The organism is Nonomuraea sp. NPDC005650, assembly GCF_040605375.1.
Taxonomy (GTDB): domain Bacteria; phylum Actinomycetota; class Actinomycetes; order Streptosporangiales; family Streptosporangiaceae; genus Nonomuraea.
The window spans coordinates 1-57,671 of record NZ_JBEXCR010000046.1 but is presented as its reverse complement, the minus strand read 5'-3'; the positions used below and the strand labels follow the sequence as shown (position 1 = coordinate 57,671).

Genomic DNA, 57,671 nt, shown 5'->3' with positions numbered 1-57,671 from the left:
CCTGCGGGCCATGGGCTTCCCCGTGTGGAGCGCGGCCGTCAGCGCCCAGGGCACGGTCAAGGCCACGCCAGGCGCGGTCAACGTGCCCGTCGCCGTGGGCGGGCAGCTCGTCCGGCCCGGCGACACGATCATCGGCGACGACGACGGGGTGCTGGTGGTGCCGCGGGCCGACCTGGAGCGGGGCATCTCCGCCTCCGCCGCCAGGGCCGCGAAGGAGGCCGCGGCCCGCGAGGCGTTCGCCGAGGGCGAGCTGGGGCTCGACCGCTACGGCCTGCGCGAGCGGCTGCCGGGGCTCGGCGTCACGTACGTGACGGCCGCGGAGTACAGCCATGGACCATGACGACGGCGTGCGGTGCATGCTGATGCGCGGCGGCACCTCCAAGGGCGCCTATTTCCTGGCCGGCGACCTCCCCGCCGACCCCCGGGAGCGCGACGACCTGCTCCTGCGCGTCCTGGGCAGCCCCGACCCGCGCCAGATCGACGGCATCGGCGGCGCCCACCAGCTCACGAGCAAGGTGGCCGTGGTCTCGCCCGGCGCCGATCCCGATGCGGACCTCGACTATCTCTTCCTGCAGGTCGCGGTGGACGAGCCGGCCGTCTCCGGCCGGCAGAACTGCGGCAACCTGCTCGCCGGGGTCGGCCCGTTCGCCGTGGAGCGCGGCCTCGTGCGCCCGCGAGGCGACCACACCGAGGTCCGCATCCGCCTGGTCAACACCGGCGGCGTCGCCACCGCCCGCTTCCCCACCCCGGGCGGCCGCGTCGACTACCGCGGCGGCACCGCCATCTCCGGCGTCCCGGGGACGGCCGCGGCCGTGGTGCTCGGGTTCGAGAACACGGCCGGATCGGGCACGGGCCGGCTGCTGCCCACCGGCCGGGAGGTGGACGTGATCGACGGGATCGAGGTGACCTGCGTCGACAATGGCATGCCGGTCGTCGTGGCGGCGGCGCAGGACCTCGGCATCACCGGCTACGAGCCCTACGAGACGCTCGCGGCCGACGCCGGGCTCCGCGAGCGCGTGCAGTCGCTGCGCGTCCAGGCGGGCAGGCTCATGGGGCTCGGCGACGTCGCCGGCGAGGCCGTGCCCAAGACCACGCTGGTCGCCCCGCCCAGGGACGGCGGCGCGCTGTGCACCCGTACGTTCATCCCCGTCCGGCCGCACACCGCGATCGGGGTGCTCGGCGCGGTCAGCGTCGTCACCGCCGCGCTGCTCCCCAACGGCGTGGCCGGGCGCCTGGCCCGGCTGCCCGAGGGCCCCCGGGTGGACGTCGAGCACCCCACCGGCCACCTGCAGGTCGAGGTGGAGCTCGACCTGTCCACCAACCCGCCGACCGCGCTGCGGGCGGCGAACGTGCGGACCGCGCGCAAGCTCTTCGACGGCACGGTCTTCCCCCGCCCACGAGGTTGAGATGCTCCTGAGGTTGAGATGCCCCCGAGGTTGAGATGAACGCCCTGCTGCACGACATCGCCCACCTCGGCCACGTCGAGCTGCGCACGCCCGAGCCGGAGCGGAGCCTGTGGTTCTTCACCGAGATCCTCGGCATGACCGCCGCCGGCCAGGACGGCGACTCGGTGCACCTGCGCACCTATGACGACTACGAGCACCACAGCCTCACGCTGACGGCCCACCGCACGTCGGGCATCGGCTCGACCGCGCTGCGGGCGAGCGGCCAGGAGGCGCTGGAGCGCCGGGTGCGCGCGATCAAGGACGCCGGGCTGGGCATCGGCTGGCGCGACGGCGCCCCGGGCCGCGGCCCGACCTACGCCTTCCGCGACCCCGACGGCCACGAGCTGCACCTCTACTGGGAGTCGCAGTGGTACGAAGCGCCCGCGGAGCTGCGTCCCGCGCTGAAGAACCAGCCGCAGGCGTTCCCCGGCCGCGGGGTGGGCGTGCGCCGCCTCGACCACGTCAACTTCCTGGCCGCCGAGGCCGCCGCCGACGGCGCCTTCGTGCGCGACGTGCTCGGCGCCCGCGTGACCGAGCAGATCATGCTGAACAGCGGCCGCGTCTCCGCCCAGTGGCTGCACTTCGCGAACAAGTCCTACGACCTCGTCTACACCGACGACTGGTCGGGCGCCTCGGGCCGGCTGCACCACCTCGCCTTTGCCACGAACACCCGCGAGGACATCCTGCGGGCCGCCGACCTCTGCCTGGACCACGGCGTGTTCATCGAGACCGGTCCGCACAAGCACGCCATCCAGCAGACCTTCTTCCTGTACGTCTACGAGCCCGGCGGCAACCGCGTCGAGCTGTGCAACCCGCTGACCCGGCTCATCCTGGCGCCGGACTGGCGGACGATCACGTGGACGGAGGCCGAGCGGGCCAGGGGCCAGGCGTGGGGGCTGAAGACCATCGCCTCCTTCCACACGCACGGCACCCCGCCCGTGGGCCCCGAGTGAGGCCCCGCGTGAGGCTCAGCGGTGCACGATCAGCCAGGTGGCGACGGCGGTGACGGTGTCGGAGCGGTTGCCGATGATGTGCGGCCGGCTGCACGGGAAGGTGATCGAGTCGCCCTTGGACAGAGCCACGACCTCCGACTCGAACTCGATGGTCAGCTCCCCCTCCGTGACCGTGCCCACCTCATACCCCTCATGCTTGAGAAACTGCCCGTGAGCCGTGGAGACGGCGTTCGGCGGGTAGGTGGACTCGAAGAACTCCACGTCCGGCGTCGGCACCGGTGACAGCCGGCGGAACGTCACTCCCCCGCTGAGCTGTATCGGCGCGACCTCCCAGGCCCGTCTGATCGCGAAGCCGGGCGTCCCGGCGTCCGTGCGGGGCTCCTCCTGCGCGTCGAAGACGGCCGCCAGCGGCACCCCGATGGCGGAGACGTACGCGATGAGCCGGCTCACCGAGGGGCGCATCGTCCCCCGTTCGATCTGCGACACCGCGCTGGCCGAGATGCCCAGCTCCCGCGCCACCGCCCGCAGCGACTTCCCCGAGCGGGCGCGGAGCTCGCGCAGGCGCTGACCGAGGCGCTCGTTGCCGACCGCTTCCAGGTCAGTACGGCTGTCCATCGTCTCCGTCACAAGGGATTAACACGGGCGCAATCATCACCCGGGTGTCAAGGCATACATTAACAAGAGGTGTTAAGTGGTCACTTAACACTCGACCGTACGTCACCCCCCAAGGATGCCGCACATGACAGAACCCACTGTCTCGGTAACGCAGTCCACGACCTACGACCCCCGGCTGACGAACGAGGACCTCGCGCCGCTGCGCGAGCAGACCTGGTCGTCGTACAACATCGTCGCCTTCTGGATGTCCGACGTGCACAGCGTCGGCGGCTACGTCACGGCGGGCAGCCTGTTCGCGCTCGGGCTGGCGAGCTGGCAGGTGCTGTTCGCGCTGCTGGCCGGCATCGTCATCGTCAACGTCTTCTGCAACCTGGTGGCCAAGCCCAGCCAGATCACCGGGGTGCCCTACCCGGTGATCAACCGCGCCGTCTTCGGCGTGCTCGGCGCGAACATCCCGGCCATCGTGCGCGGCGCCATCGCCATCGCGTGGTACGGCGTGCAGACGTACCTGGCCTCGCAGTCGCTCATCATCATCTTCCTCAAGTTCTGGCCGGCCAGCGCCGCGCTGAACGAGCCGAGCCTCCTCGGCCTGTCCGCGCTCGGGTACATCTGCTACGCGATCCTGTGGGTCGCGCAGGCGGCCGTGTTCTGGCGGGGCATGGACGCGATCCGGCGCTTCGTGGACTGGGCCGGGCCCGCGGTGTACGTGGTCATGGTCGTGCTGGCGATCTACCTGGTGAGCAAGGCGGGCTGGGAGAACATCAGCCTGGACCTGTCGCAGGGCGACAGCCTCGGGTTCGGCGAGTCGATCCCGGTGATGCTGAGCGCGATCGCCCTGGTCGTGTCGTACTTCTCCGGGCCGATGCTGAATTTCGGCGATTTTTCGAGGTATGGCCGGTCATTCCGGGCGGTGAAGCAGGGCAACCTCCTCGGCCTCCCGGTCAACTTCCTCTTCTTCTCGATCCTGACGGTCATCACCGCCTCGGCCACGGTTCCCGTCTTCGGCGAGCTCATCACCGACCCGATCCACACCGTGCAGCGCATCGACACGCCGTTCGCGATCCTCCTCGGCGGCCTGACCTTCGTGATCGCGACCGTGGGCATCAACATCGTCGCGAACTTCATCTCGCCCGCGTTCGACTTCTCCAACGTCAGCCCGCAGCGGATCAGCTGGCGCACCGGCGGGATGATCGCGGCGGTCGGCTCGGTGCTGCTCACGCCGTGGAACTGGTACGGCAACCCCGACGCGATCCACTACACGCTCGGCCTGCTCGGCGCGCTGATCGGCCCGTTGTTCGGGATCCTGATCGCGGGCTACTACGTGTGCGCGCGGCAGCGGGTGGCGGTGGACGACCTGTTCACCCTCGAACAGACCGGCCGCTACTGGTTCAGCGGGGGTTACAACCCGAACGCGATCTGGGCCACCGTCGCGAGCGGCGTGCCCGCCATCGCCGCCGTGCTCGTGCCCAAGATGCTGCTCGACCTCGGGGTCACGACGGCCGACCTGACGTGGATCGCCGACTACAGCTGGTTCATCGGCTGCGGGCTCGGCTTCGTGGCGCTGGTCGCCCTGGAACGGCGCGTGCCCAGGATCGCCGCGGCATGACGTACCGCATCAAAGTGATCAACCCGAACACCGCCCTGGCCATGACCGAGTCCATCGGTCGGTGCGCCAGGGCGGTGGCGTCGCCGGGCACCGTCGTCACGGCCGTCAGCCCGAGCATGGGGCCGGAGTCGATCGAGAGCCACTACGACGAGGCGCTCGCCGTGCCGGGCGTGCTGGCCGAGGTCGCGGCGGGCGAGCGCGACGGCGTGGACGGGTACGTGATCGCCTGCTTCGGCGACCCGGGCCTGGACGCGGCCCGCGAGCTGGCCACCGGCCCCGTGATCGGGGTCGCGGAGGCCGCCATGCACGCCGCCACCCTGGTCGGGCGCTCGTTCAGCGTGGTCACGACCCTGTCCAGAACCGTGGGCCGGGCCTGGGACCTGGCCCACCGGTACGGCTTCGCGGCGGCCTGCCGGGGCGTGCACGCCTGCGACATCCCGGTGCTCGGCCTGGAGGATCCGGCCGCCCGCAAGACCGTGACCGAGCTGTGCGCCGCGGCGGTCGAACGCGACGGGAGCGACTCGGTGGTGCTGGGCTGCGCGGGCATGGCGGACTTCTGCGCCGGGGTGTCACGCGAGACCGACGTGCCGGTGATCGACGGGGTGACGGCGGCGACCAAGCTCGCCGAATCGCTGGTGTCGCTCGGGCTGCGGACGAGCACGCGCGGCGAGTACGCCCCGCCCCCGCCGAAGCGGTACGCGGGTTTACTCCGGGATTTCACTCATTGACGCCTCCGCGGGCAAAGGCTAACGTCGTCTCATAACTTAAAGGAAACTTTCCTAATAGTTTCCTGACATCCCGTCCCCCGTACACCCCCAACCGGATGTCGGAGCGTCATGAGACACAGTGTCCTGAGCAAGATCCTGGTGGCGTTACTGCTGCCCCTCACGGCCGTGGCGGTCGCCCCGCCGCCGGTCTCCGCCTCGTCGTACGCCGCCCTCGCGGAGTGGGCCCCGTGGACGGCGTACACGGCCGGCACGCACGTCACGTACAACGGCGTCGAGTACGAATGCGTCCAGAGCCATACTTCCCAGCCCGGCTGGGAGCCCCCGAACGTGCCGGCCCTGTGGAAGCCCTCGTCCGGCGGCGGCACGGACACCACCGCCCCGTCGGTGCCCGGCAACCTGCGCTCGACCGGCGTCACCGGCAGCAGCGTCTCCCTGGCCTGGGACGCCTCCACCGACAACGTCGCCGTCACCGGCTACGAGATCTACCGGGGCGGCACCCTCATCACCACCGTCACCGGCACCACCCACACCGACACCGGACTCACCGCCAACACCGGCTACAGCTACACCGTCCGCGCCCGCGACGCCGCCGGCAACCGCTCCGCCAACAGCAACACCGTCGCCGCCACCACGACGGGCGGCGGCGGCACCGACACCACCGCCCCGTCGGTGCCCGGCAACCTGCGCTCGACCGGCGTCACCGGCAGCAGCGTCTCCCTGGCCTGGGACGCCTCCACCGACAACGTCGCCGTCACCGGCTACGAGATCTACCGGGGCGGCACCCTCATCACCACCGTCACCGGCACCACCCACACCGACACCGGACTGGCCGCCAACACCGGCTACAGCTACACCGTCCGCGCCCGCGACGCCGCCGGCAACCGCTCCGCCAACAGCAACTCCATCACCGCCACCACGACGGGCGGCGGCGGAGGCGGCGGGAACAAGGTCCTCGGCTACTTCGTGCAGTGGGGCGTCTACCAGCGCGGATACCACGTCAAGAACATCGACACGAGCGGCTCGGCGGCCAAGCTGACCCACATCAACTACGCGTTCGGCAACGTGCAGAACGGCCAGTGCACGATCGGCGACAGCTACGCCGACTACGACCGCTTCTACCAGGCGGGCGAGAGCGTGGACGGCGTGGCCGACACGTGGGACACCGGCGCGCTGCGCGGCAGCTTCAACCAGCTGCGCAAGCTCAAGAAGAAGTACCCGAACCTGAAGGTGCTGTTCTCCTTCGGCGGCTGGACCTGGTCCGGCGGCTTCACCCAGGCCGCGCAGAACCCGACGGCCTTCGCCAACTCCTGCTACAACCTGGTCGAGGACCCGCGCTGGGCGGACGTGTTCGACGGCATCGACATCGACTGGGAGTACCCGAACGCCTGCGGCCTGACCTGCGACGCCAGCGGCGCGGCGGCGTTCAGGAACGTCATGTCGGCGCTGCGGTCCCGCTTCGGCTCCGGCAACCTGGTCACCGCGGCCATCACCGCCGACGGCACGAACGGCGGCAAGATCGACGCGGCCGACTACGCCGGCGCCGCGCAGTACGTCGACTGGTACAACGTCATGACGTACGACTACTTCGGCGCCTTCGCGCCGCAGGGCCCGACCGCCCCGCACTCGCCGCTCACCTCCTACACCGGGATCCCGACCCCGGGCTTCTACTCGGACGCCGCGATCCAGAAGCTCAAGAGCAAGGGCGTGCCGGCCGGCAAGCTGCTGCTCGGCATCGGCTTCTACGGCCGCGGCTGGAGCGGGGTCACGCAGGCCGCGCCCGGCGGCACGGCGACGGGGCCCGCGCCGGGCACGTACGAGCAGGGCATCGAGGACTACAAGGTGCTCAAGACCCGCTGCCCGTCCACCGGCACGGTCGCGGGCACGGCGTACGCGTACTGCGGCGGCCAGTGGTGGAGCTATGACACGCCGAGCACGATCGGCGGCAAGATGAGCTACTCGAAGAGCCAGGGCCTCGGCGGCGCGTTCTTCTGGGAGCTCAGCGGCGACACCACGAACGCCGAGCTGCTCACGGCCATGAAGTCCGGCCTGGGCTGACCCGGACCCGGCGGGCCCCCGCCAGAAGCAGGGGGCCCGCCGGAAGGCCCGTCAACGGGCGGCGGCGGTCAGCTCGCTCACCTGCTCGGCCGTCAGCCTCACGGTGGAGGCGGCGAGGTTCTCCTCCAGGTGGGCCACCGAGGAGGTGCCGGGAATCGGCATCACCACCGGCGAGCGGGCCAGCAGCCAGGCCAGGCTGACCTGCGCGGGCGTGGCCCCGACGGCCTTGGCGACGTCGTCCACGGGGCTGCCGGGCACCGCCAGCGCGCCCTTGGCGATGGGACTGAAGGGGATGAACCCGATCCCCTGCTCCTCGCAGTGCACCAGCACGTCCTCCGAGAACGGGTTGGTGAGGCTGTAGCGGTTCTGCACGGTGACGATCTCGACGATGCGCCGCGCCCGCTCCAGCTCCTCGACGCTCACCTCCGACAGGCCGACGCTGCCGATCTTGCCCTCGTCCCGCAGCGCCTTCAGCTCGCCGAGCTGGTCCTCCAGCGGCACCTCCGGGTCGATGCGGTGCAGCTGGAGCAGGTCGATCCGCTCCACCCGGAGCCGCCGCAGGCTCATCTCGACCTCCTGCCGCAGGTACGCGGGCCGCCCCACGACCACCCACTGACCCGGCCCCGGCCGCACGAACCCGGCCTTGGTCGCGATCAGGAGCCGCTCCGGGTACGGGTGCAGCGCCTCCCGGATGATCTCCTCGCTGACGTACGGCCCGTAGGAGTCGGCGGTGTCGATGAGGTCGACGCCCAGCTCGACGGCCCGGCGCAGCACCCGCACGGCCTCGTCGTGATCGCGCGGCGGCCCCCAGACCCCGGGCCCGGTGAGACTCATGGCCCCGAAACCGAGCCGGTGGACGGTCTTGTCACCGATGGCGAACGTGCCGGTGGACTGGAGCTCTATGGACATGCGGCTTCCCCGTTTCGCTGTCAGCTGGGCCGTTTACGCGCCTCCCATCTTCGCGGATCCCCGATGACGGTCACGGCGCGGGCTTGGCCGCGCTCACGGCGCCCGCCGCCAGGTTGGTGCCGAAGTACTCCACCCGCCACGCGCCCCCGTTCTTCGCCCCGGTGCGGACCTCGTAGCGGCCCCTGCTGAGGACGGGGCTGTCCCTGGTCAGGGTGCTCTTGTTGACCGAGTCGAAGGACCCGGACGGCGCGCCGGGCTTTCGGTAGAAGACCCAGATCCGCTGGTTCCCCAGCCCCTGCCAGGACTGGCCCGGCTTGCCGCGCAGCCGTCCCGAGTGCACGGTGCCGCCGCCCGCCCGCCGCACCGCGTAGTCGAGCTGCGTCGCGAACTTCTGCTCGGCCGTCGCCTCCACGAACACCGGCGCGCTCAACGCCCCGATCACCTCGCGCCCGCTGGAGACCTCGGCCCACCACTCGCCGCTCTCCGCGACGGGCGCCTGCGCGGCGAACCGGCCGAGGTCGTCGGTGACCGCCTCGGCGAACCGGCGCCGGCCGCACGTCTCCTGCTCCTGGAACGTGATCACGACGGGGAGGCCGGCCGCCGGGCCGGAGGCGCCGTTCTTGACCAGCTCCACGCGGCCGAGGAGCCGTATCAGGTCGCCTCTGGGGACCTGGCGGGGCTCCGCGTCGAAGGACTCGAACCGCGCCTCGGCCTTCGTCCCGCGCCGGTCGACGTCGAACTCGTACTCGGCCACCGCCCGGCCGGCCCGTGCCTCGACCCGCCACGTCCCCTCCCGGTCGGCCGGCCGGAGCGTGTGTGTGGCCAGCCAGTCGCACGGCGGCGGCTGGGCGGTGAAGTCGAGCGGCACGGACGTCCCGTCCGGGCTCAGCAGCCGGCCGCGCAACCGGGTGGCGTTCACGGTGGACGCCTCGATCCGGAGCGCGACCTCGCCGGTGTCCAGGACGACCGGCTGCGGCGTCACCTGGATGGCGACGATCTCGGGTGCGGGCTGCATGTCTCCTCCTGTCAGCAGATCTCGCGGTAGGGGGTGCCGGGGGGCATGAGCCGCTCCCAGTCGTTCCGGGAGAGCGACCGCCCGGCCCTGGCGCACAGGGCGGCGACCACGCCGGCGGAGGTGGCGGGCCGGCCGCCGAGCGTGCCGTCGGTCCGCAGGGTGAGCAGCTCGCCGGCGTCGAAGGCCAGCGTGACCACCTCGCCCGCCGGGTAGACGACGGGCGCGCCGAGCGGGGCGCGTTCGGCGACGTCCCAGAGCTGGACGCGGTTCGAGCCGCCGACGGCCAGCGTGCGCCCGTCGGGCGAGAACGCCAGCACGTCCACCGCCCCGAACCCCTTGAGCGGCAGGTGGGCGAGCTGCCGCCGGTCGGCGGCGCTCCAGAGGGTCACCCCGGCGGCCAGCGCGCCGGTGGCGACGACCTTGCTGTCCGGGCTGTACGCGATGGCCCGCACGCCGTCCGCGCTCTCGCCGAACGGCCTGGTGACGGCCGCGGCCGTGTCCAGCGACACGAGCGCGCCGTCCGCGCCGTTCACCGCCAGCTCCCGCCCGTCGGGGCGGAAGACCAGGCCGGAGCCGCCGGGGACGCTCAGCGTCCGCGTCCTGACCCCGCGCCGGACGTCCCAGAGCTGCACGTCGCGCCAGTTGTTCGCGGGCGGGGTGACGGTCTCCTGGAAGGGGGCCACCGCCAGCGTCGTGCCGTCCGGGCTGAACGCGAGCCCGCCCACCTCGCTCGCGCCCTGGACGGGGATCGTCCGGTCCTTCGTGCCCGTCGTCAGGTTCCAGAGCGTCACCCGCGCGGGAGCGGCCGTCCCCACGGCCAGGAGGGTGCCGCCGGGGCTCAGTGCCATGGCGGTCGGGGAGACCGGCAGGGCCGCCAGCCGTTCCAGCCCGCCCAGTTGCCAGACCTCGGCCTGTTGCCGCCGTACGATCACCGTCCGCCGCGTGGGGTCGATCAGCCCGGCCTCGACCCCGGGCGCCAGCGTGCGCGGGCGGGTGAGGTCGGAGACGTCCAGGGTCACGACCGTGCCGTCGAGCAGGCCGAAGGCGAGCGTGCCTGGGCCCAGCCGGAGCCCCGGCACGAGCTCGCCGACCGGGTAGGTGAGCAGCCGGGTGCCGTTCCTCGACCAGAGCGCGAGGGCCGACCCGTCGTAGCCGGCCAGGAAGCGGCCGTCCTGGCTGAAGCGCAGTTCGCGGGCCGCGAACCCCTGCAGCACCGGCCCTCGCCAGCGCCGCGCGTTCAGGTCCCAGAAGCGGACGCCGCCGCCCGTCCGCACCGCGAGCTCGCGCCGCGCCGGGTCGAACGCGAGCGCCGCGCCGGGGAGCCGGGCCAGGACGCCCCGCCAGTCGCGCAGCTCGATCCGCCCGCCGGGCAGGGTGGCGGCCATCAGGCCGTCGTCGGCGGAGAACACGACCTCGCGGGCGTCGCCGACGTCCAGCGGGCGCTGGCTGGTCAGGTCCCACACCTGCGTGCGGCCCTCGGGCGTGGTGGCCGCCAGCAGCAGCCGTCTGGGGCTGAACGCCAGCCGCTGCGCGCCCGTCCCGAGCTCCGCGACCCGCACGCCGCGCTCGACGTCCCAGACGGAGATCGACCGCTCGCCGGCCACGGCCAGCCTGCGGCCGTCGGCGCTCAGCGCGATCGCGCCCACGGGCCCGCGCACCCCGCCGAAGGCGTGGGCGGGCCGCCCGGAGCTCACGTCCCACAGCGTGAACCGGCCGTCGTCCAGCACGGCCAGCCGCGTGCCGTCGTCGCCGAGGTCGAAGCGGGCCGGGCCCGAGACCGGCGCGGGCCGGAAGGCCGAGCGCTCGCGCTGGGCCAGCGAGGCGTACATGGCCGACCGCGCCTCGGACACGGGCGCGATCCGCCACGCGGCCACACTCAGCAGCAGCGCCGTCATCGGGTCCCGGGCGCGGGTCCGGTTCGCGAGTGAGGCCACCCGGCGGGCGGCCTCCGTGTCCCGCTGGCGCGTGCCCAGCGCGTTCTGCGCGACCACGACCCCCACGGCGGCCAGCAGCACCGCGACGAGCGCCGCGATCGTGCCCCTGACGCGCCGGCGCCGCCTGGCCACGTCACGGGTGCGCGCGTGGGAGGCGTCGAGGAACGCCTGCTCGCGCAGGTTCGGCCGGAGCGGCCCGTGCCCTTTGGCGGCCCAGTCGAGGGTCTCGTCCAGGACCGTGCCCCGGTAGAGGTCGTCGGGGCGGCGGCCGTTCGCGTGCCACACGGTGGCCGCCCGGTTCAGGGCGTGGTGGACGGTCAGCGCCTCGCGGTCGGCCTCGACCCAGCCCCGCAGGCGCGGCCACGCCCGCAGCAGCGCCGCCCCCGCCAGCGTGATCGACTCGCCCCTGCGGACGAGCAGGCCCGCGTCCGTGTACGCCTGGAGCACCCGCTCCACCCCGGCCGGGTCCCGGGCGCCATCGACGAGATCCCGGGTGGCCGCCTCCCTGAGCGCGGTCTCGGCGCTCTCGTCGGAGCGGACCATGCGCAGCAGGGCCGCGGGGACGAGCGCCTGGTCCTCCGGGCTGAGCCGCCCGTAGACGGCCTCGGCGAGCGCGGCGGGCGACGGCGCGGCCGGTTCGGCGGGCGGCCGGACCTCGCCGGCGGCCCGGCTCCCGCTGCTGAGCAGCCCGGACAGGCCGCCCTGCCAGGCGTCCGATCCGTCGGCGGCGGCGCTGTTCATGGCGATGAGGTCGAGCAGCAGCGAACGCGCCGGCGGGCGGGCCGCCGCGTCCGGCGACATCGCCTCGGCCACCAGCCGCCGCAGCGGCTGCGCCAGCACGCTGAAGTCGGGTCGTGCGGCGGCCACCTGGTAGCGCAGGAGGGCGAGGTCGCCCGAGAACGGCGGCCGCCCGGTGGCCGCGTACAGCATCACCGCGCCCCACGCCCACACGTCCACGGCGGATCCGCCGCGCTGCCCGGCCAGCCGCTCGGGCGCCATGTACGGCGGCGTGCCCGCCGCGAACTCCCCCTCGGTGGTCTGCGACATCTCGCCCGTCCTGGCGAGCCCGAAGTCGATCACCCGCGGCCCGTCGGGCCCGAGCAGCACGTTGCCCGGCTTCAGGTCCCGGTGCACCACGTCCGCGTCGTGGATGGCGGCCAGCGCGGTGGCCACCCCGACGGCCAGCCGGTGCAGCCGGTCGGCGTCGAACGGCCCGTGCCGCTCGACGGCCGTGCGCAGGCTGGGGCCCTCGATGTGCTCGCTCACGATGTACGGCGTGGGCCCGTCGAGGTCGGCGTCGATGATGCGGGCCGTGCAGAACGAGGCCACCTTCCGCGCGGCCGTCACTTCCTTGACGAAGTCGGCCCGTGCCCCGGCGTGCTCCAGGAACTCCGGGCGGATGACCTTGACCGCCACGCGCCGGCCGGCGTCGTCGTAGGCGTCGTACACGACCCCCTGCCCGCCCGCGCCCAGTCGGCCCGCCAGCCAGTATTCGCCCAGTTGCGCCGGGTCGCCCGGTAAGAGAGGCGTCACGGATACCCAAGCTAGCGATTGCCCTCGGCCGTCCGCCACCAGGAGAGCCCTAGGGAAAACCCGAGCCGTGGGGTTGATCTGGCGGAGGCCCGAGGCATACGGTGCTAATCGATTAACACGTCATCAAGCAGCATGGTGAGAACCACCGGATCGCTGACGTCCCCATCCACATCAGAGGCCAGGGATTTCCCTTTTTCTCTATAGGGAATGCTAGGTTATACGACTAACATGAGACCTACAGCGCGACAAGTGGCCGAGCTGGCGAACGTGTCCGTGGCGACCGTCTCCTACGTGCTCAGCGGCCGGGACCGCCCCGTGGCCGCCGAGACCAGGCAGCGGGTGCTCGATGCGGCCAGGCAGCTCGGCTACACCCCCAACCAGGCCGCCAGGAGCCTGCGCAAGCGCCGCACCCAGCGGATCTGCCTGGTGCTGAGCTCGCTCGGCGGCGTGCCGAGCGACGAGCGCCTGGCCACCGACCTGCACGAGATGGCCGACGCCCGCGGCTACTCCGTGGTGACGCTCGCCGTCTACTCGGAGGCCCGCGCGAAGGCCGCCGTCGACGTGCTGCGCGGCGGCATCGCCGACGGCGCGCTGATCAACGTCGTCGGCGACCATCTCACCCGCGACCTGCTCACCGGGCTGGCCGGCACCGGGCTGCCACTGGTGGTCCTGAGCAACGAGAGCGGGCTGGAGGGCTGCGACGTCGTCCGCACCCCGGAGACGGAGGCGTGCGCGGAGGCGGTCGAACACCTGCTGGCCCAGGGCCGGCGGCGCATCGCGTTCCTGGCCCACCGCCACGAGCTCTACCGGGAGCGGCCCACGGGCCGGTTGCTCGGCTACACGACCGCCCTGGACCGGCACGGCGTGAGCGAGCGGATCATCACCTCGGGCGCGGACGACCGCGTGGCGGCCTACCAGACCGCCGCCGAGCTGCTGCGCTCGCCCGACCGCCCCGACGCGATCTTCGCGGCCTCGGACCGGGCCGCGATCAGCGCGATCTGGGCCGCCAGGGACGCCGGGCTCAGCGTGCCCGGCGACGTCGCGATCGTCGGCGCCGGCAACATCGACGAGGGTCTCATCAGCAATCCGCAGCTCAGCACCGTCGGCCCGCTCCGCCACGACTACACCGACGTCGCACGCCTGCTCTTCGACCGCCTCCAGGCCGAGGAGCAACCACCCGCCCGCGAGATCGTCCGCACCTGGACCTTCCTGCGGCGGGGCTCTTCGTGAAGGGAAAACCCCGAGATGTCCTCCCCCCTGTCTCGCCGTGACCTGCTCCGCCTGACCGCCGCCACCGCCACCGCCACCGTCGCCGGGCCCGTACTGTCGGCCTGCGCGGGCGCCCCCACCACGCAGGCCGCCGCGCCCGGGACGTTCACCATCTACTGGAACGCGGGCCACGACTACCAGGCGTACCGGAAGGTGATCGCCGAGTTCGAGCAGGCCAACAAGGTCAAGGTCAACCTGCAGAAGTACCAGTGGCCCGACCTGCGCACCAGGCTGCTCGCGGACTTCGCCTCCGGGACCGTGCCCGACCTGGTGGAGGAGCCCGGCGGGTGGGTGCAGGAGTTCGCCGTGTCCGGCAACGCCCGCTCGCTGCAGGACTACGTCGACCGCGACGGCCAGGCGATCGGCTTCCCCTCCGACTGGCAGCCCGTAACCGTGGAGCGCAACTCGTACCAGGGCAAGGTGTACGGCGTGCAGCTCCACCTGACCTGCAACACGCTCTTCTACAACAAGGCCATGCTCAGGGACGCCGGGGTGGAGGTGCCGACGACCTGGGAGGAGTTCCTGGCCGCCGCCAGGAAGCTCACCAAGGACGGCGTGTACGGCGTCGCGCTCAACCAGGACTACACCTACCTCTGGCCCTGGCTGACCCAGGCCGGCGTCACCCCCTACGACCCGTCGACCGGCAAGGTCATGACGCCGGTCGCGGACGCGGTCGCCGCCCTGCAGTTCCAGGCCGACCTGGTCCACAAGCACAAGGTGGCCCCGGTGCCGGTGTCGGGCACCGACTACTCGGGCCCGCAGAAGCTGTTCTCGGCCAAGCGCGCCGCGATGATCTTCACCGGCCCCTGGGACCTCGACCCGATCAGGAAGACCAGCCCCGACATCGAGATCGGCGTCGCGCCGCCGCTCAAGCACAAGACTCAGGCCACCCAGGCGGCCGGGGTCAGCATGTTCGTGCCCGCCAAGGCCGCCAGGCCCGACCTGTCGTGGGACTTCATCAAGCGCATCACCGCCATCGAGGTCGAGCAGGCCGCCACCAAGGAGACCGGCATGCTCATGCCGCGCGTCTCCTGGACGAAGCTGCCCGAGGTGGAGTCGAACGAGGTCACCAAGGTCTTCGCCGACGCCCTCCCGTACGCCAAGGACTCCTCCCAGCAGGTGCGCCTCACCGGGCAGCTCGGCAAGTGGGAGGAGCAGCTCAAGGTCATGTACCAGCAGGTGCTCATCCAGAACCAGCCGGCCGCCGAGGCGCTCGCGGCGTTCACCGCGTCGGCGGAGGGCTTCCTCAAGTGAGGCCCCGCACGCTCTCCGGCCGTTACGCGCGGACCGCCTACCTGTTCCTCCTGCCCGCCATCCTGTTCTTCGCGGCCTTCTTCTACCTGCCGATCGGCAACGTCGCGGCCACCAGCCTGCGCACCGGGCCGCAGGCCGACCAGTGGGCCGGGCTGGGCAACTACGCGCAGGCCCTGGCCGACCCGGCGGTGCGGCACTCGTTCCTGGTCACGGTGGCCTTCGCGGTGGCCGTGGTGGCCGGCTCGATCGTGCTCGGGCTGGCCCTGGCGATGGCGCTCGACCAGCCGCTCAAGGGGCGGGTGGCGTTCCGGGTGCTGCTGCTGGTGCCGTACCTGACGTCCGTGGCGATCGTCGGCCTGCTGTGGCGCAACATCCTCGACCCCGAGCTGGGCGTGCTGAACCGGGTGCTGCTCGCGGCCGGGCTGCCCGCGCAGCAGTGGCTCAACACCGCGCCGCTGCTCACGATCGCCGCCGTGACGCTGTGGCAGAGCGTGGGCTACACGATGGTGCTGTTCCTGGCCGGGCTGCAGGGCATCCCCGAGACGTACCACGAGGCCGCCAAGATCGACGGGGCCGACGCGTGGCGCCGGTTCTGGCGCATCACGCTGCCGCTGCTGGCGCCCACGACGCTGTTCGTGTCGGTGATGGCGGTGATCTCGGGGCTGCAGGCGTTCGGGCAGGCGTACATCATCACGGGCGGCGGGCCCGGCGACGCCACCGACCTGTCCGTCTTCCACATCTTCAACGTGGCCTTCCGCACCAGGGACTTCGGCTACTCCTCGGCGCAGTCGGTGCTGCTGCTGATCGTGATCGTGGCGTTCACGCTGGTCCAGCTCCGGGCGGGGCGGCGCGGGGAGGTCGTGTACTGATGCGCCGCACGCTGCTCTACCTCCTGCTCGGGCTGGCCTCGCTCGTCACCGTGCTGCCGCTGCTCTACATGCTGTCGCTGTCGCTCCAGACCGAGGCCGAGACGCTGTCGGCGGAGGCCGTGGTCTGGCCCGAGTCGCCGCAGTGGGGGAACTACGCCGAGCTCTTCGCCCGCGCGCCGTTCGGGAACTTCATCGTCAACAGCCTCGTCGTGGCCGGCGCCATCACGCTGGCGCACCTGATCTTCGACCCGCTGGTCGGGTACGTGTTCGCCAAGTTCCGCTTCCCGCTGCGCAACACGCTGTTCGTGGCGCTGCTGGCCACGCTCATGGTGCCGTTCTTCGTGCGGATGATCCCGCTGTACGTGCTCATGGCCAACCTGGGGTGGCTCAACACCTACCAGGGGTTGATCGCGCCCTTCCTCATGGACGCGTTCGGGATCTTCCTCATGCGGCAGTTCATCCAGCCCATCCCCGACGACCTGATCAGCGCGGCCCGCATCGACGGGGCCTCCGAGCTGGGCATCTACCGGCGGATCATCCTGCCGCAGACGCGGCCCGCGCTGGCCGTGCTCGGGCTGTTCACGTTCGTCTTCCAGTGGAACGAGTTCCTCTGGCCGCTGGTCGCCACCACGACGCCCGAGATGCGGACCATCCCCGTCGGGCTCACCCTGTTCAACCAGGAGTACTTCACGTTGTGGCACCTCACGGCCGCGGGCTCGGTGATCCTCTTCGTCCCCACCGCCGTCCTGTTCGTCTTCACCCAGCGGTACTTCGTGCGCGGCATCGCGCTGACCGGCATCAAATAGCTTAGGAGCCCTTTTCTTGCGTCCGAACGTGATCGTCGTCTTCACCGACCAGCAGCGGTGGGACACCGTCGGCCCCTTCACCCCCAACCTCGACAGGATGGCCAGGCACGGCACGCAGGCCACGGTCGCGCTCACCCCGCAGCCGGTGTGCGCGCCCGCCCGCGCCGCGCTGCAGACGGGCCGCTACCCGACCACGACCGGCGTCTATCGCAACGGCCGCGTGCTGCCGCCCGAGGAGCGCACGCTGGCCCACCACTTCGGCGCGGCCGGCTACGCCACCGGCTACATCGGCAAGTGGCACCTCGCCGGCAGCGAGCCGGTCCCGGCGGCCCAGCGGGGCGGCTACCGGTCGTGGCTGGCCGCGAACGCGCTGGAGCACACCTCGGACGCCTACCGCACGATCGTGTACGACGAGGCGAACGACCCCGTGCTGCTGCCCGGCTACCGCTCCGACGCCATCGTGGACGCGGCCGTCAGGTACGTCGCCGACCACCACGAGGAGCCGTTCTTCCTGTTCCTGTCGTTCCTGGAGCCGCACCATCAGAACGAGGTGGACAACTACCCGGCGCCCGACGGCTACGAGGAGCGCCACCAGGGCCGCTGGATGCCGCCGGACCTGGCCGCCCTCGGCGGCACCGCCCACCAGCACATGGGCGGCTACCTGGGGCAGGTCAAGCGCCTGGACGAGGGGCTCGGGCGGCTGCTGGACGCGCTGCGCAGCATGGACCTGCTGGACGACACGATCGTGGCGTACACCTCCGACCACGGCAACCACTTCAAGACCCGCAACGGCGAGTACAAGCGCTCGTGCCACGACGCCTCGCTCCGCGTGCCGCTGGCGCTGCGCGGCCCCGGCTTCGACGGCGGCGGCGCGATCTCCCGCCCGGTCAGCACCATCGACCTGCCGCCCACGCTGCTGGAGGCCGCCGGGCTGCCCGTCCCCGGCTCGATCCAGGGCCGCTCGTTCCTCCCGCTGGTCCGCGACCCCCGGGCGGCCTGGCCCGAGGAGGTGTTCTTCCAGGTGAGCGAGTCAGAGGTGGGGCGCGGCATCCGCACGTCGCGCTGGAAGTACTACGCCGTCGCCGAGGACGCCCACCCGTGGGACGACCCGGCCGCCGCCCGCTACCGGGAGCAGGCCCTCTACGACCTGGAGAACGACCCGCACGAGCTGGCCAACCTGGCCGGATTCCCCTCGCACGCCGGGGTCGCGGCCGAGCTGCGGGAGCGGCTCGTACGCCGGATCGCGGAGGCCGAGGGCGCCGAGCCGGCCATCGAGCCGGCCGTCGAGCGCCCGGCCCCGCCGCAGGCGATGACCGACCCGAAGGCGCGGCTGAACGGCTCCAAGCCGGTCCGGTTCGGCCACCAGCGCCCGCACTAGAGATCCCCGTCGGCGTGGCGAGGAGTTTTCACCCGTTACCCTCCGTAATCTCTCCTGGTGGACGAAGGGAGAGGTGTCGTGGGTGGTTGGGCGCGTTCGTGGGGTGCCGGCGGGCTGGTTTCCCGTCGTAGGTTCGTCACCGGGACATTCGCCAGTGCGCTGGCCGGCGCCGTCCCGCTGCTGGGCGCGCCGCCCGCGGCGGCGGCGCCGCGCTCCCGGGGGATACTGCTGCGGGCCCGGCCCACGACGGTCTCCCTCGGGAAGCGCACGGTGCGCACCTGGGCGTACGACGACGTCGTCCCCGGCCCGCAGATCAGGGTCATGGCCGGCGAGCGGGTCCGCGCGCGGCTGGTCAACGAGCTGCCCGCGGCGACCACCGTGCACTGGCACGGCATCAGGCTCGACTTCCCCATGGACGGCGCGCCCGGGTTCAGCCAGGAGGCGACCCAGCCCGGCAAGACGTTCGACTACGACTTCACCGTGCCCGACGCCGGCACGTACTTCTACCATTCGCACGTCGGCACCCAGCCCGACCGCGGCCTTTACGGAACGCTGATCGTGGGCGACCCGCGGGAGCCGCTCGGGTACGACGAGGAGTTCACCGTCGTGCTCGACGACTGGCTGGACGGCGTCAACGGCACTCCCGACGACGCCCTGGCGCGGCTGAACGCGTCCACCGACCACGACGACACCCTGCGCAGCGAGGCGCTCGGCGGGGTCGCCGCGGAGATGACGCACCCGTTCTACCTGGTCAACGGCCGGGCGCCCGACGCCCCCACGAGCTTCCGCACCGCGCCGGGCCGCACGGTCAGGTTCCGGGTGATCAACGCGGCCTCCGACACCGCCTTCCGCGTGGCGCTCGGCGGGCACAGCATGACCGTCACCCACACCGACGGGTTCCCGTGCCGGCCGGTGAAGGTGGACACGTTCCTCATCGGCATGGGCGAGCGCTACGACTTCCTGACCCGGCTCGACTCGGGCGCGTTCCCGCTGGTCGCGATAGCGGAGGGGAAGCGGGGGCGGGCGTTCGCGGTCGTGCGGACGAGCAGCCGGGCGGCCCCGCCGGCGAGTGACGTCCAGGTGCCGGAGCTGACCGAACGGATGCTGGCCTATCAGGACCTGCAGGCCCCGTCGTCCCTCGATCTCCCCCGCCCGTCCAGGTCCATCGCCGTCACGCTCGGCATGCGCCCGTCCGGCAACGAGTGGACGATGAACGACAAGGTCGCGAGCGACCACCTGCGGCTGCGCGTGGACCGGGGGGAGACGGTCCGGCTGGTCGTGGACAACCAGTCGCCCATGTGGCACCCGATGCACCTGCACGGCCACACCTTCCAGGTGCGCCGGCCCGACGGGAGCGGGCCGCGCAAGGACACCGTGAACATCAAGCCACGCCAGCGCCTGCATCTGGACGTGTTCGCCGACAACCCCGGCGAGTGGATGTTCCACTGCCACAACCTGTATCACCAGGAGCAGGGCATGATGGGCGCCATCGGCTACGGCCCCGCCCCAGCCAACATGGGCCACCGTCCCCAGCAGCACGACCGCAAGCCGAAGCACCGACGCTGACACCGTGCGCATATGCGTACAATGTGCGCTATGGTGAGCGGCATGGCGAAAGACGAGCAGTCCATTCCCTCGGTGTGGGCGCGGCCCCGCCGCGAGCGGGAGCAGCCGGCGCTGAGCCGCGAGCAGATCGTGGCCGAGGCCGTCCGGCTGCTCGACGAGGAGGGCATCGACGCCCTGAGCATGCGCCGCCTCGGCAGCCGGCTCAACGCCGGGGCGACCTCGCTCTACCGGCACGTGGCCAACAAGGACGAGCTGATCGAGCTCGCCGTGGACGCGGTCTACGGCGAGCTGCCGCTGCCCGAGGAGGCCGACGCCACCCGGTGGCGGGCGGCCATCGAGCGCGTCGCCCACAGCCTGCGCGCCACGATCCTGCGCCATCCCTGGATCGCGGCCAAGCTCGGCGAGGTGGGGCTGGCCTACCTGGGGCCCAACATGCTGCGGCAGACGGAGCACATGCTCGGCGTCTTCGAGACCGCCGGCTTCCCGCTCGACGAGGCCGACCACGCCATGAGCACGCTCGTCGCGTACGTGCTCGGGGTCTCCACCAGCGAGGCCGCGGTCCTGTCCATGATCGCCCGCAGCGGTCAGACCGAGCAGGAGTGGGTGGAGCGCCTGTGGCCGGCGGCCGAGCGGGCCGTCCAGGACTACCCGCGCATGCGCGCCCGGTACGCCGCGCAGCGCGGCCAGGTCTCCTCCGAGGCCAACCAGGACGGCTTCAACTACGGCCTCCAGCGGGTGCTCGACGGCCTCCAGTCCCGCCTCGGCTGAATCCCCATTTCAGAGCCCTGCTCACGTGTGGCATAAGCCTGCCATCGGTCTTGCGACGCGGCCCCGGGACACGGAAGGATCGCCCAGTCGAACCCTCCGTACCCGCATGACCATGGAGAGCCCGTCGTGCGCACATCTGAGCAGGTCGGACCGCGGCCGGCGTTACGTCGCGGGGTCGGGCTGACCGACCTCGTGTCCTACGGCCTGGCGTTCATGGTGCCGATCTCCCCTTTCGCGGTCTTCGGCATCGTGCACGCCCGCTCGGGCGGCATGCCGGTGCTGGCCTATCTCGTCGCGATGGTCGCGCTGCTGTTCGCGGCCGCCTCGTACGCGCAGCTGGTCAAGGCGTTCCCGCTGTCCGGCCCGCCGGCCGGCTCGGTCCACGCCTACGCGGCCCGCGGCATCGGGCCGCCGGCCGGGTTCCTGACCGGGTGGATGGTCCTGCTCGACTACGTCCTCGTGCCGGGCCTGCTCTACCTCGTCGCGGCCGTCGCCATGCACTCCAGCGTGCCGGGCGTCCCCGTGTGGGCCTGGCTGATCGCCTTCGCGGCGCTCAACACCGCGATCAACCTCCGCGGCGTCCGGATGACGGTCAGGCTGACCCGCGTCGTGATCGTGTTCGAACTGGTCGTGCTGGCGCTGTTCCTCCTGGCCGGCGTCTGGGCCCTGCTCCAGGGGAAGGGCCGCGGGTTCGGCCTCTCCCCGCTGTTCGATCTGGAGACGTTCTCCTGGCCGGTGGTGTTCGCGGGGGTGTCGGTGGCCGTGCTGTCGTTCATCGGCTTCGACCGGATCAGCCTGCTGGCCGAGGAGGCCGGCGGCGGGTCCGGGCAGGTGGGCAGGGCCATGCGGCTGGTCCTCGTGCTGGCGGGGGCGCTGTTCATGATCCAGGTGTGGGTGGCCGCCCTGCTGGCGCCCGGCCTCCCGGACTTCTACGACGCGGCGGCAGTGGCGGGCGGCGAGTGGCTCAGGCACCTCACCTCGACCGCCACCGCGCTCTCCTGGGGCGTGGCCAACGCCATGGTCGCCCAGGTGGCGGCGTCCCGGCTGCTGTACGCGATGGCCCGCGACCGGCAGCTCCCGCCGTTCCTGGCGAAGGTGTCGGTCAGGCGGTCGGTGCCGGCCAACGCCATCGCGCTCGTCTCCCTGCTCTCCGCCGGCGTGGGGATCTGGATGTCGACCCGCGCCGACGGCGTGGAGCTCCTCGTCAGCCTGGTCAGCCTCGGCGCCATCGTCGCGTTCGTCGTCCTGCACGCGTCGGTGATCGTGCACCACTCGCTCCGCCTCGGCTCGGACGCCATGTGGTCGCACCTCGTCTCGCCGCTGATCGGGATCGGGATCCTCGTCTTCGTCGTGCTCAACGCCCACGCGACGGCGCAGGTGGTGGCCCTGATCTGGCTCGCCGCCGGCGCCCTGGTGCTGGCCGGCCGGTACGCGCTCGGCCGCCCGCCCACCCTCCGCGGCCTGACCGGACGTCCCTGAGGAGCGAGGCGACACCATGAACCGGCTGCCGCTCCACGAGGACCTCTATCTCATCGCGCACGACCAGTCCGGCAGGCCCCTGGTCCACCGGTCGTCGCTGGCTCTCGGGCTGGCCGGCGCCGCGCTGCTCGAACTGACGCTCAGCGCCTCCCGCCCCGCTCCACCGGGCGACGTCAGGCTCCTGGTCAAGCGGACGGCGGACGGCCTCTACGACCGCACCCGTGCGGCCATGGTCGCCTCGGGCGTGCTCGTCCGGGTGCGCGGGCGCCGCCTGGGCATGCTGCCGTACACGCGACACCGGCTCGCCGACGTCGCCTCGGTGGTCCGCGCCTCTTCCGGGGTGCGCTCGGCGGTCGAGGGCTGGAAACCGCCGGACGCGCGGTGCGCCGCGCTGTGCGGGCTGGTGGCGGTGCTGCGGCTGGAGGCGGAGCTCTATCTCGACCAGCCGGCGAACCGGCTGGTCGGCCGCCTCCGCGAGATCGCCTCGGCCGCCTCGCCCGCGGTGGGCGAGGTGGTCGCGGTCGTGGACACCCTGGTCGGGGAGGCCGCCGTAGCGGTCTACCGCTAGCTGTTTCAGTCGGGCCCGCAGCTGTTTCCGCCAGGCCCGAGGCTTGTTTCAGCCGGCCCCGGCCACCCCGGCTATCGCCGCGAGGCGGCGGGCGAGCCGGGTGACGGCCTCCCGCAGACCTGCGGGCTCCAGCACCACCGCCTCGAAGCGAAGCCAGGCCACGTGCACGGCGAGCCAGTCCAGGTCGTCCCCGCCGAGGACGAGCACGCACCACCCGTCGCGATCGTCCTCGACCCGCCCCACCTGGGGCGGCACCAGCTCCCGCACCTGGTCGGGCCGGGCGCGCACCCGCACCCGGGCCACATACCGGTACGGCGCCTCGGCCACCGAACGCTGCACGTAGGCGACCGGGTCCGGATGCTCCCGCGCCCGGAAGCGCCAGGTCGTCGCCACCACCTCGCGCATCCGGTCCAGCCGGAACGTGCGCCAGTCGTCGCGGTCGACGTCCCAGGCCATCAGATACCAGCGGCGGCCGGTGGAGACCATCCGCACCGGCTCGACCGCGCGCTCGCGCTCCCCGCCGTCGCGGCCGGCGTACCGGAACCGCACCCGTACGGCGTCGCGGCAGGCCCGCGCGAGCGTCACCAGCACCTCCGCGTCGATCTCGACCCCGGGGCCGACCAGGGTCTCGGTGGCACCGTACACCGCCCGCACCTCGGCCCGCAGCCGGGGCGGCATCACCTGGTCGAGCTTGGCCAGCGCCCGCAGCGCCGCCTCGCCCGTCCCGGCGACCGTGCCCCCTGACGCCAGCCGCAGGGACACCGCCGTCGCGATCGCCTCCTCGTCGTCGAGGAGCAGCGGCGGCAGCCGCGTGCCCGCGCCGAGCTGGTAGCCGCCGCCCACGCCCGCCGTAGCGTGCACGGGATAGCCGAGCGCGCGCAGCCGCTCCACGTCGCGGCGCACCGAGCGGTCGGTGACCCCCAGCTCGGCGGCCAGCTCGGTGGCGGTCCAGGACGGGCGGCGCTGCAGCAGCCCCAGCAACCGCAGCACCCGCTCGGTCGTCGCCTCGACAGTCACACGCTCATCGTTCCACACATCACGGAACGTTCCTGTCCGCTATTTGGGGAACACTCAAGCCATGACCGACCAGACCTGGAACCCACTGCTCCGAGACCAGATCGACTGGCACTGGACTCATCAGCTGCGCGATCGCCTCGACGGGCTCACCGATGACGAATATTTCTATGAGCCGGCGCCCGGCTGCTGGAACGTACGCCCGCGCGGCACCGGCGACGCACCGGTGCAGGCCGGGACCGGCGCGGTGACGGTCGACTTCGCGATGCCGCCGCCCGAGCCGGCGCCGTTCACGACGATCGCCTGGCGGCTCGCCCACGTGATCGTCGGCGTGCTCGCGATGCGCAACGCCTCGCACTTCGGCCGCACGCCCACCGACTACTGGTCGTTCGAGTACGCCGAGACCGCGGACGCGGCGCTGGCCCAGCTCGACGCGGAGTACGCCACCTGGCTGGCCGGGGTCGAGTCCCTGGGCGAAGCCGGCCTCGCCCGGCCGTGCGGGCCGGCGGAGGGACCGTACGCCGAGCATTCGATGGGGGCACTCGTGCTGCACATCAACCGCGAGCTGATCCACCACCTGTCGGAGATATGCCTGCTCCGCGACCTGTACCTGCACACCCGACGGGAGGCGAGCTGAGATGGCCCGCGACGTACAGATCACCTTCGACTGCGCCGACCCGGCCCGGGTGGCCGCGTTCTGGGCCGAGGCCCTCGGCTACCGGCTGCAGGACCCGCCCAAGGGCTTCGAGTCGTGGGAGCAGGCCCTGGAGGCGATGGGCGTGCCGCCCGAGCGCCGCAACGACGCCTCGGCGGTGATCGACCCCGACGGCGCCGGGCCGCGGCTGTTCTTCCAGCGGGTGCCGGAGGGCAAGCAGGTCAAGAACCGCGTGCACCTCGATGTCCGGGCCGCCCCCGGGCTGGAGGGCGACGCGCGGATGGCGGCCCTGGAGGCGGAGGCCGAGCGGCTCGTCTCCCACGGCGCCACCCGGCTCCAGCGCCACGAGCCCGCTCCCCCGCTCAGCGGCGGTCACATCGTGATGGCCGACCCCGAGGGCAACGAGTTCTGCCTGGACTGACAGCGGCACGCCCCCCATGGACGCAGTGCGGTACGCGGGTTACGCTCCGCTCGCCACAAGATGGGGGGCAATCCATGACTTACACGCTTTTACGCGGGAACTTTGTGATCCGGTACGCGGATCTCCCGCGACAGGGCCCCGAGCCCGACGGTGACACCGTGAAGTTCCTGCCCGACTCGCCTGCGCTGGTGGAGGCGCTGCCGCGGCGCTCCGGCCACCCGCCGAAGATCAACCGCCGCGGCGTCTCCGTACGCCTGGAGGCCATCGACGCGCTGGAGACCCACTTCGAGGAGACGCACCAGCAGCTGGCCGGGGCCAACGCGGCCAGGGACGAGCTGCTGCGTCTCCTCGGGTTCACGAACGTGCTGTACTGGGACGACCTGCCGAACAAGGTGCGGTCGGCGGACCAGGACTCCGTCCGCGGGCACGTGCTCACGAACGGGGTCGACGCGAACGGCCGGCTGATCGGGTTCGCCTACGCGGGTGACCATCCGGGGGCCGACGGGGCCTCGGTGTTCCTGGACCCGCCGCTCGTGGACGCGTCCGTCAACGGCACGCTGCTGGCCGGGGGGCTGGTCTATCCGGCGTTCTACGCGACGCTGCCGGCGGAGCTGCGTACGCATCTGGCGGAGGTGTCGCAGGCGGCCAGGCGCAAGGCCGCCGGTATCTGGCCCGGCTCGACCGCCGACCCCAACGGCGCCGCCGTCGTCACGGGCCTGGCGGACGCCGAGCTCCTGGTGATGTGGCCGAAGCTGTTCCGCCGCATCGTGCCGTACTTCGCGGCCGGTTTCACGGACTTCGACGGCTTCGACGCCTGGCTGCGCGCGGACCCGGTCAACCGGGACGACGAGGTGTTCCTGCTCGGCAAGCTCGAACGCGGCAACCTGCACGACGTGGTCAAGGGGGCCGGGCGGCAGATCCAGCTCACGGTGTGGCCGGAGGACTTCATCATCGCCCCGGACCCGGCGCCGCCGGGCACCGTCGTCAAGCCGCCGCCGCTGGTCGCGGCCGGGGACCTGCTGATCGTGGCGGCCCTCCCCGACCCGGCGGGCGCCGACCGCGGCCACGAAACGGTCACCCTGCTGAACCTCACCGCGACCCCGATCGACCTGGAGGGCTGGACCCTGTCGGACGCCGCCGGCGGCCACCAGACCTTGACCGGCGGCATCGACGGTGGTGCGGCGCTGCGGGTGACGCTGGATGGCGGGGTACGGCTGGACAACGACGGCGACACCATCGTCCTGGCGGACCCGAAGGGCGTCTCGATCGACCAGGTGACGTACCAGGCGGACCGCGTCAAACCCGGCCACACCATCGCCTTCGGCCGCTAACCCCGAACGGGGCCGGGGCCCTCGGCCCCACCGGTCCGCACGTGCGGGCAAGGGGGATGGGCGAAGTGCGAGGGCAAGGGCGAACAAGCGCAGGCGCGGGGCGCGGAGTAGGCGCGGGCGCGGAGTACGCAAGCACGGGCGCGGCGCAGGCGAGCGCAAAGGGCGGGCGCGCGTAGGAGTGAGCGCGGGGTAGGCGCCGGGGTGGTGGAGCTCCTGGGTCTCGGGCTGCCGAAGGACCGAAAGTGCCGGAGGTCGGCGAAACCGCGCGCTGGCGCCTGTTGACGGGAGACCCCTCGACCGCTTACGGTTCCGGCGATATCGGTGAAACATATCGATATAATTCCGAAACTTTCGGAGGCGTCATGTTTCGTGGAGTCGTCGCGGTCGCCCTGCTCGGCCTCCCTGCGGTGAATCCCTCCCAGCCCCCCACCATCACCGTGAACGAGCACGTCAGGCACCAGGAGATCGACGGCTTCGGCATCTCCCAGGCGTTCCGGCGCAACGAACTGCTCAAAGCGCTGCCGGAGTCGCAGCAGCGCGAGGTCCTGGACCTGTGGTTCGACCGGGAGAAGGGCGCCGGGCTCAGCATCCTGCGGCTCGGCATCGGCTCGTCCAAGGCCGGCAGCCCGTACGACCAGATGGTGTCGATCCAGCCCGAGGACCCCGGCGGCCCCGGCGCCACGCCCAAGTACGAGTGGGACGGCGACGACAACAGCCAGGTGTGGGTGGCCAAGGCGGCCCAGGCGTACGGCGTGAAGCGGTTCTTCGCCGACGCCTGGAGCGCGCCCGGCTACATGAAGGACAACGGCGACGACAAGGGCGGCGGCACGCTGAAGCCGGAGTGGCAGCAGGCGTACGCGAACTACCTGGTGGCCTACACGAAGTTCTACGCCAAGGAGGGCATCAAGATCACCGACCTGGGGTTCACGAACGAGCCCGACTGGACGGCCACGTACGCGTCCATGCGCTTCACCTCGGAGCAGGCCGCCCAGTTCGCCAAGGTGCTCGGCCCGGTGGCCAAGGGCGTGCACGTGGTCTGCTGCGACTCGTTCGGCTGGAACCAGGCGAAGGCGTACACGGCCGCGATCGAGGCCGACCCCGAGGCCCGCCGCTGGGTGAAGACCCACACCGGGCACACGTACGCCAGCCCCGTGGACGGCCCGCTCCCGACGACCAGGAGGACCTGGATGTCGGAGTGGAACCCGAACGGCAGCACCTGGAACGAGAGCTGGGACGACGGCAGCGGCTACGACGGCTTCGCGATCGCGCAGGCCGTGCACGACGCGCTCACGCTGGGGAACGTCAGCGGCTACGTCTACTGGCTGGGCGGCTCGCGCGGCGCGACCCGGGCGCTGCTGCAGCTCGACGACGTGGCGAAGACGTATCACGTGTCGAAGCGGCTGTGGGCGCTGGCGGCGTACAGCAGGTTCATCCGGCCGGGGGCGGTCCGGCTGGACGCGGCGGCGGCGGATCCGGCGCTGAAGGTCTCCGCGTTCCGCAACCCGGACGGCTCGCGGGTCGTCGAGGTGCTCAACACGGGCACCGCGCCGGCCACCTGGCAGGGCGTGCGCGGGCGGGCGACCGCGTACGTCACGGACGGGGCCAACTCCCTCACCCCGTCCCCGGTGACGGGCCGCACGGTGACGCTGCAGCCGCGGGCGCTCACCACGATCGTCATCCGATAACGGGACCGCGGGAGCCCGGGCAGGTGCCGGCCCGGGCTCCCGACACGCACGGCCCGCCGTCGGCCGCTCAGCCCCAGACCTCCTGGGCCGTCTCGACGATCAGGCGGAGCTTGGCGAACTGCTCGTCGGCCGTGAGCTCGTTGCCCTCGACCGTGGAGGAGAACCCGCACTGCGGCGACAGGCAGATCTGGTCGAGGTCGACGAACTTGGCGGCCTCGTCGATCCGCCGCTTGAGCGTGTCCTTCGACTCCAGCTCGCCCCGCTTGGTCGTGACCAGCCCCAGCACCACCATCTTCCCGGGCGGCACGAAGCGCAGCGGCTCGAAGCCCCCGGACCGCTCGTCGTCGAACTCCAGGAAGAACCCGTCCACCTTCAGCTCGCCGAACAGCGCCTCCGCCACGTGGTCGTACCCGCCCGAGGCGGCCCAGGAGGAGCGGAAGTTCCCCCGGCACATGTGCGTGGTGATCGTCATCCCGCCGGGCTTGGCGGCCAGGGCGGCGTTGATCTGCTTGATGTAGCGCAGATGCATGTGCTCGGCGTCGTCCCCGCGCGAGCTCAGCTCCGCGCGCTGGGCCGGGTCGTTCAGGTACGCCAGGCTCGTGTCGTCGAACTGCAGGTACGTGCACCCCAGCGCGCCGATCCTGCGCACCTGCTCGGCGTAGGCCGCGCTCAGGTCCCGCCAGAACTCCTCCACGTCCGGGTAGACCTTGGGGTCGATGGCCGCCGGCCCGCCGCGGTAGTGGACCATGCTCGGCGAGGGGATGGTCAGCTTCGGCACGACCGTGGTGGCGGTGTCGCGCAGGAACGTGAAGTCGTCGGCGAAGATCGGCTCGTTCAGCCGGATCCGCTCCTGCACGCGCAGCGCCGCCGGGGTGAACTCGATGTCCCCCTGCTCGTTGTGGAAGCGCACCGTGATGTGCTCATCGGTGGCCTGGCCGATGCCGCCGAGCCGGTAGATGAAGTCCATGTGCCACGAGGCCCGGCGGAACTCGCCGTCGGTGGCGCTCTGCAGCCCGATCTCCTCCTGGCGGCGTACGACCTCTCTGATGGCCGCGTCCTCGGCCTCCCGCAACGCGTCGCCCGTGAGGGTCTCGCGGGCGCGGAGCAGCGCGGGCGGGCGGAGCAGGCTGCCGACGTGGTCCGCGCGGAAGGGCGGCGAGGTGCGCATCGCAGATCATCTCCTGTGGTCGTGGAGCTTGTGCCCGTAGAGCCGTCTGAGGTGGGCTTTGAGCAGCTTGCCCGCCGCGTTCTTCGGCAGCTCAGGGACGAATTCCAGATATTTCGGGATTTTGAAGCGGGCCAGGCGGCCGTCCAGGTACGCCAGCAGTTCGTCGGGCTCGATCGCGGCATCCGGCGCGGGCACGACCAGCGCCTTGCCCACCTCGCCCCACCTGTCGTCCGGCACGCCGATCACCGCGCACTCGGCGACCGCGTCGTGCCCGAACAGGACGCTCTCCACCTCGGCCGGATAGATGTTCTCGCCTCCGGAGATGATCACGTCCTTGAGCCGGTCGGAGATGCGCACGTAACCGTCCTCGTCGGCGACGCCGACGTCACCCGAGCGGAACCAGCCGTCCGCCGACAGCACCTTCGCGGTCTCCTCCGGCCGCCGCCAGTAGCCGGCCATGACATTGGGCCCCTGTACGTACACCTCGCCCGGCTCGCCGGGACCCGCCGGGGCGCCGTCGGGCGCGACCAGCCGTACGTCGGAGAAGAAGCACGGCACCCCGGCCGAGCCCGCCTTGGCGATCGAGTGCTCGGGCCCGAGGAAGAGGGCCCCGGGCGCCGTCTCGGTCATGCCGTACCCCTGCAGGAACGTCAGCCCCCGATCCTGATAAATCCGGATCAGCGGCTCGGGCACCGGCGCGCCCCCGCACAGCAGGTGCCGCAGGCTCGACAGATCGGCCCCCGCCCAGCGCGGCGAGTGCGTGAGGAAGCCGAACATCGACGGCACCCCGAACATCACCGTCACCCGCTCCGCCTCGATCAGGTCGAACGTCCGGTCCACGTCGAAGGAGGGCTCCAGGACGACCCGGCCGCCCTTGAGCACGGTCGGCACCAGCGTCTGGGCCAGCGCCGCGATGTGGAACAGCGGCGCGCTGACCAGCGTGACCTCGTCGTGCGCGAGCGGCACGTCGACCAGCAGGTTGAAGGTGTTCCAGGTCAGGTTGGCGTGGGTGAGCATGGCCCCCTTGGGGCGTCCCGTGGTCCCGGACGTGTACATGATCAGGCACACGTCCTCCTGGCGCACCGGCTCGTCGGTCGGCTCGGGCGAGCCGGAGGCGAGCAGCGCCTCGTAGTCGGCGGCTCTGACGTGCCGACCCGGCAGCCCCTCCCCGTCCTGCTCCTCGCCCAGCACGAGGACCGACGCCTGCGCGTCCTCCAGGATGAACCGCAGCTCCGGCCTGGCCAGCCGGGCGTTGAGCGGCACGAACACGGCCCCCACCAGCCCCGCCGCGAAGAACGTCTCCACCGTCGCGGGCTGGTTGACCCCGAGGAAGGCGACCCGCTCGCCGCGCCCCACGCCGAGCGCCGAGGCCAGCCGGTAGATCCGCTCGCTCAGCTCACCGTACGTGCGATCGTGTCCCCGGTACGTCACCGCCACCCGTTCGGGCGTCATGCGGGCCCGGCGCGCGGGCCACGAGCCAATCCCCTGATTCCGCATCGGCGCTCCTTGACGCTCAAGCCCTCAAGTTAGGCCACTGGGCGATGGCTGTCACCGTTCTGCCCAAGTTTCGTCGGGCACAACGTCAAGAAGCCGCTCCGCGATCCGCGCCGCCTCCGGCCTGAACCGCTCGTGCAACGCGTGGCAGACGCGCTGGGCCTTCTCCGCCGGCCAGTCGTGCGGCAGGTAGCGCAGCGGCAGCCGCGGATCGGCCCTGATGATCTGCAGCCAGCCGGTCAGCAGGGTCAGCGAGCGCGCCAGGTCGTCGGGCGCGTCCGGCGCCGGGTCGGCCCGGTCCCAGCCGCGCAGGAACCCCCGGTAGCGCTCGCCCAGGCCCGACAGGTCGTAGGCGTCCCCGACCAGCGCCTGCATGTCGGTCGGGTGTCTGGGCTCGGCGGAGAAGACCTTCACGTTCGCACCGAGGTCCTCGATCACGTGCGCGGCGTCCACGTCGCCCGGCGCGATCCACAGGCCGTTCTGCAGCGGCCCGAACCCGGCCCAGACCAGCCGCGAGCGCAGCTCGTGCCGCTGGCGCTGCCAGGACTCGGGCAGCGAGAAGCCGATCAGCGTCCAGCGATCCTCGTCCGCGTCGTTGACCACGCCGCTGTGCCAGATGCGCCGCTCGCCGTCTTTGAGCACCTCGGTGCTCGTCGGGGTGAGGCCGAAGTACATGCGGCGCCCCGACCGCTGGCGGCGCAGCAGGCCGCGGCGGACCATCCGGGTCAGCGTCGAACGCGTCGCCTCCTCCGAGATCCCGACCTTGGCGAACGCCTCGATGAAGCTGCCCGACGACACGCAGATCCCGCGACCGTACACATGATCGCCGAGGAACGTCAGAATCACCGACTGAGGCCGCATCGAAGCCCTCCCGACGAGATTGGGCAGTCTATTGACAGCCGTAATATAACTGCCTACATTCAGGGCCACATCCCAGGAGGTCCTGAATGCGCAGGCTTCTTCCTTCTCTGGTTTGTCTCGCGTTGGCCGCGACCGCCTGCGGCGGTGATTCCGGCGGCGGTGGCTCCGGCGGCGGTGCCCAAGACCCGATCCAGGTCGGCCTGATCGTCTCCCTCACCGGCAACTACACGCCGCTGGGCAGCGAGGACAAGAAGGCCGTCGAGCTGGCCGTCGAGCAGGTCAACGCGCAGGGCGGGCTGCTCGGCCGCAAGGTGGAGCTGGTCACGCGCGACGACAAGACCGCCCCCGACCAGGGCATCGTGGCCTACAACCAGATCAAGGGCGACATCGACGTGCTGATCGGCCCGGTGTTCTCCAACTCGGCGCTGGCGGTCGAGCCGCTCGCGCAGCGCGACAAGATGCCGTACCTGTCGCTGGCCCCGGCCCAGGAGCAGGTGGAGCCGATCAAGTCGTACATCTTCGTCACCCCCGCCCTGTCCAGCATGTACGCCGAGCGCTACCTGCAGTACCTCCAGGCCAAGGGCATCAAGACGATCGCCGTGGCCTGGGACTCCAAGAGCGCCTATTCGGTCTCCGGCCACAAGTCGATGGTCGCGCTCGCGTCCAGGTACGGCGTGAAGATCGCCGTGGACGAGCCGTACGAGACGACCACCTCCGACTTCAGCCCGCTCTTCACCCACGTGCGCGACTCCGCCGCCGAGGCGCTGGTGTTCTGGGGGTCGGGCGCGCCCGGCGTGACGGCGGCCAAGCAGTACGTGGCCTCGGGGCTCAAGACGCCGCTGTTCCTGACCGCGTCGCAGGCCAGCAAGCTGTGGCTGGAGCCGATGGGCGGCGCGGCCGAGGGCATGACCGTGCAGAGCGCCATCGGCGTCGTCGGCGAATACCTGCCCGACGGCAAGCAGAAGCAGATCATCGAGCAGATGGCCAAGCCGTACCAGCAGAAATACGGCTATCCGCCGCCGCAGTTCGCGCAGGACGGCTACAGCGCGAGCCTGCTGCTGTTCGAGGCGATCAAGAAGGCGAACAGCACCGACAAGGCCAAGGTGCAGCAGGCCCTGGAGAGCATGGACCTGGTCACGCCCAACGGCCGCTTCCGCTACTCCCCCACCGACCATTCCGGGCTCTCCCCCGAGTTCATCTCGGTCAACACGGTGCAGAACGGCAAGTTCGTTCCCACCGACTGGGCCAAGGAGCAGCTCACCAAGACCGTCGGCGCGGGGTAGCGCGTGCTGAAGGTCACCGGGCTCTCCCGCTCCTTCGGGGGCGTCTACGCCGTCCGCGACGTGTCCCTGACCGTCGCGGACGGCGAGGTCTGCGGCGTCATCGGGCCGAACGGGGCGGGCAAGTCCACCTTGTTCAACCTGATCACCGGCCATCTGGCGGCCGACCACGGCCAGATCTCGTTCCTCGGGCACCGGGTGGACCGGCTCGCGCCACACCGGCGGGCCCGGCTCGGCATGTCGATCGTGTTCCAGGCGGCCAGGGTGTTCCGCGGCATGACGGTCAGGGAGAACGTCATGGTCGGGATGCACGGCCGTACCGATGCCGGGTTCGTGTCGGCGGCGCTGCGGCTGCCGCGGCACCGGCGCGACGAGCGCGAGATCACCGCCGAGGCGGACGCCGTGCTGAGCCGCGTGGGGCTGGCCGAGTGGGCGGACCGGCCGGCCGAGCTGCTGCCCATCGGGCAGCAGCGGGCGCTCCAGCTCGGCCGCGCCCTGTGCGCGCGGCCCCGGCTGCTGCTGCTCGACGAGCCCGCCTCCGGGCTGCGCGGCCAGGAGCGCGAGCGGCTCGCGGCGCTGGTGGAGGAGCTGCGCGCGGACGGGCTGACGATCCTGCTCGTCGAGCACGACGTCGCGTTCGTGACCCGGCTGGCCGACCGCGTGGTGGTGCTCGACCTGGGCCGGGTCATCGCCGAGGGCTCGCCCGCCGAGGTGCGGGCCGATCCGCTGGTGCTCGCCGCCTACCTCGGACAGGCCTCATGATCGACGTCAAGGACCTGGTCGTCTCGTACGGCACCGCGACCGCGCTCGAACACGTCACGCTCACGGTGGGGCGGGGCGAGATGGTCGCGCTGCTCGGCCCGAACGGCGCGGGCAAGTCCACGCTGGCCAACACCCTCGCCGGGCTGCTCCGGCCCACCTCGGGCACGGTGGAGATCGAGGGCAGGCTGGCGCTCATCCCCGAGGGCCGCCAGCTCTTCCCCGACCTGTCCGTCGCCGACAACCTGGCGCTCGGCGGATGGCGGTCGGGCCTGCGGGATCCCTCGTCCGTGTACGAGCTGCTGCCCCGGCTGGCGGAGCTGGCCGGCCGGCGGGCCGGAGTGCTGTCCGGGGGCGAGCAGCAGATGGTGGCGTTCGGGCGGGCCCTGATGTCGCGCCCCTCGGTGCTGGTGGTGGACGAGCTGTCCCTGGGGCTCGCGCCCAACGTGACCGCCGACCTGGCCGAGCACCTCGCCGAGCTGAACCGGGAGCAGGGGCTGACCGTGCTGCTCATCGAGCAGAACGCGCGGCTGGCGTTCGAGCTGTGCCGGCGGGCGTACGTGCTGGAGGCGAGCCGGGTGGTGACCGAGGGCGAGTGCGCGGTGCTGGCCGACGATCCCCGGGTGGCCAGCGCGTACCTGGGCGGGGCTATCACATGAGCGCCTTCCTCACGTACCTGCTGAACGGGCTCGCGGTCGGGTGCTCGATCGCGCTCATCGCCAGCGGCCTGGTCGTGATCCACCGGGTCACGGGCGTGGTGAACTTCGCGCAGGGCACGTTCGCGGTGGTCGCCGGGCTGTGCACGTCCTCGCTGCTCGGGCTGGGGTTCCCGCACGGGCTGAGCGAGGTGGCCGCCGTCCTGGTCGCGGGGTTCGCGGGGCTGCTGACCGGCCTGGCCGCCATCGGCCGCCGGGGCACCACGCAGCTGTCGTCGCTGATCGTGACGCTCGGCGTCGGCGTGCTCGCGTACTCGGTCGAGATCGTCCTGTGGGGTGACCAGCCGCGCTCGGCGCCCGGCCTGGCGGGCTCGGTGACGCTCGCGGGCGCGCGCATCCAGACGCAGCACCTGCTGGTCATCGGCGTGACGGCGGCGGCGTTCGCCCTGCTGGCGCTCTTCTTCGGGCGCACCTACCTGGGCAAGGCGCTGACGGCCTGCGCCTCCAACCCGTACGCGGCCCGCGTGGTCGGGATCGACCCGCGGCTGATGGGGCTGCTGGCGTTCGCGCTGGGCGGGCTGCTCGGCGGGGTCGCCGGGGTGCTGGTGACGCCGCTGCGGCCGATCTCGTTCGACACCGACGTCACGCTCATCGTGAACGCCTTCGCCGCGGCCGTCTTCGGCGCGCTCACCCGGCCCGTGATCACGCTGGCCGGGGCGCTGCTGCTGGGCGTGGCCGAGACCATGGCCGCGGGCTACGGCTACGGGTCGCACCAGTTGGAGGTGGCGCTGGGTCTCATGATCGTCGTCATGATCGTACAGGCGAGCCGGCGCTCGGCTCTCTCCCAGGAGCAGGCGTGATCCGCCTGGCGGCCGGGCTACTGGCCGCGGCCGGGACGCTGGCGCTGCCCCTGGTGCTCGACGACAGCGCGCTGGCCGTGTACATCCTGCTCGGGCTGGCCGCGATGGTCACGGTCGGGGTGTCGCTGCTGATGGGCTACGCCGGGCAGGTCTCGCTGGGCCAGGGCGCCTTCTACGCCGTCGGCGCCTACACCGCCGCGCTGCTGGCGCTCAACGGCGTGCCACCACTGGCCGGACTGGTCGCCGCACCCCTGGTGGCGGCCGGGTTCGCGCTGGTGATCGGCGTGCCGCTGCTGCGGCTGCGCGGCCACCATCTGGCGTTCGCCACGCTGGCCATGCAGCTCATCCTGCTCTCGCTGGCCGGGCAGCTGGAGTTCACCGGCGGGGACATCGGGCTGCAGGCCATCCCGCAGTTCTCGATCGGGTCGTTCGAGGCGGGCGGCGCGTCCGCGTACGCGTACCTGACCTGGATCGGGCTGGCGCTTGTCATGCTGGTGACGCGGAACGTGATCACCTCGCGGCCGGGCCGCGCCCTGCGCGCGCTGGCCACCAGCGAGACCGCCGCCGCGTCCTCGGGGATCCCGGTCGGGCGGTACAAGCTGGCGGTGTTCGCACTGTCGGCGGCGTTCGCGGGCCTCGCGGGCGGGATCTACTGCTTCTACACGGGGTACGTGGCGCCGGGCTCGTTCCCCGTGCTCATCTCGATCCAGTACATCGTGATGGCCGTGGTCGGCGGGCTGGGCACGATCTGGGGCGCCGTGGCCGGCGCGACCGCGATCACGCTGCTCGTGCAGGGGCTGAACAGCCTGGCCGCGCTGCCGGGGATGCCGTCGTACGCGCCCAGCGTGCTGTCGTACGCCGTGTACGCGCTCGTCCTCATCCTGGTCGTGCTCTTCCTGCCCCGCGGCCTGCTGCCCGCCGTCTCCGACCGCCTCAACCGGAACCGCCCACCCGTCGAAACCCGCTGACTTCCGCCCCTGCCCGGCGCTTTCGGGGGATGATTCATCGGTGACCGTGGAAAAGGCGCCGAACGTCGGTCCGTCGGGCATCGAGATCGCGTACGAGCGCCTCGGCGACCCCCAGGCCCCGCCCGTGCTGCTGGTGATGGGCCTCGCCGGACAGCTGATCAACTGGCCGGACGGCTTCTGCGCGGAGCTCGTCGACCGCGGCCTGCACGTCATCCGGTTCGACAACCGCGACAGCGGCCTGTCCACGCATCTCCACGACGCGCCGGAGCCCGACCTGCCGGCGGCGCTCGCGGGCGACGTGTCCTCGGCCTCGTACACGCTCTCCGACATGGCGGCCGACGCCGTCGGCCTGCTCGACGCGCTCGGCCTGGACAGCGCCCACGTCGTCGGCGCCTCGATGGGCGCGATGATCGCCCAGACGATCGCGATCGAGCATCCGGGCCGGATCCGGTCGCTGACGTCCATGATGTCCACCACGGGCGACCCTTCCGTGGGCCAGGCCCGTCCCGAGACCATGGCCGCCTTCGCGGGGCCGCCGCCGACGACCCGCGAGGAGGCGGTCGAGCGGTCGGTCACGATCTTCCGCCTGGCCGGCTCGCCCGGTTTCGCGTTCGACGAGGCCGCGCTGCGCGAACGCGCCGGTCTCTCCTACGACCGCGACCACGACCGGACCGGCGTCGCCCGCCAGGCCGTCGCGGTCGTCGCCTCGGGCGACCGCACCGCCCGGCTCCGTACCGTCGAGGTCCCCACGCTGGTGATCCACGGCGCGAACGACGCCATGTGCGACGTCAGCGGCGGCCGCGCGACCGCCGCCGCCATCCCGGGCGCCGAGCTGGTGGTGATCGACGGCATGGGCCACGACCTGCCCCGCGCCCTCTGGCCCGACCTCGCCACCCGCATCACCACCCTCGCCCACCACGCCGACGCCACCCGATAGCCGCTCGCCCCCCTGTGAGCGCCGACACTTCGCCGGGCATCGAAGCTTTTCCCGTCTAGCGTCGGCCGCATGACGACGACCCCGCCGGCTCTGAGCAGCGCCTCCCCTGATCGCTGCCCGGCGGGAACGTCGTGACCCCCTGGGAGATGCTCGCCGTCTTCGCGACGAGCATCTGCGCCGGGGCCCTCAACACCGTCGTCGGCTCCGGCACCCTCATCACCTTCCCTCTGCTGCTCGCCATCGGCCTCCCGCCCGTCACCGCCACGGTCACCAACGCGCTCGGCCTGATCCCCGGCTCCATCAGCGGGGCCGTCGGGTACCGTCGAGAGCTCCGCGGCCAGTCCCGCCGCCTGCTGAAGCTGAGCGTCGCCGCCCTGCTCGGCGGCCTGTGCGGCGCGGTGCTCCTGCTGACCCTGCCGGCCTCGGCGTTCGAGCGGATCGTCCCCGTCCTGGTGGCCCTGGCCCTCGTCCTGGTCATCCTGCAGCCCCGCATCAGCAGGTACCTGCGCCGCCGCCACCGCGAGACGCCCGGTCGCGGGCTCTTCGCCGGGCTGCTGCTCGCCGGCGTCTACGGCGGCTACTTCGCCGCCGCCCAGGGGATCATCTACATGTCCCTCATGGGCATGCTCCTCGACGAGACGCCCCAGCGCCTCAACGCCGCCAAGAACGTCCTGGTCGCCGTGGTCAACGCCGCAGCCGCGCTCGTGTTCCTGTTCGTCGCGGACTACGACTGGACGGCCGTCGCCCTCATCGCGACCGGCTCCGCCCTGGGCGGCCACCTCGGCGCCGACGTGGGCCGCCGCTTCCGCCCCGCCACGCTCCGCTTCCTGATCGTGGCCGTAGGCGGGGTCGCCCTCGTCCATTTGCTCGTCCGCTGAAGCAGGCCGCGGGCTGCCTCGCTTGACATGATCGCGTCGCGGGCGATAAACGCGTCGCTGGTGTCGTCGAAAATCTCTGTGCCTGCCTTATGCGCCGCGGCGATCCTGATGCCGCTGGTTCCCGCCTTGATCGCGCCCAAGGCCGCCAACGTCGTCACCGGTGCGGCCGTCGCCGCGCTCCTGATCGTGCCTTGCGTGGTGCTGCGCCGCCGGCGATGGGCGCCACGGCTGGGCGCCGCGCTGCTGGCCCTGCTCGCCGTGGCCGCCGCCGCGACGCCGATCACCGGGATCGGCAAGCCGAGCCAGTACGAGATCCAGCGTTACGCCGCGGCCCAGAACGCCATCGGCAAACCGATCGACTTCGAGGATCTGCGAATCCTGCCCTGGGACACCGACGATCTCCTGCTGATCGCCCTCGCCTGCCTCGCCACGGCGGCGCTGCTCCTGACGCTCGGCCAGACCGTCCGCTGGGAAGGGAGGCCGGAGCCGGCTCCGCTGCGCCGGCGGTGGCCGCTGATCATGTGGGGCGCCGCCCTGGTGCTGGTGAGCGTTCCTCAGGCGATGTACCTGGCGACCCTGCCCGGCGGAACGATGGAGTACTCGATCATGATCATGAACGGTGACTGTTTCGGCGGTGCGGAGGAGCTCATGTACGCGGAGGCCCTCCTGATCCTGGTCCCGCAGCCGATCGTGGTCGCGGTGGGCTTCGGGCTGTGGGCGCTGCTGGCCCGCACCGGCCACCGGCCGCTGGGCCGGCTCGTCGGCTGGCTGGCGGTGGCGCCCATGGTGCTCAGGGACCTGGCCCTGAACTGGATGCCGGTGCTCGGGTGCGCGCAATCCCCGGAGGAGGCGGCGGCCAGTCCGGTCACGCTCGCGTGGGCGCTGTACACGCTCCTCCCCGTCGTCCTGATCGTGCTGGCGGTACGGCTGCGCCGAGCCCCCGCCCCGGCGGAGGCGATCGGGCATTAGTGTCGGCAGTCCAGTGGTGCTGATCGACTTTGGAGGGCGCCGTGCGGCGCGTCATGATCCTGCTGGCCCCGATCGCGGTCCTGGCCGCGGGTCTGGTCGTCGCCCGGCGGCGGTTCGTCGTCGTCCGGATCAGCGGGGCGAGCATGCTGCCGACCTACCGCACGGGCGACCGGGTGCTCGTCCGCAGGACCACGGGGGCGGGCGTCCGGCGCGGCCAGGTCGTGGTGCTGCAGACGGCGCTGCCCGGGGGAAAGTGGCGTACGGAGCCGCTGCCGGCGCCGGAGGCGGCCAGGTGGTTCATCAAGCGCGCGGTGGCCGTGCCGGGTGATCCGGTGCCCGTCCAGGTCATGGCTCGCGTGGGGGCCTCGCCCGGTGACACCGTGCCGGCGGGCCGGCTGGTCGTCCTGGGTGACGGGCCGGTCAGCGAGGATTCGCGGGTGTGGGGTTACGTGCCCGTCGACCGCGTGCTCGGCGTCGTCGTCCGCCGGCTCGCCTCCTCCCCCGAATCCGCCGGCTCGTAGCCCTGCGCCTGGAGGGTGAAGAGGCTCGCGTACTCGCCTCCCAGCGCCATCAGCTCCGCGTGCGAGCCGCGCTCGGCGATCCGCCCCTCGGCGAGCACGACGATCACGTCCGCCTCCCGCACCGCGCCGAGCCGGTGCGAGATCAGCAGGCTGGTCCGCCCCGCGCGGTGGCGGCGCAGGCTCTGGTGGATGGCGTGCTCGGCCTGCGCGTCCAGGCCGGAGCTCGGCTCGTCGAGCACGAGCAGGTCCCGCCCCTCCCGCATCAGGGCGCGGGCCAGCGCGAGGCGCTGCCACTGCCCGCCGGACAGCACGACTCCGGCCTCGGGGCTGTCCCTGTCGCCGAAGAAGATCCGGCTCAGCAGCGTGTCGTAGCCGCGCGGCAGCCCGGCGACCGTCTCGTGGACCCCGGCCAGTCTGGCGGCGGCCTCGACCCGGTCGCGGTCGTCGAGTGCCGTGACGTCGCCGAGCCCGATGTTCTCGGCCGCGGTCAGGTCGTACGACATGTAGTCCTGGAACACCGCGCCGATCCGGCCGCGCAGCTCGGCGGGATCCATCTCCCTCAGGTCGACGCCGTCCCAGTGGACGGACCCGCGTACCGGGTCGTACAGCCTGCAGATCAGCTTGACCAGGGTGCTCTTGCCCACGCCGTTCAGCCCGACCAGGGCGAGGGAGCCGCCGCGCGGGATGAAGAGGTCGACACCGCGGAGCACCCACGGGTGCGCGTCGTCGTACCGGAACCATACGTCGCGCACCTCGATGCCCTCGCGCAGCGAGGGGACGGGGCGTGGACGCCGCGGGACGGGCAGGTCCGGCGCGTCGGCCACGACCTCGAGGTAGTGCCCGAACATCAGCAGCGCGTTGTGCGCGTCGGCCGACTGGCCGACGATCGACGTGAGCGCGGACTGCACTCCGGCGACGGCCGCCACGAACACGGCGACGTCGCCGACGCTCAGCGTGCCCGACGCGGCGGCGGTGATCGCCCAGAGCAGGCCGAACGCGGCGACGGCCGCTCCGAGCAGCGACAGCGACCCCTGGGTACGCAGCGTCCTGCGGGCCAGCCCTTGCTCGGCGGCGTTCACCGCGCGCAGCTCGCCCAGCATCCTGGCGCGCAGGAAGTCGCCGAGGCCGAACAGCCGGATCTCCTTGGCCGCGTCGGGGCTGGTGAGAAGGTTGGCGAAGAAGATCTGCCGGCGGGTCCTGGAGCTGACGCCCCACATCATCCCGGCGCGGCGCCGGGACAGGTCGAGCTGGGCGCGGACCGAGGGGATCGCGGAGAGCGCCACCACGAGGATCATCCCCGGAGCCATCACGGCCAGCGCCGCGGTGAATCCGGCGAGGGTGACGGCTCCCTGAGCGATCCCCAGGCCGGAACGGACGATCCGCTGCGGCGCGTTCTGGCCGGCCTCCTGTGCCAGCCGTACGCGGTCGTGGAAGGCGGGGTTCTCGAAGCGGCTCAGCCCCGGGTGGGCGTTGACGGCCTGGAACAGGCGATCCTGGATCAACACCTGGAGCGCGCGGCGCAGCTGCTCCTGGGCGTACTCCGCGACCGCGGGCAGGGCCGCGCCCGCCAGGCCGCTCACGCCGAGCGCCACGCCGTACGGGATCAACTCGGCGGGACCCGCCCCGGCCGCCAGGCCGTCGAGAACGAGCTTGGTCAGCCACGCGGCGACCACCGGAACCAGGCCCATGAGCAGCACCGTGACCCCTGCTGCCAGTACGGCGGCCGGGTGCGCCCGCCAGGCCGGCGCCGCGGCCGCGCGAAGACGCCGTCGCCGCGCGGCACCGCCGTCCCCGCCGTTCTCGGTGTCTCCAGCGTCTCCGCCAGGAGAGGTCATCGGCGCGTGGCCGCCGGCAGCCTGCCCGGGGCGGTGTCGGCCGCCACGACCACCGCGTCACCGTCGACCAGGTAGAAGCTGGGGAACTGGGAGACCTGCAACGCCCTGCTCACCGGCCCGCCCATCGGCTCGACCACGACGGTGGCCGAGGTCAGCTCGCCGGTGAACCGCCGGGCCTCGTCGGGGTCGCCCGTGACCACGGCCAGCACGCGTTCGGGACGGGTGTCGGCCAGGTAGGACGTGAACTCCGGCAGCCGCTCGTGGCAGGACGCGCATTCGGTGGAGAACACCGCCACCACGGAGGGTCCCGAGAAGAACGCGCGCGACACGGTCTCCCCGCCGAGGGCGGTCGCGCTGAAGTCGCCGAGCGTCGTTCCCGGCCGCACCAGCGGGGGCCGCGTCGGCGCCAGCTCGGCCAGCCGCAGCGTGTGCACGCGCAGACGGCGGATCACCGCCAGGGTCAGCACCAGGTCCACCAGGCACAACAGTCCGACGACGACCACGGCGGCGACGAGATACGGCATGGGAGCTCCTCAGGGGTGGGCGGCAAAGCACGGAAAACCCACCAGGACGGTGCCGGCCGGGTGTCGACCGGCACTGTCCTGGGGCTGCCGGTAGGACGCGTCAGCAGTAGTCGAAGCTGCCGCAGCTGACCGTGCCGGAGGAGTCGTGGTAGCAGCAGGTCCGGCAGAACTTGCCCTGGCAGCACCAGTCGGTCCAGCACGCGGCCGACGCGTCGGCCGACGGCAGGACCTTGTCGAGGAGGCGGTCTCCCAGCTTGTTGAGTGCGCGGATCATGGCGACCTCCTTGCATGGGGGATCTTTACGCGCCCACGGTCACCCAGCAAGAGCACCTTGTTAATAGAGAGATTGGCTGACACTGCGGAACATCGTTCGGCGGTTCAGGATCTTGACAGAGGTCACTTGGCCAGGTGACAGCCGATGACCAGGCGCTGGATCTTGCGGCGGCGCACCGCCGGAGGCCGTCGCCATGCTGTGCCTCCGCGTACCTCCTCATCGGCGACTCTCCGAGAGGGGCGACTCCGGGGACGTGGTGTCTGTCCGCCGGACTGCCCCGCACCATGGCCGCCGGGTGGTGGCCCCCGGTCGGCTGTTAGCGCTCACACATCTTCTTACCTGTCGCGGTTCCTTCTCTGTCAGCTGGCTGTGGTGGCAGGTCGAGCCAATACGAGATGAAGAGGCGACGTCAAGGAGGGCATCTCGCGCCCGCGGCGGCGCGGCGGTCGGGCGTGCGGCTCATCAGGCGTTATCAGGGGCCGCCCACCGTGACGGCCAGAGCGTCGCTCTGAAACTTTCGCCAGAGCTTGACAACTTTCGGCGCGGTTTCCAAACTGTGTCCCCGAGAAGGCTTCCTCCTGCCATGTGGTGGTGCGCGGTGAGGACCGCCGTTCACGATGCCCTGGTGGTGTGCGTTCCCTGATCACGGGACGCGGCGTCGATCGCGTGGGGTGACCCCGCGTGTCCGCTTTTCCGTGATTCAGTCTGGAGCAGTCAGTCATGGGCGACAAAGCCATACTTCCGCCGCGGCCTCTCAGGCGCTCGCGGGTTCTGATCGCCGCCGCCGTCGGCGTAATCAGCGTGGTCACCGCGGTGACGGTACCGACCACGCCGGCCGGTGCGGCGGCGAGTACGCTCGGCGCGGCCGCCGCGCAGAGCGGGCGGTACTTCGGCGCCGCCATCGCCGCGGGCAAGCTCGGCGACTCGCAGTACACCACCATCGCCGGCCGCGAGTTCAACATGGTGACGGCCGAGAACGAGATGAAGATCGACGCCACCGAGCCGAACCGGGGCCAGTTCAACTTCACCAACGGCGACCGCGTCTACAACTGGGCCGTGCAGAACGGCAAGCGGGTCCGCGGCCACACCCTGGCCTGGCACTCCCAGCAGCCCGGCTGGATGCAGTCCCTGTCCGGCAGCACGCTGCGCCAGGCGATGATCGACCACATCAACGGCGTCATGGCCCACTACAAGGGCAAGATCTACGCCTGGGACGTGGTCAACGAGGCCTTCGCCGACGGCAACTCCGGCGGCCGGCGCGACTCCAACCTGCAGCGGACCGGCAACGACTGGATCGAGGTCGCCTTCCGCACCGCGCGCGCCGCCGACCCGGCCGCCAAGCTCTGCTACAACGACTACAACATCGACAACTGGACCTGGGCCAAGACCCAGGCCGTCTACAACATGGTCCGCGACTTCAAACAGCGCGGCGTGCCGATCGACTGCGTGGGCCTGCAGTCGCACTTCAACAGCGGCAGCCCGTACAACAGCAACTACCGCACCACCATCTCCAGCTTCGCCGCCCTCGGGGTGGACGTGCAGATCACCGAGCTGGACATCCAGGGCGCCTCCGCGCAGACCTACGCCGCCGTGACCAACGACTGCCTGGCGGTGGCCCGTTGCGCCGGCATCACGGTGTGGGGGGTGCGCGACCAGGACTCCTGGCGCTCGGGTGACACCCCGCTGCTGTTCAGCGGCGGCAACAAGAAGCCCGCCTACGACGCGGTCCTCAACGCCCTGAACGCCGCCTCGCCGGGCGGCCCCACGCCCACGCCGACCCCGACGCCCACCCCGACACCGACACCGACACCGACCCCGGGCGGGTGCGAGGCGACCATCACGACGACCAACAGCTGGTCGGGGGGCTTCCAGTCGACGGTGACCGTCCAGGCGGGCAACGCGGCGATCACCGGATGGACCGTGCGGTGGACCTGGCCCGGCGGGCAGAGCATCAGCAGCCTGTGGAACGGCCAGCAGAGCGTGTCCGGCTCCAGCGTCACCGTACGCAACGCCGCCTACAACGGCTCCATCGCCGCCGGCGGCTCCACGACCTTCGGGTTCACCGCGAACGGCACCGCGGCCACCCCGACCGCCACCTGCACCAGCCCCTGACGGCGGGTGGACATGATGAGGAGAACACAGATGCGTCTGCCCTGGCGAGCGCGGTCACCGCGTCCCCCCGCCGCCACGACCGCGGCGCCGCACCCGCGGGCCTCGCGCCGCGGCCTCGTGATCGGCGCCGTCGCAGTCCTGCTCGCCGGAGCCGGCCTGCTGACCATGCAGCCCGCCCAGGCCGCCGTCGCCTGCCGGGTCGACTACACCATCAGTTCGAGCTGGTCAGGCGGCTTCAACGCCGCCGTCACCATCAACAACCTCGGTGACGCGGTCAACGGCTGGCGGCTGACCTGGTCCTTCGGCGCCGGCCAGCAGATCACCCAGATCTGGAACGCCACCCAGTCCCAGTCCGGCTCGTCGGTGACTGCTACCAACGTCTCCTACAACGCCGCCATCCCCTCCGGCGGCAGCGCCAACTTCGGGTTCAACGGCTCGTGGAACGGCAGCAACCCGGTGCCCACGTCGTTCGCCCTGAACGGCGTGACCTGCGGCGAGCCCGGCACCCCCACGCCGACCCCCACCCCCACACCGACGCCCACCCCGACCGGCACGTGCGCTCTTCCGTCGACGTACCGCTGGACATCGACCGGCCCGCTGGCGAACCCGAAGTCGGGGTGGGTCTCGCTCAAGGACTTCACCACCGTCGTCTACAACGGCAGGCATCTCGTCTACGGGACGACGCACGACACGGGAACGGCGTGGGGTTCGATGAACTTCGGCCTCTTCACCAACTGGTCCGACATGGCCTCGGCCAGCCAGAACACGATGTCCTCCTCCACCGTCGCGCCCACGCTCCTCTACTTCGCCCCCAAGAACATCTGGGTGCTCGCCTACCAGTGGGGCAGCACCGCCTTCTCCTACCGGACCTCCAGCGACCCCACCAACCCCAACGGCTGGTCCTCGCCGCAGGCGCTCTTCTCCGGAAGCATCTCCGGCTCCGGAACAGGCCCCATCGACCAGACCCTCATCGGTGACAGCACGAACATGTACCTGTTCTTCGCCGGGGACAACGGCAAGATCTACCGCGCCAGCATGCCCATCGGAAACTTCCCCGGCAATTTCGGCGCGACATCCACGGTGATCATGAGCGACACCACGAACAACCTCTTTGAAGCCGTTCAGGTCTACAAGCTCCAGGGCCAGAACCGCTACCTCATGCTCGTCGAGGCGATCGGCTCGCAGGGCCGCTACTTCCGCTCGTTCACCGCCACCAGCCTGGACGGTTCGTGGACACCGCAGGCCGCGACCGAGGGCAACCCCTTCGCCGGCAAGGCCAACAGCGGCGCCACCTGGACCAACGACATCAGCCACGGCGATCTGGTCCGCAGCAACCCCGATCAGACCATGACCGTCGATCCCTGCAATCTGCAGTTGCTCTACCAGGGACGCAACCCCAGCTCCGGCGGCGACTACGGCCTGCTGCCCTACCGGCCGGGGCTGCTGACACTGCAGCACTGACGACGTGACCCGGGTCCGTCCCTGAGAGCGGCCTTCCGGTTGGCAACGGTGATCACCCCAGCCCCGTCACCAACCGGAAGGCCCGGCTTCCTGTCGCCCTGGAGCACCCGCCGGTGGCCGGACGCCGGGCACGGCGTGACGTGGCGTGGCGTCCCGGTGCAACCAGGGGAGACAGCACGGGGTTCAAAGGGCACATCAGGGACGCTGAACCGCCCCTGGCTCCTGAAATCTCGCTAACGATGGGGTCCGACATGTCTGCAGTTCTGGACGGCAAGGCAGCTCTGGTGACCGGCGGCAGCCGCGGCATCGGCAAGGCGATCGCGCTCCGGCTCGCCGCGGACGGGGCAGATGTGGCAGTGACCTGCCAGCATGGCACCGACCGGGCCCGCGCCGTGATGGAGCAGGTCAAGGCGCTGGGGCGCCGGGCCATGGTCCTGCAGGCGGACGCCGGTGACCCCGCGGCGGTCGCGGACGCCGTTCAGCGGGCGGCCGGCGAGTTCGGCCGGTTGGACGTCCTGGTGAACAACGCCGGAGTGTTCCCCTCCGGGCCACTGCAGGACGTGCGGCCGGAGGACTTCGACAGAGTCCTCGCCATCAACGTGCGTGCGCCGTTCATCGCCGCTCAGACCGCGGCAGCGCACATGACCAAAGGCGGACGGATCATCAACATCGGCAGCTGCCTGGCCGGCCGCACGCCTTTCCCCGGCATCACCCTGTACGCATTGAGCAAGACCGCCCTCACCAGGCTGACCAAGGGCCTTGCGCGCGACCTCGGCCCGAGGGGCATCACCGCCAACGTCATCCATCCCGGCCCGATCGACACCGACATGAACCCGGCCGACGGGCCGAGCGCCGACGCTCAGAGCGCCTACACCGCCCTCGGCCACTACGGGGAGCCCGCAGACATCGCCGCGACCGTCGCGCACCTGGCCGGCGAGGGCGGCCGATACATCACGGGGGCCTCCATAGCAGTGGACGGCGGCGTCACCGCCTGACTCCTCGCCGATCCGCGAGAAAAGCACAGGAGCGAAAGGCAATCGGGACGCCACGGCCTTCGAGACCGTCCACGGGCATCTGCCACTGTCAGAGGCACCTGCGGTGATACGACATGCCTGCACAGATCCTTGATGAGCACCTGCTTTTGACCGGCGGCCCGCCTCGCCATCCGATGGCAGAACACCCGTACCGGACCGCGCCAAACCCGAGAACCGGAGGCCGCGCGGCAGCAAGAACACCGCTCTGGGAGGCAACAGCGCTCAGACGACGTACGTCCACGGATATGTCGGCGTCCGCGAGGGCTTCACCATCACTGACAACTGACCTGCACACCAACGCCGGCATCCCGACCTTGCGGCCATGAACAGAACAATCCATGCGCACGCAATGTACGAAGACATTACCGTTAAGGTCATGATCATCTGGGTCGCCTCGTTCCCCCGATCAGGCAACACCTTCCTCCGCATCATCCTCAAGCAGCTGTACGGCGTGCACACCTCCACCGTCTACGACGTCGACGGCGTGGCCGCGCGGCTTGGCCCCGACCTGATCGGCTTCGAGGAACGTCCCTCCTCCATCGAGGAGATGCGCGCCTCCGAGAAGCTGCATTTCGTCAAGACGCACCGGCAGCGTGCCGGGGAAGAGGATCGCGCGATCTGTCTCATCCGAGACGGCCGCGACTCCATAACCTCATGGGCCCACCTGACCGGCGCGCCTGATATCGAGGCCGAGATCCGCACGATGATCAACCGGCGTGACCAGGTAGGAACGGGCAGCTGGGGCCAGAACGTACTGAGCTGGCTACGTCCGCCCGCACCCCATCGCGTGATGCTCCGCTACGAGGAGCTGGTCCGCGAGCCGCGACAGACCGTAGAGAAGGTGCTGGCCACTCTGGCGCCGACCCTACGGCCACTGCCTGATGCCCGCATTCCCACCTTCGCAGAGCTCCACCAGGTCGATGCCGGCTTCTTCCGGAGAGGACACACGGGCACACACGCGGACGAGCTACCAGAGGAACTGCACCAGCTCTTCTGGTCCCGCCCCGACAACGTCACGGCCATGGAGCTGCTCGGGTATTCACGCGATGCGTGAAGGTCAGGCCCGCCCTTCCGTTCCCGGTCCAAGGTGGGCCAGGGGAATCCAAGCATCGTAGGGATGCCGTCGACGAAGTCCTTCACAACTTCCGGTAAACAGCGGCAACGACCCCTCATGGAAGCCCCCTGGCGGGGGTCACCCCGATCGTTTAGGCCACTTGAGCTGAGCAGATAGCCTAGGCGGCACGTGGTTCGTACAAGATCGTCCCGTGTACGTCCCCCGATCCGATCGCGAGAACAATCACGCACTCCGCGGGATTCACCGTTGTGGCCGTCGCGTGAAGGCGTCGATCATTCGGCCCAGGCGTCCGGGATGCGGAGGATCGGGTGCGCACCATCGAGCATGTCGCGGGTCAGACGGACTCCGCTCTCATGTTCCACGACAGCGAGCACGAGAGGCGGGAGGTTCCTGTCCGCCTCATCCTCGTCCTCATCGCTGGCGGGACGCAGCAGGCTGGCGTACGGCGTGAGCACGCCGTAGTCCCCGCTGTCGTGGTCCGCAGGATGGGACCAGTAGCCGCCCCCCTCCGGCTGTCTGCTGGCAAGGAAGATGTTGCCTTCGATGTCCCAGGCCGCGAACCAGTGCCGCATCTCCGGCCCGGCCAGCCGACCGGAGATCGCCGTGCCGATACCAAGGCACCCGAAGTCGATGGTGGCCACGCCCGGCCCCGCCTGCACAAGGGCCAGATCGTGCTCCTGGTCCATCAGATACGGATCGGGCGGAATATGAAGGTCGGCGGGGTCGTGGCCGAGTCGCCTGGCCCCGTCCTCGACAGTGAGCACACCGTGCATGGGAAGTGTGAGGGTGTAGCAGAAGAAGTCGAGGAGCAGGACGTCTTCCCCGATGCCCGCGTAGTGGTCGACGACCGACGCCCAGCTCACGGAGCGGTCCGGAACGGGGCGGTGCGGTCTTCCATGACGCTACCGCTCTTGTCCGTGAGCTGGCAGGTCGTCACCGGGGCGAGCGGCTTCAGCAGAACCACGACGTATCCCAGAGGGACGTCGGCACCTTCCGTGCCGTGGAGGGTAACGCTGACGCCGGTCACCGTCGTGAGAAAGGCGGCTCCGATCTCCCCATCTACGGCGATGTCACCGTCCTCGTTGACGAACTGCACACCCACATGATGCCCGGCTCTCACGACCGCGCCCGCAGGGTCATCTACGACCGCCTGTTCCGTCCACGCCAGGTCTCTCGCGGAACAGTGATCATTTAAGACAGCAACCCCGCCTTCCAGGACCGGCAGGCGAGGTTTCCGCATGTCAGAGGCTACTTAGCCAAGTGCCGGCTGATGACCAGGCGCTGGATCTGGTTGGTGCCCTCAAAGATCTGCATGATCTCCGACCCGCAATGCGACCACCTGCGAAAACCACTCGATCATAGAGCTGAGCAGCGGCTATGTTCGCGGGTGTCTCGCATCACTTCTCATTGGGTTCGGCGCTCCGACGAAACAGCAGCCTGGGCATGCTCACCCCCCATACAGTTCGAGAACGCGTCCACCGTGGCATGACAATCCAGAAACGCGACTCCATCGAACCCAGGGCACACCAATGGACATCGAGGCGACGACGATCACACCGTCCACCGCGAGCGGGATGAGCACCGCCGCCAGGTGATCCCCACCGTGCCGGAGACACTGCTCATGCATGTGCCGAACGACACGACCGCCGAGATGCCCGCAAGAAGGAGAACCCCGTGATCGTCGTACGTCGGGTTCGGCGCACGCCCCCATGTTCGGCTCCATAGCTGTTTAGCCCTCCCGACCAGGGAGAACAAGCGTGGTGGAGGCGCTGAAGGGCATGTACGACTCGGCCGTGCCCCCCTCGGACACACACCGCACGCGCATGAGGGAGCTCAGGTTCGATCCGGGCCTCCACATGTTGCTTTTCCGGTTAGTACGTGAGCTTCAGCTCCAACTGCGTGTATAGCTCGGCCTTATCGTTCGGGTCCGCTGCCGCGACCAGTCGCACCCAGTCGCCGACCTCCTCGATCATTGACCTCCACCATGGTGATGCGCTGCGCGGCCGAAGCCGCCTCAGCTCACCTTCAAGACGGGCGCGTTCGCGGGTGTGCTCGTGGTCGAGTCGGCATGGTCTGGAGTGGATGCCGACGAGATACACCCGGATGCGGATGACGGGAGAGCAACTGCCATGTAACGGCTATTGGCGACACTTAGGACACGCGACCATCTAGGCACAGAAACAGACATATGGCTTCTCCAACAACTTTTTTACCTCGTTGCTGGCGGCGGCATGCGCGAATGGTGTATGCCAGAACTGTGCCACATACCCCATCTTCCGCCGACATGGATCGACTGGTCGAGACCTTCTTCTGCGAGCCAGGTAAGAGTTTCCCATACAAGACCATCGGCACGCTTGAGGGCGAGACGGTGATTGAGGGAGTCCTCTATCGGTATCAGATCTACGACCAGGACGACCGAGCGCTTTCGCTCCAGATTTATGTGGGGATCACCCAGTTTGGGCAACTATGGGAACAGGAGGTACGCGTCCTAATCCGGGCTTCCGCGCTCGGCCATCCTGCCCTCCCCGAAGTAATCGACGGCGGCTTCAAAGATACCGCAACGGTGGCCTCGGCCGGATTTACGCTGCCGGGAATTGCCTACGTCATCACCCGGAGCAGCGAGGAGTTGCTGACTGAGGGCGCCCTGGAACGCTTGAAGGACGACCCGGCGGAGGCCGTCCGGCAGTTGTATGTGATGGCGGATGGGCTGGCCAGCCTGCATGGGATGGGGCTGATCCACCGGAACCTGTGGCCGGGAACCGTCGAGGCGCAAAAGGTCGGTCAGAAGCTGCGGTTCCAAATGATCCGATTCGAGATGAGCAAGTTCGTCGACAACCTGTTCCGTGCACCGCTCACGCATTTGGCAGAGATCAGTCCGCAAAACCCCTTCACCAACGATCCTCGCGTGCTGCCTTATCGCGCCCCCGAACAGCTCGATCCAACGCTGGGAGCGGAGTCCCAACATACAGATGTGTACAGTCTGGCTGCCATGGCATGGGAGTGGTTTCTCGGGGATTTCCCAGACACACTTAAGGGCGTCGAACCGGGCGCCGCGGATCTCTCCGCAAAAGTTGCACAATTCAATGCGCAGTTGCGGCAGGATATACGCAATGCCCATCACCTGCCCGAACCGTTATGCAGTCTTCTAGAGAAGATGCTGGCACCCGATCCCCGATCCCGCCTCTCGGCGGGTGAGGTGGTGGACCGGATGAGCAAGAACTATAAAGCGATGACGGGCTTGTGGGCCGACAATACCAGCACGAAACCTTACCTGGTCACCTTCGTGCCGGAAGAGTATGAGAACACGCTCCTCAAATGGGAGTGGATCAAACGTGACCCCGACAGCCGCGAGGGGCGCAAGGAACTCGCCGAAGTCATCGAAAACGACTTGCGACGGCCGCAGCTCCTCCACTCTCCCCACGGTGCCGACCTTTTCGTGGCGGGCGGCGACCGGCCAGGCAAGCGCGCAGCGACCCTCCTGCTGCTGGGCGAACGCGCCGTGTGGTTTTGCCGCCCGCACCGGCCTGGGTACGCCCTCGGTGGTGAGGGCGCCGCGTACGAAGACGTTTTGATCATCGCGTACGTAGCGCGGCGGTACACGGGCCGGGTCGAGCAACTGATCCGGGAGCACGAGGAGACGGGTTTCACGCAGACGGTAGACGCCATCAAGGCGGTTGCCTACGACATCGGCCGACGAGCGCTCGACCAGTACCGCGCGGGACGGCCCAAGTGGACGCCGTTGATCGAGGCCGCGCGCCCTTCGAACGAGCGGTCCACAGCGGACCAGGTCTTCGAGAACGCTCTGGACTGGCTGCTGGAATATCAGGTCGTCGCCACTCGCGCCCGTGAATACGCCTATGACCTGATCGGTGAAGGGACAGAACGCTATCCTCTGCTGCGGCTGGACCGCACGCGCGACGACGAAAGGCGGCGGGCCACGCCACTGAGTGCCGCCTTCACCTCCTCCGTACATCGCCGGCCAGCCTTCGCAGACTTCTTCAGCCAGGCAGACGAGCAGAACGACGACGACACCGCAGGTTTGGAAGCGATTGAGGACTCGGAAGGGCGTCCCAAGGACCGGGGCCTGACGAGCAACGTCCGGTTCAGCAGCGTGGAGAACCCCGACGCGATCAGAGTCGAGCGAAAGAATGACACAAACCGGATTCCTCCAAGCGGCTGGATCCGCCCTTCCGGAGACATCGGGGATCGGGTCACTCAGGCTCGAGAGCGGGACGGGCGCGTGGAGGTTCGGCAGAACAAGCTACTTGTCCGCCAGTTGCGGAACCCGGTGACGATCAGGGGTCTGCCCTACCTCTGGAACGGACTGCTGGATCCGGAGAAGGACGACGCGGCGCTGGAGATGCTGGTGAACCAGCCGCTCTATGCGCTTCAGGGGCCGCCGGGCAGTGGCAAAACCACGACCCTGGTCAAGGCGATCCACGCCTGCCTCAAACGCGAGCCCACTACTCGGATCCTGGTTGCTGCGCAGTCGAACTACGCACTCGACAACGTGGCCAAGAAGCTGCTCCCCCTACTGAACAAGGACAAACACATCTGCCTGCGGGTGACCACTGGGGGCACCTCAGACCGCGTTGATGAAGACGTTCGACCATACCTTCTGGAAGAGTGCGTCGATGCGCGGCAGAGACGCCTGGTCGCAATGCTTCGTAGACGCATCGGCCGTCCTGGGGAAGATCCTGCCCTTCTGCCAATCCTCGGCGACTGGCTGGCGATCGCCGGGCAGGCGATGCCCGAGCTTGCCGACCGGATGGCCAGAAGTGCCTCTGTCGTGTTCGCCACCTGCTCGGCGTCGTCGTTGAACGTCCTGTCGGAGCAGGGAATGCCCACGCTGTTTGACTGGGTGGTGGTGGAGGAAGCCGCCAAAGCATGGCCCACCGAGCTGATCATACCGTTGAATCGGGGGACCCGCTGGACGCTGGTGGGCGACCAGAACCAACTGGCGGCGCATCGCATCGAAGATGTCACACGATTTCTCGACGAGTGCCGGAATTCCGATGATCCGGGGGTGCGCATCGACGCCGACCAAGTGGTCGGCTACAAGCGGGTGTTCCGCATGTTCGGCGCGCTCTTCCAGCAAGGCGAGCAGGATGAGCCGGTCGCGGCGGGGTTGTCTCACGCCACCGGGACGCTCACCACGCAGCACCGCATGGTGAAGCCCATCGGCGACCTGGTCAGCAAGGTTTTCTACACACACCACAAGCCCGACGAACTCATCCCCGGCCAGGACGAACTGCCCTCCGGCTGGCTCACTTCATCGCGCGACGCACCGAACGTCCGGCTGACCGCGCCGCCTCAGGCAACCGGCTCCAGCCTGATCTGGCTCGACACGTCCCGCCATCCTGAGCACGGCGACTCATCGTCGCCCCGCCGCTGGAGGAATGAGCTGGAGGCCAAGGTCGTCTCGCGCCTCATCGCGCAGCTGCGGCCGGTGCCGACACCGAAGCAGAACGGATACCACGAGGACCCGCTCGCAGTGCTGACCCCCTACCGAGAGCAAGAGAAACTTCTCAGCGGCGACCCGGCAGTCCGGCCATACGTGCATACCGTTCACGCCTTCCAGGGGCGAGAGGCCGACGTGGTGGTGGTGTCACTGGTGCGCGACACCCGCTATCAGCCGCGGAGCCGGGTGATTGGCAACATCGGTCATCTGGCCAGCCCCGAACTGGTCAACGTGCTCCTCTCCCGGGCGCAGGACAGCTTGATCATCGTCGGCTCCTTCCAGCACTTCGCCGAGAACGGGCCGAACTGGTGGAAGTGGATCTGCGCGGAGTTCGAGGCCAATGGCCGCGTTGTCAAGGTGGACGGGGTGCTGAGCAGTGAGTGACGTCCTCACCCTTTACCTGCCGTGCTCCGTCGTCCCGATCAAGGTGACCTACGGGTACGGGGAGCACCTGTCGCCCATCGAGCTGATCGCCATGCGGATGATCGCATCGTACGGAGACGGCTCAGGAAAGATCGGCTCGGAGGAGTTCGTCAACCTGATCGACCTCGGCGAGAGTGTCTGTAACGATCTCATCTCCGGCCTGTGGAGCCGTGGCCACGTGGCGCTCGACTTCCAACTCGGCGAGATCCAGCTATCCGCTAGGGCCCGACAGGCAGCGGCGATGGGCGAGCTGGAAAAACTGGAGACGGGCGAGGTCAGGGAGTCCGTCGGGAGCATAATGTGCGACCAGCTCACCGGAGCCGTTCTCCCGCTAGGCGGGCGTCAGCGGCCGCAGGAACGGCGTTTCACGATCCCGGCCTCCCCAGATGGCGGCTCGGTCGAGGAGGCGTCGCGAGCCGACATTCTCAGCGCGTTGAAGCGGTCGCCGCAGGGTATCCGCGGCCGTGTCGTACTCTCGGCCCGCTTGGCCCCGGCCGAGCTTCGCCGAACCACCGGAGTTCGCTACCTGCCGCTCGACGTACAGGTCCGCGTCGATCCCGACACCGACCGGCTGCGTTTTATCGTGCTGGACCATAATCTGCCGGAGCGGCACCGGCAACTGGTGGCCGGCAGGCTCTCCCAGATCGCCGACACCGACCCCAAATCCTCTTTCGTTCAAGCGGTACGCGGACGTGCCGACCAGGTCTACCGCGCACCGGTGAAACTAGAAGGTCAACTGGACCAGTTGGAGCGGGCCGCCGCCGACGCTGCGCACACCAGGCCCGGCACTCGGGCGCAAAGCCATGGCCGACTGCACGCCGCCGCCCATCGGGTCATGGGTGAGATCGCGATCCGTGTGGCATACGAAATCCAGGCGGAGATCCTCCGCGAGGGGGATCATCTCGCGGCGGTCAAGGACATCGTGCGCAGCGCGCGGAGACAGCTTGTGCTTGCCTGCCCCGGCTCACGCTGGCGGAACATCGAGGCCATCGCTGCCGAACTCCGCACGGCCTTGGCCGATGGGGTGCAGGTGGTGTTGATTTGGGGTCGCCACCACGACGACGAGTTCGATCCTCAGGTGGCCCGGATGCTCGATCAACTGAAAGAGACGGACGACGGCCGAGCCTCGATACGACTGCTACAGTCGACCCGGTCGAGCAAAATCCGGGTCGGCCTGGCGGTCGCTGACGATCGCGTCGCCCTTCTCACAGGCATGGATTTCCTGTCCAGTGATCTCCGTAAGGAGATGCGGCAGCGCGGCCTCCGACTCACCGCGCCCCGCCCGGGCATGCCCTGCCGACTCATCGAGGACCTGCTGACGTGGAGCGCCCAGGTCGTACCTGAGCGCACGCTGGCCATGAGCATGCTCAAACAGAGCAACGACTTCATCGGTGACGGAATCATCGACCCGGATCTGGAGGAACTGGGCCGGGTACTCGCGGGACTGCCGGACGCGCCGGCCGAGTCCGACGACACGGCGAGCGGGCAGCGGGTGGCCGTCTGGAGTGAGGCGTGGGTGAACGCGACACGACGGCTGCGGCAGTTCGTGGCGGCGCGCCCGCTCCCCACTGGCCGGCTGGTGCAGGACGCCGAACATCGCGACCTGCTGTGGGGTGTGGTGCGCGGCGCTCGGCGACGAATGCTGATCTCTACCCCAGACTTCCGTGACGCGCGGATACCGCCCCGCCTGTTGCAGGCGCTCAAATTGAAGCTGGAGCAAGGTGTGCAGGTCACCGTCGCTCACGGCCTGGACGGGACGGATGCCTCAGTAGAGCTGAAATCGCTGCATCACAGTCACGCAAAGCTGGACTTGGTGACCAAGCCGAACAACGCCCGCTGCCTCGTGGTCGACGACGAGGTGGCGGTCGGCAGCTTCGGCTATCTGTCAGACCATCCTGGAGTGCCGCGCGGGGAGTTGAGCGTGGTGATCAGGGACGCCGTCCTGGCCGACCGGCTGGCCGGGGGCATCGGCCGGACGAGATCGGTGAAGGCCCCGGACGAGCCGATCACCCCGCCATCCGGAATGCAGGCCGCGGTCCTCCACTCGATCATGCGGGAGGTGGACGCGGGCGCCCGCCCTCTGAGCGAAGTGGTCAGCGAGGCGTTGCGCGCCGTTCCAGATCCCTGGGCGTACGCCGACTACGCGCGTGGCGCGCCGATATCGAAGCGGATCACCCGGGCCGTGGTGGCCTGGACGCTTCGGCATGCCCCAGCCGCGGGCCGGATGGCGGACGCTCTGGAATGGCTGGTGATCGACCTGTGGCGAGACCGCGATTTCATTCCGGCCGCCATCCTGCGCGGAGCGGTGCGCGATGCCGACTTCCGCCCGCGCGCCCCCTTGACCAACGTGATACTCAATCGGACCGCCGACCGGGTGGGGGATGCGCTCGTCGCGGCGGCCGCGACCGATGGCGGAGTGCCGGCCGAGCGGGTCGCGCTAGTCGCCCTCTGCGTGGTCGAGTTGCTCACCAGATCCGGCGACCACGAGGCGTACGAGGCGCTGACCGTTCTCGACGACGTGCCAGTTCCGTGGGCGCGCCTCGCCAGTGCGGTGCTGACCTACTATGGAATCGCGGACCGGCCCCTTCCCTTCCCGCTTTCCCAGATCCGAGCCGAAATAGCTCGTGCCGAGGGCACCCAGACCATGGAGGCCCTGTGGCGGGACCTGGCCGAGGCGATCGAACACGCACAGCAAATTCACGTACAGTTCCCCCAGGTAAGGCGGGCACATGAGCTGATATTCCGGGACGATCAGCTCTTCGGGGGGCTGCGCGTGAGGGTCGCCGCGCGGGACTTGGAGGGCGTGGCCGAGTGGCTTGATCGCCCGGAGCTCGGTGATCTCGGCGGCATGTTCGACCGTGTGACACTCGAACGGTCACCGGGCACGGCTCCCCTCATGGGCAGCCGCCGACAGGGCTATCTTCGACGACTCGACGATGTGGTCACCGCTGCCAAGGCCCTGCTTGACGACGCTGTTCTGGAGGGACGGGCACCAGAAATCCATCCGGCCACGCACAGGCTGGCTGCGGAGATCGCCGCGCTCTGGGATGCCCTGACGGAGACCGCCGACCGGCCCAATGACCCTGAGCTTGCCCTGACCGATGCTCTCCTGGAGGAGCTGGCCCTGATACGGCGGTGGAAGTCATGACTGCGCCTGTCCCGGACGAGCTACTCGAAGGCTGGGCGGACCGCTGGCGCTACCCGCTGGCTGTGGTCCACCCCGACGAGTTGGTCGACGGGATACTTCACGGCCTCGAACTGGGCCTATCCGCGCCAGCTGAGTCGGCCAAGACCTTGGTGGCCATGGGATATTTCGCCGCGGCCGAGCAGTTGTTCGCCGCGGACAAGACGCTGGACGCCCTGATCGAGACGGCACGGGGTGATGCGATCGTCGAAATCGGCCGTCGGCGCTCGGTGCTGGTCGGTCGGGGAGATCGGGTCGGCCTGCGTCCGGACGCCGGCCCGGCTGTGGAGTCGGTGGCGAGAGACAACCTGCCACAGGCGGAGAAGCTGCTGGAGGCGTGGGAGACACAGATCGCCGCGGTGGAGGACCGCCTTCGTGAGGATCTTCGTGCGCGGGCCGCAGGCCTGCCCAAGGATCGTCAGGAAGCCGTCGAGCAGTGCCTGGCACAGTCTGCGTTCGACGCAGCTGAAGTACTGGTGCAGCCTGACAGCGACCCACAGCTGGAGAACGGTCCTGGAACCGTGCCACGCCGGAGTCGCTGGCCCTACTCCGGATACGACCTGCGCGAGGTGCTGGGCTGGTATCGAACCGGAGAAGACCCCACCGCCGGATTCCGGGCCCGATGGCGTCCGCATCCAGACGATGTACCCGCCAGGGAATTGATCGCCGCGTACGCCGAGCTCGTGGACACGGTCGACGAGGAGCGGGCGCTCTGGTTCGTCCGGACGCTGGACGACGTGCTGGAAGGTGGCGGCAACCACCACGCGGATTCCGACGGCCAAGCTGTACAAAGTGCCGTGGCCGGGTTGCGGGAGCCGAAACTGCCGGTTCTCGGGCTGCCGACTCCGGTGCCCGTGTGGCTGTCCCACGCTGATCAGCCGCCTCCGGACGGTTTTCCTCGTCCCGTGCTGTGGGTGGTGATCGGCGAGCCGCCTGCAGATCCGCCACACCGGGTCGCGGTGGTGACCGCCGACAACATCTTTGAGCTAGCCGCACGAGGGCCAGATGGTCAGCGGCCGAGTGCGGCCGCCCGGCGGGTGGCGCTGCTGCGGATGGTCTGCTCTCAGCTTCCGCTCGCCGA

The 57,671-nt window shown here is 70.4% G+C and carries 48 protein-coding genes (1 of these 48 running past the window's edge); 35 read left to right on the top strand and 13 right to left on the bottom strand.

Annotation, left to right across the window (positions count from 1 at the left end; translation table 11 throughout):
* The 3 genes in view from ABZS69_RS52630 to ABZS69_RS52620 are tightly spaced (at most 35 nt apart) and all read left to right on the top strand, a layout consistent with a single transcriptional unit that may run on beyond the window.
* On the top strand, positions 1-340 hold the final stretch of the coding sequence (locus ABZS69_RS52630; RefSeq protein WP_355388349.1) for a 4-carboxy-4-hydroxy-2-oxoadipate aldolase/oxaloacetate decarboxylase. It extends 362 nt beyond the left edge of the window; the window shows 340 of its 702 coding nt (coding positions 363-702); its start codon lies beyond the left edge, outside the window; its stop codon occupies positions 338-340.
* Positions 330-1,406, top strand: a complete 1,077-nt coding sequence (locus tag ABZS69_RS52625) for a 4-oxalomesaconate tautomerase (protein ID WP_355388346.1) — start codon at positions 330-332, stop codon at positions 1,404-1,406. The genes ABZS69_RS52630 and ABZS69_RS52625 overlap by 11 nt, the downstream gene beginning before the upstream one ends.
* 35 nt (positions 1,407-1,441) lie before the next feature.
* Positions 1,442-2,398 carry a catechol 2,3-dioxygenase gene (locus ABZS69_RS52620; protein WP_355388343.1) on the top strand — a complete coding sequence of 319 codons (957 nt, stop codon included), beginning with the start codon at positions 1,442-1,444 and terminating at the stop codon, positions 2,396-2,398.
* Positions 2,399-2,413: 15 nt separating this feature from the next.
* Here ABZS69_RS52620 and ABZS69_RS52615 read toward each other — a convergent pair whose 3' ends face one another.
* Positions 2,414-3,013 (bottom strand): helix-turn-helix domain-containing protein, encoded by a 600-nt coding sequence (locus ABZS69_RS52615; RefSeq protein ID WP_355388340.1) that lies wholly within the window; start codon positions 3,011-3,013, stop codon positions 2,414-2,416.
* A 124-nt stretch (positions 3,014-3,137) separates the two neighbouring features.
* Here ABZS69_RS52615 and ABZS69_RS52610 point away from each other — a divergent pair, with 124 nt between their 5' ends.
* The 3 genes from ABZS69_RS52610 (at position 3,138) to ABZS69_RS52600 (ending at position 7,402) form a co-directional block, all read left to right on the top strand.
* Entirely contained in the window at positions 3,138-4,619 is a 1,482-nt protein-coding gene (locus tag ABZS69_RS52610) for an NCS1 family nucleobase:cation symporter-1 (protein ID WP_355388337.1), read from the top strand.
* Positions 4,616-5,347: an aspartate/glutamate racemase family protein gene (locus ABZS69_RS52605; RefSeq protein WP_355388334.1), complete on the top strand. Its 732-nt coding sequence runs from the start codon at positions 4,616-4,618 to the stop codon at positions 5,345-5,347. Before ABZS69_RS52610 ends, ABZS69_RS52605 begins: the two co-directional genes overlap by 4 nt.
* Positions 5,348-5,455: 108 nt before the next feature.
* The gene (locus ABZS69_RS52600; protein ID WP_355388331.1) at positions 5,456-7,402 is read left to right on the top strand and encodes a glycosyl hydrolase family 18 protein; all 1,947 of its coding nucleotides are present in this window, start codon (positions 5,456-5,458) and stop codon (positions 7,400-7,402) included.
* 51 nt (positions 7,403-7,453) lie between these two features.
* Here ABZS69_RS52600 and ABZS69_RS52595 read toward each other — a convergent pair whose 3' ends face one another.
* The 3 genes from ABZS69_RS52595 to ABZS69_RS52585 form a co-directional block, all read right to left on the bottom strand.
* Complete coding sequence (locus ABZS69_RS52595) at positions 7,454-8,311, bottom strand: aldo/keto reductase (RefSeq protein ID WP_355388328.1); 858 nt, start codon at positions 8,309-8,311, stop codon at positions 7,454-7,456.
* Between the two features lie 70 nt (positions 8,312-8,381).
* Entirely contained in the window at positions 8,382-9,326 is a 945-nt protein-coding gene (locus ABZS69_RS52590; protein WP_355388325.1) for a hypothetical protein, read from the bottom strand.
* A gap of 11 nt (positions 9,327-9,337) precedes the next feature.
* Complete coding sequence (locus ABZS69_RS52585; RefSeq protein WP_355388322.1) at positions 9,338-12,793, bottom strand: serine/threonine-protein kinase; 3,456 nt, start codon at positions 12,791-12,793, stop codon at positions 9,338-9,340.
* A gap of 228 nt (positions 12,794-13,021) precedes the next feature.
* On the opposite strand from ABZS69_RS52585, the gene ABZS69_RS52580 reads away from it, so the two are divergent.
* The 9 genes from ABZS69_RS52580 (at position 13,022) to ABZS69_RS52540 (ending at position 22,750) form a co-directional block, all read left to right on the top strand.
* Positions 13,022-14,023 carry a LacI family DNA-binding transcriptional regulator gene (locus tag ABZS69_RS52580; protein WP_355388319.1) on the top strand — a complete coding sequence of 334 codons (1,002 nt, stop codon included), beginning with the start codon at positions 13,022-13,024 and terminating at the stop codon, positions 14,021-14,023.
* Positions 14,024-14,038: 15 nt separating this feature from the next.
* Positions 14,039-15,316 (top strand): sugar ABC transporter substrate-binding protein, encoded by a 1,278-nt coding sequence (locus ABZS69_RS52575; RefSeq protein ID WP_355388316.1) that lies wholly within the window; start codon positions 14,039-14,041, stop codon positions 15,314-15,316.
* On the top strand, positions 15,313-16,185 hold the full coding sequence (locus ABZS69_RS52570) for a sugar ABC transporter permease (protein WP_355388313.1): 873 nt from the start codon (positions 15,313-15,315) through the stop codon (positions 16,183-16,185). The genes ABZS69_RS52575 and ABZS69_RS52570 overlap by 4 nt, the downstream gene beginning before the upstream one ends.
* Positions 16,185-16,991 (top strand): carbohydrate ABC transporter permease, encoded by an 807-nt coding sequence (locus ABZS69_RS52565; RefSeq protein WP_355388310.1) that lies wholly within the window; start codon positions 16,185-16,187, stop codon positions 16,989-16,991. The genes ABZS69_RS52570 and ABZS69_RS52565 overlap by 1 nt, the downstream gene beginning before the upstream one ends.
* 16 nt (positions 16,992-17,007) lie before the next feature.
* Complete coding sequence (locus tag ABZS69_RS52560) at positions 17,008-18,369, top strand: sulfatase-like hydrolase/transferase (protein WP_355388307.1); 1,362 nt, start codon at positions 17,008-17,010, stop codon at positions 18,367-18,369.
* A gap of 78 nt (positions 18,370-18,447) precedes the next feature.
* Positions 18,448-19,935, top strand: a complete 1,488-nt coding sequence (locus ABZS69_RS52555) for a multicopper oxidase family protein (protein ID WP_355388304.1) — start codon at positions 18,448-18,450, stop codon at positions 19,933-19,935.
* 42 nt (positions 19,936-19,977) lie between these two features.
* On the top strand, positions 19,978-20,703 hold the full coding sequence (locus ABZS69_RS52550; RefSeq protein ID WP_355388301.1) for a TetR/AcrR family transcriptional regulator: 726 nt from the start codon (positions 19,978-19,980) through the stop codon (positions 20,701-20,703).
* Positions 20,704-20,829: 126 nt separating this feature from the next.
* Complete coding sequence (locus ABZS69_RS52545) at positions 20,830-22,182, top strand: APC family permease (protein WP_355388298.1); 1,353 nt, start codon at positions 20,830-20,832, stop codon at positions 22,180-22,182.
* Positions 22,183-22,198: 16 nt separating this feature from the next.
* A complete protein-coding gene (locus ABZS69_RS52540; RefSeq protein ID WP_355388295.1) occupies positions 22,199-22,750 on the top strand; it encodes a GPP34 family phosphoprotein in 552 nt (183 codons plus the stop codon).
* 48 nt (positions 22,751-22,798) lie between these two features.
* Here the strand turns inward: ABZS69_RS52540 and ABZS69_RS52535 are convergent, their stop codons facing one another.
* Positions 22,799-23,767 (bottom strand): YafY family protein, encoded by a 969-nt coding sequence (locus ABZS69_RS52535; protein WP_355388292.1) that lies wholly within the window; start codon positions 23,765-23,767, stop codon positions 22,799-22,801.
* Between the two features lie 61 nt (positions 23,768-23,828).
* Between ABZS69_RS52535 and ABZS69_RS52530 the strand changes: the two genes are divergently transcribed.
* From ABZS69_RS52530 to ABZS69_RS52515, 4 genes are all read left to right on the top strand, one after another.
* Positions 23,829-24,401, top strand: a complete 573-nt coding sequence (locus tag ABZS69_RS52530; RefSeq protein ID WP_355388289.1) for a DinB family protein — start codon at positions 23,829-23,831, stop codon at positions 24,399-24,401.
* 1 nt (position 24,402) lies between these two features.
* Positions 24,403-24,840 (top strand): VOC family protein, encoded by a 438-nt coding sequence (locus ABZS69_RS52525; RefSeq protein WP_355388286.1) that lies wholly within the window; start codon positions 24,403-24,405, stop codon positions 24,838-24,840.
* A 74-nt stretch (positions 24,841-24,914) separates the two neighbouring features.
* Positions 24,915-26,171, top strand: a complete 1,257-nt coding sequence (locus ABZS69_RS52520) for a lamin tail domain-containing protein (RefSeq protein WP_355388283.1) — start codon at positions 24,915-24,917, stop codon at positions 26,169-26,171.
* A gap of 362 nt (positions 26,172-26,533) precedes the next feature.
* Entirely contained in the window at positions 26,534-27,856 is a 1,323-nt protein-coding gene (locus tag ABZS69_RS52515; protein WP_355388280.1) for a glycoside hydrolase, read from the top strand.
* A gap of 67 nt (positions 27,857-27,923) precedes the next feature.
* Here the strand turns inward: ABZS69_RS52515 and ABZS69_RS52510 are convergent, their stop codons facing one another.
* Genes ABZS69_RS52510 through ABZS69_RS52500 form a run of 3 tightly spaced genes read right to left on the bottom strand, consistent with a single transcriptional unit; the run spans position 27,924 to position 31,379 of the window.
* Positions 27,924-29,024, bottom strand: a complete 1,101-nt coding sequence (locus tag ABZS69_RS52510) for a 5-methyltetrahydropteroyltriglutamate--homocysteine S-methyltransferase (protein ID WP_355388277.1) — start codon at positions 29,022-29,024, stop codon at positions 27,924-27,926.
* A gap of 6 nt (positions 29,025-29,030) precedes the next feature.
* Positions 29,031-30,521: a long-chain fatty acid--CoA ligase gene (locus ABZS69_RS52505; RefSeq protein ID WP_355388274.1), complete on the bottom strand. Its 1,491-nt coding sequence runs from the start codon at positions 30,519-30,521 to the stop codon at positions 29,031-29,033.
* Positions 30,522-30,572: 51 nt separating this feature from the next.
* A complete protein-coding gene (locus ABZS69_RS52500; RefSeq protein WP_355388271.1) occupies positions 30,573-31,379 on the bottom strand; it encodes a PaaX family transcriptional regulator C-terminal domain-containing protein in 807 nt (268 codons plus the stop codon).
* A 122-nt stretch (positions 31,380-31,501) separates the two neighbouring features.
* Here ABZS69_RS52500 and ABZS69_RS52495 point away from each other — a divergent pair, with 122 nt between their 5' ends.
* From ABZS69_RS52495 to ABZS69_RS52455, 9 genes are all read left to right on the top strand, one after another.
* Positions 31,502-32,662 (top strand): ABC transporter substrate-binding protein, encoded by a 1,161-nt coding sequence (locus tag ABZS69_RS52495; RefSeq protein ID WP_355388268.1) that lies wholly within the window; start codon positions 31,502-31,504, stop codon positions 32,660-32,662.
* A gap of 3 nt (positions 32,663-32,665) precedes the next feature.
* Complete coding sequence (locus ABZS69_RS52490) at positions 32,666-33,421, top strand: ABC transporter ATP-binding protein (RefSeq protein ID WP_355388265.1); 756 nt, start codon at positions 32,666-32,668, stop codon at positions 33,419-33,421.
* Positions 33,418-34,077: an ABC transporter ATP-binding protein gene (locus ABZS69_RS52485; protein WP_355388262.1), complete on the top strand. Its 660-nt coding sequence runs from the start codon at positions 33,418-33,420 to the stop codon at positions 34,075-34,077. The genes ABZS69_RS52490 and ABZS69_RS52485 overlap by 4 nt, the downstream gene beginning before the upstream one ends.
* A complete protein-coding gene (locus ABZS69_RS52480; RefSeq protein WP_355388259.1) occupies positions 34,074-34,934 on the top strand; it encodes a branched-chain amino acid ABC transporter permease in 861 nt (286 codons plus the stop codon). Before ABZS69_RS52485 ends, ABZS69_RS52480 begins: the two co-directional genes overlap by 4 nt.
* The gene (locus tag ABZS69_RS52475; RefSeq protein ID WP_355388256.1) at positions 34,931-35,902 is read left to right on the top strand and encodes a branched-chain amino acid ABC transporter permease; all 972 of its coding nucleotides are present in this window, start codon (positions 34,931-34,933) and stop codon (positions 35,900-35,902) included. The genes ABZS69_RS52480 and ABZS69_RS52475 overlap by 4 nt, the downstream gene beginning before the upstream one ends.
* A gap of 40 nt (positions 35,903-35,942) precedes the next feature.
* Positions 35,943-36,839: an alpha/beta hydrolase gene (locus tag ABZS69_RS52470; RefSeq protein ID WP_355388253.1), complete on the top strand. Its 897-nt coding sequence runs from the start codon at positions 35,943-35,945 to the stop codon at positions 36,837-36,839.
* Positions 36,840-36,970: 131 nt separating this feature from the next.
* The gene (locus tag ABZS69_RS52465; protein WP_355388250.1) at positions 36,971-37,717 is read left to right on the top strand and encodes a sulfite exporter TauE/SafE family protein; all 747 of its coding nucleotides are present in this window, start codon (positions 36,971-36,973) and stop codon (positions 37,715-37,717) included.
* A gap of 108 nt (positions 37,718-37,825) precedes the next feature.
* The gene (locus ABZS69_RS52460; protein ID WP_355388247.1) at positions 37,826-38,686 is read left to right on the top strand and encodes a hypothetical protein; all 861 of its coding nucleotides are present in this window, start codon (positions 37,826-37,828) and stop codon (positions 38,684-38,686) included.
* Between the two features lie 41 nt (positions 38,687-38,727).
* The gene (locus tag ABZS69_RS52455; protein WP_355388244.1) at positions 38,728-39,207 is read left to right on the top strand and encodes a S26 family signal peptidase; all 480 of its coding nucleotides are present in this window, start codon (positions 38,728-38,730) and stop codon (positions 39,205-39,207) included.
* Here ABZS69_RS52455 and ABZS69_RS52450 read toward each other — a convergent pair.
* The 3 genes from ABZS69_RS52450 to ABZS69_RS52440 all read right to left on the bottom strand — a co-directional run bounded on the left by ABZS69_RS52450 (position 39,132) and on the right by ABZS69_RS52440 (position 41,840).
* Positions 39,132-41,042: an ABC transporter ATP-binding protein gene (locus ABZS69_RS52450; RefSeq protein WP_355388241.1), complete on the bottom strand. Its 1,911-nt coding sequence runs from the start codon at positions 41,040-41,042 to the stop codon at positions 39,132-39,134. The genes ABZS69_RS52455 and ABZS69_RS52450 overlap by 76 nt on opposite strands.
* Positions 41,039-41,566: a TlpA disulfide reductase family protein gene (locus ABZS69_RS52445; protein WP_355388238.1), complete on the bottom strand. Its 528-nt coding sequence runs from the start codon at positions 41,564-41,566 to the stop codon at positions 41,039-41,041. Before ABZS69_RS52445 ends, ABZS69_RS52450 begins: the two co-directional genes overlap by 4 nt.
* 100 nt (positions 41,567-41,666) lie before the next feature.
* Positions 41,667-41,840, bottom strand: coding sequence for a hypothetical protein (locus ABZS69_RS52440; protein WP_355388235.1), 174 nt, complete (start codon positions 41,838-41,840; stop codon positions 41,667-41,669).
* Between the two features lie 813 nt (positions 41,841-42,653).
* Here ABZS69_RS52440 and ABZS69_RS52435 point away from each other — a divergent pair.
* From ABZS69_RS52435 to ABZS69_RS52420, 4 genes are all read left to right on the top strand, one after another.
* Positions 42,654-43,952: an endo-1,4-beta-xylanase gene (locus tag ABZS69_RS52435; protein WP_355388232.1), complete on the top strand. Its 1,299-nt coding sequence runs from the start codon at positions 42,654-42,656 to the stop codon at positions 43,950-43,952.
* 30 nt (positions 43,953-43,982) lie between these two features.
* The gene (locus ABZS69_RS52430) at positions 43,983-45,413 is read left to right on the top strand and encodes a non-reducing end alpha-L-arabinofuranosidase family hydrolase (RefSeq protein ID WP_355388229.1); all 1,431 of its coding nucleotides are present in this window, start codon (positions 43,983-43,985) and stop codon (positions 45,411-45,413) included.
* Between the two features lie 251 nt (positions 45,414-45,664).
* Complete coding sequence (locus ABZS69_RS52425; protein ID WP_355388226.1) at positions 45,665-46,408, top strand: 3-oxoacyl-ACP reductase family protein; 744 nt, start codon at positions 45,665-45,667, stop codon at positions 46,406-46,408.
* A gap of 415 nt (positions 46,409-46,823) precedes the next feature.
* On the top strand, positions 46,824-47,501 hold the full coding sequence (locus ABZS69_RS52420; RefSeq protein WP_355388223.1) for a sulfotransferase domain-containing protein: 678 nt from the start codon (positions 46,824-46,826) through the stop codon (positions 47,499-47,501).
* Positions 47,502-47,794: 293 nt separating this feature from the next.
* Here the strand turns inward: ABZS69_RS52420 and ABZS69_RS52415 are convergent, their stop codons facing one another.
* Complete coding sequence (locus ABZS69_RS52415; RefSeq protein WP_355388220.1) at positions 47,795-48,385, bottom strand: hypothetical protein; 591 nt, start codon at positions 48,383-48,385, stop codon at positions 47,795-47,797.
* On the bottom strand, positions 48,382-48,618 hold the full coding sequence (locus tag ABZS69_RS52410; RefSeq protein WP_355388217.1) for a hypothetical protein: 237 nt from the start codon (positions 48,616-48,618) through the stop codon (positions 48,382-48,384). Before ABZS69_RS52410 ends, ABZS69_RS52415 begins: the two co-directional genes overlap by 4 nt.
* 1,188 nt (positions 48,619-49,806) lie before the next feature.
* Here ABZS69_RS52410 and ABZS69_RS52405 point away from each other — a divergent pair.
* The 3 genes from ABZS69_RS52405 to ABZS69_RS52395 all read left to right on the top strand — a co-directional run.
* A complete protein-coding gene (locus tag ABZS69_RS52405) occupies positions 49,807-53,367 on the top strand; it encodes an AAA domain-containing protein (protein WP_355388214.1) in 3,561 nt (1,186 codons plus the stop codon).
* The gene (locus ABZS69_RS52400; protein ID WP_355388211.1) at positions 53,360-56,554 is read left to right on the top strand and encodes a hypothetical protein; all 3,195 of its coding nucleotides are present in this window, start codon (positions 53,360-53,362) and stop codon (positions 56,552-56,554) included. The genes ABZS69_RS52405 and ABZS69_RS52400 overlap by 8 nt, the downstream gene beginning before the upstream one ends.
* Positions 56,551-57,671 (top strand): hypothetical protein (locus tag ABZS69_RS52395; RefSeq protein WP_355388208.1); only part of this gene is annotated, 1,121 nt, incomplete at its 3' end. The genes ABZS69_RS52400 and ABZS69_RS52395, both read left to right, overlap by 4 nt.

Excerpts from the sequence above, each read along its gene's own strand:
- ABZS69_RS52625 (WP_355388346.1), top strand. The coding sequence starts at position 330 with ATGGACCATGACGACGGCGTGCGGTGCATGCTGATGCGCGGCGGCACC.
- ABZS69_RS52620 (WP_355388343.1), top strand. The coding sequence starts at position 1,442 with ATGAACGCCCTGCTGCACGACATCGCCCACCTCGGCCACGTCGAGCTG.
- ABZS69_RS52615 (WP_355388340.1), bottom strand. The coding sequence starts at position 3,013 with ATGGACAGCCGTACTGACCTGGAAGCGGTCGGCAACGAGCGCCTCGGT.
- ABZS69_RS52610 (WP_355388337.1), top strand. The coding sequence starts at position 3,138 with ATGACAGAACCCACTGTCTCGGTAACGCAGTCCACGACCTACGACCCC.
- ABZS69_RS52605 (WP_355388334.1), top strand. The coding sequence starts at position 4,616 with ATGACGTACCGCATCAAAGTGATCAACCCGAACACCGCCCTGGCCATG.
- ABZS69_RS52600 (WP_355388331.1), top strand. The coding sequence starts at position 5,456 with ATGAGACACAGTGTCCTGAGCAAGATCCTGGTGGCGTTACTGCTGCCC.
- ABZS69_RS52595 (WP_355388328.1), bottom strand. The coding sequence starts at position 8,311 with ATGTCCATAGAGCTCCAGTCCACCGGCACGTTCGCCATCGGTGACAAG.
- ABZS69_RS52590 (WP_355388325.1), bottom strand. The coding sequence starts at position 9,326 with ATGCAGCCCGCACCCGAGATCGTCGCCATCCAGGTGACGCCGCAGCCG.
- ABZS69_RS52580 (WP_355388319.1), top strand. The coding sequence starts at position 13,022 with ATGAGACCTACAGCGCGACAAGTGGCCGAGCTGGCGAACGTGTCCGTG.
- ABZS69_RS52575 (WP_355388316.1), top strand. The coding sequence starts at position 14,039 with ATGTCCTCCCCCCTGTCTCGCCGTGACCTGCTCCGCCTGACCGCCGCC.
- ABZS69_RS52565 (WP_355388310.1), top strand. The coding sequence starts at position 16,185 with ATGCGCCGCACGCTGCTCTACCTCCTGCTCGGGCTGGCCTCGCTCGTC.
- ABZS69_RS52550 (WP_355388301.1), top strand. The coding sequence starts at position 19,978 with ATGGCGAAAGACGAGCAGTCCATTCCCTCGGTGTGGGCGCGGCCCCGC.
- ABZS69_RS52540 (WP_355388295.1), top strand. The coding sequence starts at position 22,199 with ATGAACCGGCTGCCGCTCCACGAGGACCTCTATCTCATCGCGCACGAC.
- ABZS69_RS52530 (WP_355388289.1), top strand. The coding sequence starts at position 23,829 with ATGACCGACCAGACCTGGAACCCACTGCTCCGAGACCAGATCGACTGG.
- ABZS69_RS52525 (WP_355388286.1), top strand. The coding sequence starts at position 24,403 with ATGGCCCGCGACGTACAGATCACCTTCGACTGCGCCGACCCGGCCCGG.
- ABZS69_RS52520 (WP_355388283.1), top strand. The coding sequence starts at position 24,915 with ATGACTTACACGCTTTTACGCGGGAACTTTGTGATCCGGTACGCGGAT.
- ABZS69_RS52515 (WP_355388280.1), top strand. The coding sequence starts at position 26,534 with ATGTTTCGTGGAGTCGTCGCGGTCGCCCTGCTCGGCCTCCCTGCGGTG.
- ABZS69_RS52510 (WP_355388277.1), bottom strand. The coding sequence starts at position 29,024 with ATGCGCACCTCGCCGCCCTTCCGCGCGGACCACGTCGGCAGCCTGCTC.
- ABZS69_RS52505 (WP_355388274.1), bottom strand. The coding sequence starts at position 30,521 with ATGCGGAATCAGGGGATTGGCTCGTGGCCCGCGCGCCGGGCCCGCATG.
- ABZS69_RS52500 (WP_355388271.1), bottom strand. The coding sequence starts at position 31,379 with ATGCGGCCTCAGTCGGTGATTCTGACGTTCCTCGGCGATCATGTGTAC.
- ABZS69_RS52485 (WP_355388262.1), top strand. The coding sequence starts at position 33,418 with ATGATCGACGTCAAGGACCTGGTCGTCTCGTACGGCACCGCGACCGCG.
- ABZS69_RS52480 (WP_355388259.1), top strand. The coding sequence starts at position 34,074 with ATGAGCGCCTTCCTCACGTACCTGCTGAACGGGCTCGCGGTCGGGTGC.
- ABZS69_RS52460 (WP_355388247.1), top strand. The coding sequence starts at position 37,826 with ATGCCGCTGGTTCCCGCCTTGATCGCGCCCAAGGCCGCCAACGTCGTC.
- ABZS69_RS52450 (WP_355388241.1), bottom strand. The coding sequence starts at position 41,042 with ATGACCTCTCCTGGCGGAGACGCTGGAGACACCGAGAACGGCGGGGAC.
- ABZS69_RS52445 (WP_355388238.1), bottom strand. The coding sequence starts at position 41,566 with ATGCCGTATCTCGTCGCCGCCGTGGTCGTCGTCGGACTGTTGTGCCTG.
- ABZS69_RS52440 (WP_355388235.1), bottom strand. The coding sequence starts at position 41,840 with ATGATCCGCGCACTCAACAAGCTGGGAGACCGCCTCCTCGACAAGGTC.
- ABZS69_RS52430 (WP_355388229.1), top strand. The coding sequence starts at position 43,983 with ATGCGTCTGCCCTGGCGAGCGCGGTCACCGCGTCCCCCCGCCGCCACG.
- ABZS69_RS52425 (WP_355388226.1), top strand. The coding sequence starts at position 45,665 with ATGTCTGCAGTTCTGGACGGCAAGGCAGCTCTGGTGACCGGCGGCAGC.
- ABZS69_RS52420 (WP_355388223.1), top strand. The coding sequence starts at position 46,824 with ATGATCATCTGGGTCGCCTCGTTCCCCCGATCAGGCAACACCTTCCTC.
- ABZS69_RS52405 (WP_355388214.1), top strand. The coding sequence starts at position 49,807 with ATGGATCGACTGGTCGAGACCTTCTTCTGCGAGCCAGGTAAGAGTTTC.